This is a genomic window from Flavobacterium sp. (assembly GCF_041392085.1).
In the GTDB taxonomy this organism is placed as follows: domain Bacteria; phylum Bacteroidota; class Bacteroidia; order Flavobacteriales; family Flavobacteriaceae; genus Flavobacterium.
Genome location: NZ_JAWKMW010000007.1, coordinates 1 through 57,671 on the forward strand (window position 1 = coordinate 1; position 57,671 = coordinate 57,671).

Genomic DNA, 57,671 nt, shown 5'->3' on the forward strand with positions numbered 1-57,671 from the left:
GCCTAACGAAGGAACGCGATTGGAATTTGAACGAACAAAAAATGAATTATTAGGGTATTTACGTGGTATGCTTCATAACCACGATATTGAAATTGAGTTGGTTGTAAATGAGAAAATGGAGAACAAACGGGCTTTTACACCGCAGGATAAATTTAATCGGTTGAATGAAATTAATCCGAATTTAGAGTTGTTGCGAAAAACGTTTGATTTGGATGTTTAGATCCTCCCGTAATACATCGCCTTCACAATTCCATCCGAAAGTCCAATTTTAGGAACGTATAAATGGCGAGCACCACTCCACTTCATGGCATTTAGGTAGATTTTTGTAGCTGGAATGATTACGTCGGCACGATCGGGATTCAAACCTAACTCGGATATTCTTTCGTCATAAGTCATTTTATTGAGCATAGCAAATTGAGCATTTAAACCCAAATAAGTAAGCGGTTTATCTTGCTGTTTTCCGGTCATTTTGAAAAGTTTGTTGATGTTTCCCCCAGAACCAATCATCGTGACATCTTCAAAAGGTTCTGTATTTAATTTTATCCATTTTTCGATTTCCACCCAAACCACTTCGTTGACCATGTTATTCAACATACGCACCGTTCCGTTTTTGAAAGATTTAGAAGCGATGATTTTTCCATTAGAGAACAAGGAGAATTCGGTGCTTCCACCGCCTACATCTACATACAAATAGGTTTTATCGGTAGCGATGTATTCTTTTAAATCGGAAGATGCGATAATGGCGGCTTCTTTTTTGCCATCAATAATATCAATTTTTATATCTGCTTCACGAAGAATTAATTCTACAATATCGCTGTTATTATCAGCTTCTCGCATGGCCGAAGTTGCACAAGCTTTGTATTGTTCTACTTTGTGTACTTTCATTAACAATTTATAGGCTTTCATGGCATCAATCATTCGCTCGATGTTTTCATCGGATATTTCACCAACTGTAAATACATCTTGACCTAAACGGATTGGTACTCGTACTAAAGAACTTTTGTTGAACTGTGCATCTTTTCCTTCTTGTTCCACGATATTAGACACCAACAATCGCATGGCATTGGAACCAATATCGATGGCAGCGTATCTTTTTATTGTAATCATTTATGCTTTTTTAATTTGGGGTTTATATTTTTTCTGTAATTACTTCCAATTGGTTTCGGTAATAATTATAGGTTTCAATCTGAGCTCTGAAAACGCGGTGATTTTCATCTCGCACACGGTATTTATTATCTAGTCTTTCTGAGTGAAAACGAGCTTTTACATTTCCTTTCCAACCCACATCAAAACTTTCGATGAGCTCTAATTTAATGTTATCGTCATAAATCGGACAAGTCACTTCTACGCGAGCGTCGATGTTTCTAGTCATAAAATCGGCTGAAGAAATGAATACTTCGGGTTTACCGTGGTTTCCAAAAATAAAAATTCGGGAATGTTCCAAATAATTATCCACAATACTAATTGCTTCGATATTTTCGCTCATGCCTTTCACGCCCGGAATCAAACAACAAATACCACGAACAATCAATTGAATTTTAACCCCTGCTCTACTCGCGTCATATAACTTATCAATCATTCGGGTATCTGACAAACTATTCATTTTTAATTTAATGTAAGTTTCTTTACCTGAAAGAGCATGCATAATTTCTCTATCAATGAGTTTATACATTTTATTTCGGGTATAATGTGGGGAAACAACTAAATGTTTGTAACGATGCACACGGTAATTGACTTCAAAGAAATCGAATACTTTATCTGCATCTTTTAAAATTTGCTGATGACTTGTAAGCAACGTTACATCTGTGTAAACTTTGGCAGTAGATTCATTGAAATTACCGGTAGAAATAAATCCGTACCGTTTTATTTTCTTATCTTCCAAGCGGTCAATAACACAAATTTTACTATGTACTTTTAACCCTTTCACTCCAAAAATTAAGTTGATTCCTTCGGTTTGCATTTGTTCGGCATAGGAAATATTACTGGCTTCGTCAAAACGAGCTTGTAGTTCGATTTGAACCGTTACTTTTTTTCCGTTCTTGGCAGCATTGATGAGCGAACTGATAATTTGAGAATTTTTGGCAAGACGGTATAAAGTAATCTTGATGCTGACAACTTTTGGATCGAGAGCTGCTTCACGCAAGAATTTTATTAAATAGGCGAATGATTGGTATGGAGCGTTGACCAAAAAATCTTTTTCACTGATTTTTTTGATGATACTACCATCAAGACCTAAGCCTTCTACCGGTAAAGGAGTTTTGGGTTGATACAATAAATCATATCTCCCTAAATTTGGAAAATCCATGTAATCGCGACGATTGTGGTATCTTCCGCCTGGAATAATACTATCCGTTGAATCAATATTCATTTTTTCCAAGAAAAACTTTAATGTATCTTTATCAATTGATTGATCGTAAACAAACCGAACAGGTTCACCAATACGTCTATCTCTTACACTTTCAGAAATTTTTTCTGCAAAACTTTTACTAATGTCACTATCTATTTCCAATTGAGCATCACGTGTAATCTTAATCATGTGAGCTGTAATACTTTCGTATTCAAAAATATTAAAGATACTCTGTAAATTATAGCGTATAACATCATCCAATAAAATGATAAACTGTTTATCGCCACTGGAAGGCAACACGACAAAACGGTTAATTGTTTTAGGAATTTCAATCACAGCATATCGAATATCTTTTTTCGCTTTTTTAAATCCCAAAAAAGATGCTTTTTCAACCGATTCATTTTTCATTACAAGTTTAATGGCTAAATAGCCAGACGTATCTCTTAGCAAAGGAAATTCTGATAAATCATTTAAAATGATTGTTACTAAAGCAGGACTGACTTTCTGAATAAAAAAATCACGAATGTAATTTTCCTGTTCTTTTGAAATTTCTTTTTCATTGATAATAAAAACACCTTCTTTTTCTAATTCTTTCTCAATTACATTAAGAATACGCAAACTTTCCGATTGTTGTTTAATAACAATATCGGTTATATCTTTCAGTAACTGTTGAGCAGAAATGCCCCCTAAAAGCTTTTCGCCGGTTTGACCGGCTAGTGATAACCTTCGAATTGCAGCAAATCGAACGCGAAAAAATTCATCTAAGTTATTGGAAAAAATACCTAAAAATCGTAGCCTGTCTAATAATGGAACAGTTGGGTCAGCCGCTTCTTGAAGCACTCTGGCATTAAAACACAACCAACTTTTCTCTCTGTCAACATATCGGTATTCTATAGCTTTAATCATTTTTTATATCTCTTGGAAAAAGTATTTTATTGATTTTGCCTTTACGGATGAAAGACCAACTATCAGTATCAAATGAAAGTGAAACAAATCCTGCAGTGGGTACGTTGTCTATAAAAACGTCTCCAAATTTATTAACAAATTCTGTTATTGCCTCATTATGTCCGAAAAGAATAACATTTTCATAACTATCATCACACAATTTTATTGTTTTTTCAAGTTTAGAGCAATCAAAAGTATATAACTCATCTTTGAAAACAATACTTTCTAATGGCCACATTTGAATTTGAGCAAATATTACAGCTGTTTCTGAAGCTCTTTTTGCAGTACTACTCCAAATTAAGTTTGTTTTCGGTATAAAATTAGAAATGTTATTGGCAACCAAATGAGCATCGCGTACACCTCGTTGAGCGAGAACTCTTTCTTTATCATGTACAGGAGCATCCCAACTGGATTTTGCATGTCTGATTAAAATTAAGTTTTTCATAATTAAAAGGATTAGTACATCTAAAGTTAATCCAATTTAATACAAATTATTTAAAAAACATAATAGAAATATTTTTTTTGATATATCGGTATTCATTGAAGTGAAATAAATAACTAATAATTAGAAATATGTTATTAAATTTTCAGTTGGTTTTTAATTTGAATAAGACTACATCAACTTATTAACACGACCTGTTAATAAATATTTTTTAACGTATTATCCTACAGTTATTTCATTTTAACTCCTTTTATCGGTATTTTTATGCATTTTATCGATAAAAAATTTTTTTTTATGGAAACAACTTTATACATTCGACAAGAATTTAAGAATAAATTAACGTAAAAAAGGGATTAAATAAAAGAAAAATGAGAGGTTATTCACCGATAAAAAACTCCACAAACAGCATTTTAAGTGCTACTTATCGAGTTTTTTGGTTAGTTACAGAAGAAATGAATAAAAAAATCATATTGTATATAGTTTAGCCTTCGATAAAATGGGTAAATTGTAAAAGTCTATCAAAATTCATCAGCCCAAATCAACTAATTAATTATTATGAGAAAAAAACTTAACTCAAAATGTCAAAAATCATGAATTCGAAATTTAAATTTAAAATTATGGAAAATCAAGCTACGACAAAGCAAACAAAAACTTCTTTTGGATTTTTTTTAATGCTGTTATTGGTTCTTCCTTTCTTAGGTTTTTCACAGGATTTCAAACTGATTGAAGTAAATGAATTCTTAAAAAAAGAACCAAAAAAAGAATCAACAAGCCTTAGCAGAACTATTTCTGTAAAATCATTGATTAAAGATTTGCACCCTGCAATCTACGTAAACAATGGTACTGCAAATGCTTACGGAAAACCTGCAAAAGTATTGTTTGTTGACACACAATCTATTTCAAAACTTAGAGATTTGAATGTAGATATGAGTCAAGTAGAACTTATAACTGTTAAAATCAACAAAAAAGAAGAACTTTCTGTACCCGTTGATTTATCTCAGTTTTCAAATTACCCGTCAGTTAGAACGATCCTTATCAAAGTTAGTTTTGATTGTTCTATTGACATGCTAAATAATTTGATTAAAAATAACAAGGCTGATTATACACTTTTATATTCCGTTGAAAAGCCATCCTAACAGTCTTACTGTTAAGAAAATAATTTGTTAAAGAAATAACATGAATAATATGTACTCAAATTTCAAACTAAACCTAAAATCAAATTATCTGACACTATTATTATTGGTATTGTTAGGTAATTCGTTTTATGTGAATGCTCAGGTGAGAGTTCCTTTTACACAAAGGACATCTGTTTACACACCTCAAAAGACCATTTACAATGTAAAAGGTGATTTTACCATGATTGGTAATTCAAACTTGACACTTGTAGATTACGCAGATGATGGTTCAAATGCCAATAACATGCGTTATATTGATATTGATAATGATCCTGCAACTTGGAATTCATCGTCAGCTACATTAAATCTTTCGACAGAGAATGGTGCAAACCCAGCGTGTTCAAACATTGTTTACGCAGGATTATACTGGACAGGTAGAGCTTCCGACGCTGCTACAAGTCCAACTGTTTTTACTGTAACTAGAAATGTTCCTGGTGGAACTCAAATAATTAATCAAAATGCTACCATTGGTCACAACCAAGCAATTGAAAATACAAGCTACACATTAAGCATTAGTAGAGATAACCCTTCCAATACAAACAGAAGTCCAATCTATACTTTTACAAGTGGAGGGAATACTTATGTCTTTAGATTTTCTAATAATACAGGGGCAAATAGAGTTACTGTATCTGTTAATGGAGGTGGAGCAACAAACGTTCCTGTTAGTTACACAACTTCAGGTTCAACTGGTACAGCTACTTTTAACACACCCTATGTAATTGTTGATGGTACTGTAAATCTCACTATAAATAGTTTAGTGAGAGATACTGCTACTAATTTAAGTACTACAAACACTCAAAATTCTTCATTTGCTAATGTCAATGTTGCCGGCACAATCATAGGTACTGTAGTAGAATCTAAAACCTTTGACAAAAGAAAAGTTTCCATAAAAGGGCCTAATTCTGCATCGTACACTACGCTAACTGCTCAAGCTGATGATATTTATTATCCGGACAGCAGTGATGGTTTTATGTATTCGGCATATATTGAAGTTACAGATTATGTGAGAACAAATGGCTTAGGTGCTTATCACGTAGCCGATATTGCCTTGGTTGAAGGAAATGGCGGCGGTACAGGTTATTATGGCGGTTGGGGTATGGTTGTTGTTTATGAAAATGATAAAATGAAATGGAGAGATGTGACTGTGTTTGATGGTCATTCCTATGTTGCCGGTAGTATCACTGCTGATTTTGAAATTCCTGTTTCAGGATTTAATACTGTTCAGGCAGGCCCGGTAAATATGAAACTAGGTATGATGGCTGGTGAAGGAGACAGAGCTATTAGTGGTGATTATTTTCAAATTCGAAATCATCCAAATACAAACTGGGTTACTTTAAATCATGGTGGAAATGGAACGAATAACTTTTTTAATTCTTCAATTTTTACCGGAGGGAATACACGAAATCCTAACCTATTAAATAATACCGGTTTGGATATCAGTATGTTTGACATTCCTAATGCAAACAATAGTGTCATTACAAATAACCAAACATCTACACGTTTCAGATATGGAACAACTCAAGATACTTTTGTAATTTTTAATATTACAATGTCTGTTGACGCCTACATTCCTGAAATTGAAGGTCTATTAACTGTACAAAATATTGGTGGTGTTCCTGTAACAACAGGTGGTCCATACAATGCACAACCCGGACAAGAAGTAGAATTTGGTGTTGATGTTAAAAACCTTGGAACTGAAGCTGTTAATAATTACAGATTGGTAATTCCTATTCCATTCACTTCTACGTTTGTTCCGGGAAGTTTGAATAGTTCAATATTTTTTACTCCTAATCCAACTCCTAACAACCTTTATTTCGATCCTAATCTAGGAGCTACAGGTTCAATAGTTTGGGATTTTGGAACATTACCTCTGCCAGCAGATCCGCAAACTTTGTTGGCCTCTCTCAGATTCAAGTTGAGAGCAACTGACAATTGTGCTATTCTTTCTAATCCAAATTGTTCTAACAATATACTGGTGAATGGTTTAACCAACGGAACCGGTGCTGTGACTGGAATCCCATTTAAAGACAGACCCCTAATTTTAGGATATAATAACTCCGGAAGTTGTCAGGGTGAACCTATTTATCAACCTATTACTGTCAATATTATTGCTGGTAACTTTGTTGCTCAAAATTGTTCAAATGTTCCTTTGGTTCAAAACTTTTACTATTGTAACGGTGAAACAAATGTTACTGCAACCGAATTAGCTTCGGCATTCCCACCGGGATCATTATTTTACTCTGCTTATCCAGTTCAACCAGGTGCAAATCCAATTACAAATTTCCCTGTTACTGCCGGAAACACTGCTACCTATTTTGCAGTTCCATTTAATGCAGATGGATGTTATTTTGAATTTACAATTTCTGCTTGTCAACCTATCAATGCTGTGGATGACAATGCAGGACCTGTTAATGGTGCTTCAGGTCAAAACGGTGTGGTAAATGTTTTTGATAACGATACACTTAACGGTAATCCGGTAAACCCTGCTGATGTAACTTTAACTTTAGTTACGCCTGATCCAACAGGTGCTCTTACACTTAACCCTGATGGTTCTGTGGATGTAGCCGCTGGTACTCCTGCAGGCACTTACACCTTAACGTACCAAATCTGTGAAAACTTAAATCCGGGTAACTGTGATACGGCTGTTGTTACTATCACGGTGAGTCAAGCTTCCATAATTGCCCAAAATGACAATTACAATTTTATTGAGTGTTTAACAAATGGCATTATAGGCAATGTTCTTCAAAATGATTCTTTGAATAACGATCAAGCAAACATCAGTAATGTCAATTTTACAATTAATTCAGGAAATTATCCAAACATCTCTATCGATGGTGAAGGTAATATTAGTATCTCTTCAGGAATTCAAGCGGGCCAATATACTTATGAATATACTATTTGTGAAATCATAAACCCGAGCAATTGTAGTTCAGCTGTGGTAACTGTAAATGTAGTTGATAATACTGTACCAGAAATTAGTTTACTGCCTGGAGAATCTACAATAAATTGTCCAAATACTCCAGAGTTTACACAACCTATTGCCACAGATGCATGTGGTGATGTCACCCTAACTTTTAATGATGTTATAACAAATGGTAATTGTGATGGAAACTATTCAATCACTAGAACTTGGACAGCCACTGATTTATCTGGTAATATATCAACAGCTAGTCAAACAATTAACGTAATTGATACAACAGCCCCTACTTTTGTAGAAGAACTTCCTAATGATTTTGATGTTACAATTGATTGTAGTCAAATACCTGTTGCTGTTACTCTTACGGCTACGGATAACTGTAGTGAAGCTACTGTTAGCTTCGCTGAATCTATTCAAGAGGGACAATGTGTAAATGCATATATCATAACAAGAACTTGGACAGCTACTGACCTTTGTGGCAATGAAACTACGCATACACAAATTCTTAATGTAAACGATACTATTGCTCCTACTTTTGTTGAAGAACTTCCTGCTGATGTAACAGTAGAATGTGACGCTGTACCAACAGCTGCTACACTTACGGCTACCGATAACTGTGGTGAGGCTACTGTTAGCTTTACTGAAGCTACTCAAGAAGGACAATGTGCTAATACATACGTAGTAACCAGAACTTGGACGGCGACTGACCTTTGTGGTAATGAAACTGCTCATACACAAACAATCACTGTTCAAGATACTACTGCTCCAACTTGTAATGTAGAAGAACTTCGTTGATGTAACAGTAGAGTGTGACGCTGTACCAACAGTGCCTTACACTTACTGCTACCGATGTGGTGAGGCTACTGTTAGCTTTACTGAAGCACACAAGAAGGACAATGTGCTATAATTATGTAGTAACCAGAACTTGACGGCGACTGACCTTGTAAGAAACTGCTCATACACAAACAATCACTGTTCAAGATACTACTGCTCCAACTTTGTAGAAGAACTTCCTGCTGATGTAACAGTAGAGGTGACGCTGTACCAACAGCTTCTACACTTACCGCTACCGATAACTGTGGTGAGGCTCCACAGCTTTACTGAAGCTACACAAGAAGGACAATGTGCTAATAATTATGTAGTAACCAGAACTTGACGGCGACTCGACCTTTGTGGTAATGAAACTACACATACACAAACAATCACTGTTCAAGATACTACTGCTCCTGCTTTGTAGAAGAACTTCCGCTGATGTAACAGTAGTTGACGCTGTACCAACAGTCGCTACACTTACCGCTACCGATAACTGTGGTGAGGCTACCGTAGCTTTACTGAAGCTACACAAGAAGGACAAGTGCTAATTATGTAGTAACCAGAACTTGACGGCGACTGACCTTGTGGTAATGAAACTGTTCATACACAAACAATCACTGTTCAAGATACTACTGCTCCTGAAATCACTTAATGCGGCTAGTATTGTTGTAGAATGTGACGGTTCAGGTAACCAAGGTGCTGTTGAAGATTGGTTAGTCTAATGGTGGTGCCAATGCTACTGACAACTGTTCTGATATAACTTGGACTAATGATTTCAATGCCTTGTCGAACGATTGTTCTACGCTATAACTGTTATTTTCACCGCTACTGATGCTTGTGGAAATACAGCCACTACTTCAGCTACTTTCACTGTTCAAGATAGTACTGACCCGGTAGCCCCTATGGTCTGAGGCAGTAACAGTTTCTTGTATCGACGAAGTACCTGCTACTATTTTTTGACTGCTACAGATACTGTGCCGGTGAAATAACTGTAGATGGTGTAGATACTACAACCCCGGTAATTGCCCGAACTCCTTGTGATTACAAGAACTTGGACTTTACTGATGCATGTAGTAACCTGTCGAAATTTCACAAACAATTACTGTAAACGATACTAGCTCTACTTTGCAGAAGAACTTCCCGCTGATGTAACAGTAGAATGTGACGCTGTACCAATAGCGCTACACTTACGGCTACCGATAACTGTGGTGAGGCTACTGTTAGCTTCACTGAAGCTACACAAGAAGGACAATGTGCTAATACATATGTAGTAACCAGAACTTGGACGGCGACTGACCTTTGTGGTAATGAAACTGCTCATACACAAACAATCACTGTTCAAGATACTACTGCTCCTGCTTTTGTAGAAGAGCTTCCTGCTGATGTAACAGTAGAGTGTGACGCTGTACCAACAGCTGCTACACTTACTGCTACCGATAACTGTGGTGAGGCTACTGTTAGCTTTACTGAAGCTACACAAGAAGGACAATGTGCTAATACATATGTAGTAACCAGAACTTGGACGGCGACTGACCTTTGTGGTAATGAAACTACACATACACAAACAATCACTGTTCAAGATACTACTGCTCCTGCTTTTGTAGAAGAACTTCCTACTGATAACAGTAGAGTGACGCTGTACCAACAGCGCACACTTACCGCTACCGATAACTGGTGAGGCTACTGTTAGCTTTACTGAAGCTACACAAGAAGGACAATGTGCTAATAATTGTAGTAACCAGAACTTGGACGGCGACTGACCTTGTGGTAATGAAACTACACATACACAAACAATCACTGTTCAAGATACTACTGTCTAACTTTTTGTAGAAGAACTTCCCGATGTAACAGTAGAATGTGACGCTGTACCAACAGCTGCTACACTTACCGCTACGATAACTGTGGTGAGGCTACTGTTAGCTTTACTGAAGCTACACAAGAAGGACAATGTGCTAATAATTATGTAGTAACCAGAACTTGGACGGCGACTCGACTTTGTGGTAATGAAACTACACATACACAAACAATCACTGTTCAAGATACTACTGCTCCTGAAATCACTTCTAATGCAATGGTATTGTTGTGACGGTTCAGGTAACCAAGGTGCTGTTGAAGATTGGTTAGCATAATGGTGGTGCCAATAAGCATGATTAACGTTCTGATATAACTTGGACTAATGATTTCAATGCCTTGTCGAACGATTGTTCTACAGCTATAACTGTTATTTTCACCGCTACTGATGCTTGTGGAAATACAGCCACTACTTCAGCTACTTTCACTGTTCAAGATAGTATCGACCGTAGCCCCTATGGCCCCTGAGGCAGTAACAGTTTCTTAATTGAAAAGTACCTGCTACTATTTCTTTGACTGCTAACAGATAATTGTGCCGGTGAAATAACTGTAAATGTGTAGATACTACAACTCCCGGTAATTGCCCGAACTCCTTGTGATTACAAGAACTTGGACTTTCACTGATGCATGTAGTAATCTGTCGAAATTTCACAAACAATTACCAGTAAACAACTATTGCCACAGATGCATGTGGTGATGTCACCCTAACTTTTAATGATGTTATACAAACAGAAGGATGGAAACATCATACTAGAACTTGGACGCGATTTTTGGTAATAAACGCTATCAAACAATACGTAAGATACACGCCCTCTTTTGTAGAAGATTTAAGTGATGTACATGATGTAGTCAAACCGCTAATTACTGCTACGATAACTGTGTGAGCTATGTTTTCTGAACTACAAGAGGACAATGTGTAATCATATTATAACAGAACTTGACGACGACCTTGTGGAATGAAACTACCATACACAAACAATGTAAGATACTATTGCTCCTACTTTTGTAGAAGAACTTCCTGCTGATGTAACAGTAGAATGTGACGCTGTACCAACAGCCGCTACACTTACGGCTACCGATAACTGTGGTGAGGCTACTGTTAGCTTTACTGAAGCTACTCAAGAAGGACAATGTGCTAATACATACGTAGTAACCAGAACTTGGACGGCGACTGACCTTTGTGGTAATGAAACTGCTCATACACAAACAATCACTGTTCAAGATACTACTGCTCCAACTTTTGTAGAAGAACTTCCTGCTGATGTAACAGTAGAGTGTGACGCTGTACCAACAGCTGCTACACTTACTGCTACCGATAACTGTGGTGAGGCTACTGTTAGCTTTACTGAAGCTACACAAGAAGGACAATGTGCTAATAATTATGTAGTAACCAGAACTTGGACGGCGACTGACCTTTGTGGTAATGAAACTGCTCATACACAAACAATCACTGTTCAAGATACTACTGCTCCAACTTTTGTAGAAGAACTTCCTGCTGATGTAACAGTAGAGTGTGACGCTGTACCAACAGCTGCTACACTTACCGCTACCGATAACTGTGGTGAGGCTACTGTTAGCTTTACTGAAGCTACACAAGAAGGACAATGTGCTAATAATTATGTAGTAACCAGAACTTGGACGGCGACTGACCTTTGTGGTAATGAAACTACACATACACAAACAATCACTGTTCAAGATACTACTGCTCCTGCTTTTGTAGAAGAACTTCCTGCTGATGTAACAGTAGAATGTGACGCTGTACCAACAGCTGCTACACTTACCGCTACCGATAACTGTGGTGAGGCTACTGTTAGCTTTACTGAAGCTACACAAGAAGGACAATGTGCTAATAATTATGTAGTAACCAGAACTTGGACGGCGACTGACCTTTGTGGTAATGAAACTGTTCATACACAAACAATCACTGTTCAAGATACTACTGCTCCTGAAATCACTTCTAATGCAGCTAGTATTGTTGTAGAATGTGACGGTTCAGGTAACCAAGGTGCTGTTGAAGATTGGTTAGCTGCTAATGGTGGTGCCACTGCTACTGACAACTGTTCTGATATAACTTGGACTAATGATTTCAATGCCTTGTCGAACGATTGTTCTACAGCTATAACTGTTATTTTCACCGCTACTGATGCTTGTGGAAATACAGCCACTACTTCAGCTACTTTCACTGTTCAAGATAGTACTGACCCGGTAGCCCCTATGGCCCCTGAGGCAGTAACAGTTTCTTGTATCGACGAAGTACCTGCTACTATTTCTTTGACTGCTACAGATAATTGTGCCGGTGAAATAACTGTAAATGGTGTAGATACTACAACTCCCGGTAATTGCCCGAACTCCCTTGTGATTACAAGAACTTGGACTTTCACTGATGCATGTAGTAACTCTGTCGAAATTTCACAAACAATTACTGTAAACGATACTATTGCTCCTACTTTTGTAGAAGAACTTCCTGCTGATGTAACAGTAGAATGTGACGCTGTACCAACAGCTGCTACACTTACGGCTACCGATAACTGTGGTGAGGCTACTGTTAGCTTCACTGAAGCTACACAAGAAGGACAATGTGCTAATACATATGTAGTAACCAGAACTTGGACGGCGACTGACCTTTGTGGTAATGAAACTGCTCATACACAAACAATCACTGTTCAAGATACTACTGCTCCTGCTTTTGTAGAAGAACTTCCTGCTGATGTAACAGTAGAATGTAATGATATTCCAGCACCAGCAACCTTAACTGCCACAGATAGTTGTGGAACAGCTACAGTTGAATTTAGTGTTGAAACACAAAATGTTATCTGTGAAGGATCTTATACATTGGTGAGAACTTGGGTAGCAATGGACGAATGTGGAAATTCAACTTCACATACGCAAACTGTAACAGTACAAGATACGATTGCACCAGTCTTTGTTGAGGAATTACCGTCTGACATTACAGTAGAATGTAATGAAATACCGGCGGCTGTTACTTTATCAGCAACTGATAGTTGCGGTACAGCTACTGTGGAGCTTACTGAAACAATTGAACCAGGAGAGTGTGCAGGTGAATCAATCATAACAAGATCTTGGGTTGCTTCGGACAGTTGTGGAAATAATGTTTCCCACGTTCAAATAATAGTAGTTCAAGACACAACAGGTCCTGTTTCTTCAGAATTTGAAGAGAATTTAACCGTAAATTGTGATGCGATTCCTGAAGTTCCAACGTTAACGTTCTCCGATGCATGTTCAACTGTTAATGAACCAATTTTCACTCAGAACATAATTAATGAAACATCAACGTCTTACACGATTGAGCGAATTTGGGAAGTATCGGATAACTGCGGGAACTTATCTACTTTTATCCAAACAATTGAGGTCTCTATTCAAAACAGCTTAACAAGAATTGATACTGAAGCATGTATTGGTGATATAACAACTGTAGATTTAGATACTTTACTTCCTGACGGAACAACTGGAGGAGTTTGGGTTGATATAAATAATACCGGAGCATTGAACGGAAATATCTTTAACCCGAGTGCAGTTTCTGCAATTGGAAATTATATCTTGCAGTATGAAATTACTGAAGGTGATTGTCCAAGAATCTATGAAGTTACAATGAATGTAAACGATGATTGTTTGGTATTCCCATGTGACGCGATTGTAATTCACAACGCTTTCACACCAAATGGAGACGCATTGAATCAGTATTTCTCAATTGAAAACATTGAAAACACTGAATGTTATACAAGCAACACTGTAGAAATCTATAACCGTTGGGGCGTGTTAGTGTACGAGGTAGAAAACTATAATAACAATGATAGAAGATTTGAAGGCATCTCAGAAGGTAGAGCAACTTTAAACAAAAATGCAGAACTACCTACAGGAACTTACTTCTATATCATTAATTATACTACTGTTGATGGAAATGTTGTAAACAAATCCGGATATTTATACCTAACAAGATAAAATTAAACTCCTGAGGGTTACCCCGCCCTCAGGTTTCTAAAAAAAGAAACAAAATGAGAACAAAATTTTTATTAATCGCTTTGATGTTTACAGCTTTTGCAGCACTTGCCCAACAAGATGCTCAATATACGCAATACATGTATAACACCATCAATGTGAATCCAGCCTACGCAGGATCAAGAGGAGTAATGAGTATTTTCGGGTTACACCGCACCCAATGGGTTGGTTTAGATGGTGCTCCGGTTACCAATGCTGCCTCAATTAACACTCCGATAAACAATAGTAATCTAGGAGTTGGACTTTCGTTTGTTAACGATAAAATAGGACCTACTAACGAGAATGCAATTTCTGCAGATGTATCGTATACTGTTAAAACTTCTGAAACCTTCAAACTATCATTTGGTATAAAAGGAACCGCAAACTTGTTTAATCTAGATGTAAATAAATTAAACCCTCAAGATCAAGGTGATCCTCAGTTCCAAAATTTAGATAATAAGTTTACACCTAATTTAGGTGCAGGAGTTTATTTTCATTCAGATAAGATGTATGTTGGTCTTTCTGTACCTAACTTTTTTGAAACAAAAAGATACAGTGACAATGATGTAGCTATTAATGCTGAGCGAATGAACTTTTATCTTATTGCCGGTTATGTTTTTGATTTATCGTATAACTTAAAATTTAAGCCCGCCTTGTTATCCAAAGCAGTTGAAGGTGCTCCACTTCAAGTGGATGTCTCAGCCAATTTCCTATACAATGACAAGTTTATGCTTGGAGCGGCATGGAGATGGGATGCTGCCGTAAGTGCAATGGCAGGTTTCCAAATTACAGACGGATTATTCATCGGTTATGGTTATGATCATGAAACAACACGTTTACGAAGATTCAATTCTGGCTCTCATGAGATTTTCTTACGCTTTGAATTATTCAAAAAACACAGTAAAATTGTATCACCTAGATTCTTCTAATAAAGCAACAGTCATGAAAATAAAATTTATATATATCGCCTTTTTCAGCTTTGTAGCTCTAAACGGATTTGCACAAAAAGCCGGAGAAAGAAAAGCTGACAAGAACTATGACAAATATGCCTACATTGATGCGATTAAAACCTATGAGCGAATCGCAGAAAAAGGATATAAAAATCCGGATATGTTGCAAAAAATTGGAAACGCATACTATTTTAATGCTGACTTAGTTAACGCTGAAAAATGGTACAGTGAACTTTTTGCAATGTCTCAAGATGTGGATGCCGAAATATATTTCCGTTATGCCCAATCATTAAAAGCAATTGGTAATTATTCTAAAGCCGATGAAATGATGGCAAAATTTAATGAGAAAAGTGGCAATGACAAACGTGGCATTTTAGCCAAAGAACAGAAAGATTACCGCGAAATTATCAAAAAGAATTCCGGTCGGTATGATATTGAAGATGCTGGTGTCAATTCTGAATATTCTGATTATGGCCCTGCCTTTTTCATGGATAAAGTAGTTTTTACTTCAACTCGTGACACAGGTAACTTTTCCAAAAGAAAACACACTTGGACTGATCAGTACTTTTCTAATCTGTATGGTGCTGATTTGAGTGCAGAAGGTGCTCTTTCGAATACAGACAGATACGGAAAAAAATTAAATACCAGATACCATGAATCTACACCCGCATTTACGAAAGACGGCAAAACTGTCTATTTTACACGTAACAATTATTTAGACGGTAAAAAAGGAAAAGACGCCAACAAAGTAACTTTATTAAAAATTTACAAAGCTACTTTAGTGGATGAAAAATGGACAGACATTAAAGAACTACCTTTTAACAGCGACAGCTATCAGGTAGCACACCCATCGCTTAGTGCTGACGAAAAAACATTATACTTTGCCTCTGACATGCCCGGAACAAAAGGCCTTTCAGATATATACAAAGTAGATATCTTAGCGGAGGACTCGTATGGTACTCCTGTGAATTTAGGAGATATTAACACCGAAGGTCGTGAAACATTTCCATTTATCACTTCAGATAATGAATTGTATTTTGCTTCAGATGGACATCCAGGCTTAGGTGGTTTAGATATTTTTGTTTCTAAATTAGAAAAGGACGGTACTTTTACACAAGTGCATAATATCGGAGAACCGGCTAATAGTCCTTATGATGATTTTGCATTGATTATTAATAAAGCCAATAAAAGGGGATTCTTATCTTCGAACCGACCAAATGGAGTAGGAAATGATGATATTTATAAATTCCTTGAGACAAAAGAATTACAATTTGATTGTGAACAATTATTGGCCGGAATAGTAACCGATGAAGAAACCGGAGCCATTTTACCTAACACAAAACTGACTTTGTTTGATGAAAACTTCAACAAGTTAAAAGAAACTGTTTCCGGTCCTGACGGTCGTTATGACTTTGGCGAAGTAGAATGTGAAAAGAAATATTATGTTCGTGCAGAACAACCTGAATATACTACAAAAGAGGTTCCTGTTATCATTGCTAAAGAAAGTGGTACGACTGAACTTCCGATTGAATTGGAAAAAGCAATTAAAAGTATTCCGATTGGTGGTGACTTAGCAGATGTTTTTGGAATTAATTTAATCTATTTTGATTTAGACAAATGGAACATCAGACCGGATGCAGCCATTGATATTGCTAAAATCTTAGATGTATTGAATCAATATCCAACAATGACAATTGATATTCGTTCGCATACTGACAGTCGTCAAACACATCGCTACAATGAAGTTTTATCAGACCGAAGAGCGAAATCTACACGTGATTGGTTAATTAAAAACGGAATTGCTCCGGAGAGATTAACAGCTAAAGGTTACGGAGAAACTCAATTGGTAAACAAATGTGCAGATGGTGTGGAATGTACAGAAGAAGAGCACCAATTAAACAGAAGAAGCCAATTCATTATTACTGCTTTATAAATACTCGTTAATTACATTGCAAAAACATCCCGTTAGTTTTAACGGGATGTTTTTATTTGATAAAAAAAGAAAACAAATTACTTCTCAATCTCTCGCAAACTTTCCATTTTTTTCATCGCCAAAAATCCTTTGATGTCTTCAAAATGTTCTTTCACACGTTTGTTGCCAAACTCAAATACTTTAGTTGCCAAACCATCCAGAAAATCACGATCGTGAGAAACCAAAATTAAAGTACCATCAAAATCTCTTAAAGCTTCTTTGATAATGTCTTTGGTTTTCATATCTAAGTGGTTAGAAGGTTCATCTAATATCAACAAATTAACCGGCTCCAATAACAATTTAATCATGGCTAAACGCGTTTTTTCACCTCCCGAAAGTACTTTTACTTTTTTAGTGATATCATCGCCTTGGAACATAAAAGCTCCCAAAATATTTTTGATTTGCGTACGAATATCGCCTACTGCAATAGTATCTATGGTTTCAAAAATACTCATATTTTCATCTAATAGAGAGGCTTGATTTTGTGCAAAATACCCAATTTGAGCATTGTGACCGATTACAACACTACCTCCATCTATTTCTATTTCCTTCATTATGGCTTTAATCATGGTAGACTTTCCTTCTCCATTTTTACCAACAAAAGCTACCTTCTCCCCTCTTTCAATTACAATATTGGCATCTTTAAAAATAACTTTATCACCATAAGATTTATGTAAATCTTTCACCACAACCGGATATTGACCCGAACGTACTGAAGGTGGAAATTTTAGACGCAAAGCTGAATTATCTACTTCATCAATTTCTACTGGAACCAATTTTTCCAACATTTTTACCCGAGATTGCACTTGTAAAGTTTTGGAATAGGTTCCTTTAAAACGCTCAATAAATTCCATGTTTTCGGCAATCATTTTTTGTTGCTCTTCGTAGGCTTTCAATTGGTGTGCTCTCCTGTCTTTTCGCAATTCTAAATAATGAGAATACTTGGCTTTATAATCGTAAATGCGACCCATTGTTACTTCTATGGTTCGATTGGTAATGTTATCTACAAAAGCCCTGTCGTGCGAAATCACAATTACCGCTTTCGCCGAATTAATTAGAAACTCTTCCAACCATTGAATACTTTCAATATCCATATGATTGGTGGGCTCATCCAGTAATATCAAATCCGGTTTTTTCAATAATATTTTAGCCAATTCGATTCGCATTCGCCATCCACCCGAAAATTCAGAAGTGGGTCTTGTAAAATCTTCTCTTTCAAAGCCTAAACCCTTTAATACTTTTTCTACCTCAGCTTCATAATTCACTTCTTCAATAGAATAGAATTTCTCACTCAATTCTGAAACTCGCTCTATCAATTTCATATAGTCATCACTCTCATAGTCAGTTCGAATCGTCAATTGCTCATTAATAGTATCTATTTCTACTTTCATTTCAAAAACTGCTGCAAAAGCTTTAGAAGCTTCTTCCATTACAGTTGCATCATCTTTAGTCAACAAATGCTGTGGTAGATAAGCAATTACGGCTTCTTTTGGTGCCGATATGTTTCCGGTTGAAGGTTTACTTACCCCTGCAATAATTTTCAAAAGTGTAGATTTTCCGGCTCCGTTTTTTCCCATTAAGGCAATTTTATCATTCTCGTTAATCGCAAAAGAAACTTCACTAAACAAGGTGGTTCCTCCAAAATGAACGGCGATATCATTTACTGTTATCATATTATTAATTCGATTTCACAATTTAAAAGTTGCAAAGATAATCGAATTGCTGCATCCTTACGTTTGAAAATACTGTTTCAAAGAATATTTATTTTGAATTTCATAAATTTTATCAATGCTAATTGCGAAGTAGATAATAAGTTCACAAATGAACTTACTTGTCAAACTAATCCCTTATTTTTTACTTAATTTTGCCCAAACATATAATTATTTTGTATGCCTTTAATTGACTACAGCTTTTTAGGAAAGCTTATTCCTCCTCAAAAACACAAAAAAAATTATCGAAAAGCGAAAAAATCTTATCTGAACCGAATTCGTCTGTCTATGAGTTTTTTCTATTTTGGTATGGGTTTTTGTTTTGCCTCTTGGGCAAGTCGTATTCCAGACATCAAAGCTTTATTGCAGCTAAGTGAAGGTGAGTTAGGAACCATTCTTTTTGCACTACCCGTTGGGCAATTAACCGCTATGCCTTTTTCTGGAAAAATTGTAACTCGTTTCGGGAGTAAAAAAGTATTACTTTTTGCATTACCTTTTTATGCTTTTAGCTTAACTAATATCGGATTAGTTACTGAAACATGGCAATTGGCATTAGCTTTATATGTTTTTGGAGTTTGTGGAAATTTTTGCAACATTTCTATTAATACACAAGGAGTTTATACCGAACAAGTTTTCAGAAAACCTATAATGGGTTCTTTCCATGGTTCGTGGAGTTTAGCAGGATTTTGTGGTGCTTTAGTTGGATTTGGGATGATGGCACTTGAACTTACTCCTCATCAACATTTTTTACTAATTTTTCTTTTGGTAGTATTACTAATATTGGCTAATTATCGTTATTTGGTTAAAGTAAAATCGGTTGCAAAAGAAATTTCAGGACCCAAATTTAAGTTACAAATTCCGGATAAAAATCTGATTTGGTTGGGTGTAATCGGATTTTGCTGCATGGCTAGTGAAGGCATTATGTTTGATTGGAGCGGTATTTATTTTAAAGATATTGTTAAAGCACCGGGAGCTTTAGTGATTTTAGGTTATACTTCTTTTATGATTACGATGGCTTCCGGAAGGTTTTTGAGCGATATTCTGGTAAGAAAATTTGGAGCCAGGAAAATATTAATAGCAAGTGGTATAACAATATCTACCGGTTTATATACTGCTGTAGCTCTTCCATATTTGATTCCGTGTATATTAGCGTTTATGTTAGTAGGGTTTGGAGTCTCAAATGTAATTCCTATTATTTACAGTACAACTGGTCGAAATACTGATATTCCGACCGGAGAAGCTTTAACCATTGTTACCGGCATAAGTTTTATAGGATTTTTACTTGGTCCACCGGTTATTGGTCATATTGCAGAATTAACCAACTTGCGTTTTTCTTTTGCTTTTATTGGTATTTTTGGCATATTTATTTCGTTTTTAGCTTACTCTTTGAAGATTTTCAGATAATTTAGTCTTAAATACTCATTCTAAATTTTTCTATCACCGGAGCTACTTTGGCATAATAGCGTTCGTCAATAAATAATTCTACGGCCAAATCTAAATTACCAAAACCACCCAAACGAGCGGATTGAATGTTGTCTTTTTGAAGTACTTCTACTCCAACTTCTTCTATTTTCTTTCTCAAAGCGGAAGCCAAAATTTCACTTCCGGAAAATATTTTCATCATGCCCATACTATTAGTAATTAGTCGTTAGTAAATAGTAATTAGTTTTTTATGTTATATATTAACAAATGTCAGACTAAAGACAACATAACCTATTCCGATTCAAAGAAGACAGGTTCTATCATTATTTTATCAGCAACTGTTTCTACTTTATCTGTTAATTTTGAACACATGAAGATATATTGTGTTTTTTCTACACTTAATGACAAACGAAGAACGATTGCATCCATTCTGCCTTTAAAAAGTATTTCTGCATCATCAATCGCAAACATTTTAACAGTATTCACGTTAAAACCGGCGGAAGAAAACAAATCGTTTACTTTACTTGGTGTGCCAATTAATACATCCATTCCAAGAGAAATCTGGTTTTTATCGTAATCGATATCTCCTTTTTCATGAACACCAATCACTCGCAAATTGGTATAGTGTCCGAGTCTTTGAAAAAGTTCAACCATTTCAATTACTTTTTCTTTATTTTCAACCAGGATTAATGCTCGTGTACTTTCACCTATAGGTTTTTCTAAACGTTGAATCACATTTAGAACAATAGTTGTCGATTTACCACTCCCATTTGGTGATTGAATAACAGCATCTACTCCACTTTTGAGCATAGCAAAAGTTTCCGACTGCATTTCATTCGCTTCAGCCAAACCATTTTCAATCAATGCTTTTTGGAGATTGGCGTTTATTTTTTTTAGTTGCATATTTTTTAGTGATTAGTGAATAGTGAATAGTAATTAGCATCTAATCACTAATTACTATTCACTATTCAATCTTTCTATTTACTTGCAAAAAGCTTCACGTCATTTTCAGAAATTTCACTTCCACCAAGAATAATCAAACGTTCGATCACATTGCGAAGTTCCCTTATATTTCCTGTCCAATCATACTCTTGTAATAACTTAACGGCATTCACAGAAAAATTTTTGGCACTATTGCCTTGTTCTTCTGCAATCTTAGCCGCAAAATGTTCAATTAACAATGGAATGTCATCTCGTCTGTCATTCAAAGCTGGAACCTTGATTAATATAACCGCCAACCGATGGTACAAATCTTCTCGAAAACGGCCTTCTGCAATTTCTTTTTTCAAATCTTTATTAGTGGCGGCAATCACCCGAACATTCACTTTAATATCTTTATCGGCACCAACCCGTTGCACTAAATTTTCCTGTAAAGCTCGTAAAACTTTAGCTTGAGCTGCTAAACTCATATCACCAATTTCATCCAAAAAAATGGTTCCGCCATCAGCTGCTTCAAATTTTCCGGCTCGGTCTTTTACAGCAGATGTAAACGCTCCTTTTACATGGCCAAACAATTCACTTTCAATCAATTCAGAAGGAATAGCCGCACAGTTTACCTCAACAATCGGAAAAGTTGACCGCTCACTTTTTTCATGCAATTGATGAGCTACTAATTCTTTACCGGTACCGTTAGGCCCTGTAATGAGTACACGAGCATCGGTTGGAGCAACTTTTTCAATCATTTCTTTGATTTGATTAATAGGCTCCGATTGCCCAATCATTTCATAATTTTTACTGATTTTTTTCTTCAGAATTTTATTTTCAACCACCAATTGTTTTCGGTCTAAGGCGTTGCGAACTGTGTTTAATAACCGGTTCAAATCAGGTGGTTTTGAGATGTAATCAAACGCACCCAATCGCATTGTATTCACGGCTGTTTCCAAATCACCATGACCGGAAATCATGACCATTGGTATCTCAGGTTTTATTTTTTTAACCGCTTCAAGTACTTCTACACCATCCATTTTGGGCATTTTGATGTCGCAAAGCACTAAATCGTAGTCTTCATTTTTTATTTTTTCTATTCCGGAAAGTCCGTCTTCGGCTTCTTCAACCTGATAGGTATCACTTTCCTCCGAAAGGATTTTAGACAATACTCTTCGAATGGCTGCTTCGTCTTCAATAATTAATATTTTTGGCATACTTTTTTTTATTCAATATTCGTTTTACTAATCAAATGTACATCTCTTTGAGGGAATGGAATCGAAATATTGTTCGCTCTAAATTGTTTATCAATCTCGAAACGCAAGTCACTTTTAACATTGGGAGACGCAAATGCATCATCCACAAAAAAGTAAAGTATAAAATCCAAGGAAGAATCACCAAAATTTTCAAACATAACAATAGGTTCGTATGTTTTTAATATACTGTTACTTTTTTTTGCACATTGAATCAAAACTTCTTTTACCAATGCTGTATCTGAACCATACGCTACACCAACAGTGACGCTTTCACGAATTACTGTGCTGTTTTGTGTCCAGTTAAACAAAATATCGCTTAAAAACTTATGGTTGGGAATTACCATAACGCGTTGGTTTCGTGTTATAGCTTTTGTAGAACGTAAGCTTATTTTTTCAACACGACACACTTTGTCATCAATTTCAATGATATCGCCAACGTGGAGTGACTGGTCTAAAATAATTAAAATACCCGAAATTAAATCCTGAAACAATTGCTGCAACGCAAACCCTAATCCTAAAAATATAGCTGCAGAAGCGGTAAGCAATACACTAATATTGACTCCTGAAGCATTTAAGGTAAACATAATCACAAATAAATACACCAAGTATTGTATGAACTGAAAAATACTGATGAATTTATTTTTATCTTCAAGGGGTAGTTTTCGAGTAATAATTTTTCGAACCATTTTGAGCACAAAACTTGTTACCACAAAAGCAACAACAAGTGCCACAACCGCCCCTACAGTTAAATTAACATCTTTAGTTTTTATTAAACTTAACTTAAAAACCTCTATAATATCTTGAATAATTTCCATACTAATACTTCATCCATTTATACAATTCTTTCCAAGAAGGTTTTTTTCCATACATCAAAATACCCACACGGTAAATTTTCGCTGCAAACCAAACTACAGCTATAAAAGTTGCAAAAAGTAAAACCATAGATAAAAGCAATTGCCATAGCGGCACACCAAATGGTATTCGCATTAACATTACAATCGGTGATGTGAGTGGTACGATTGAAAACACCGTTGCCACCGTTCCGTGCGGATCATTCAATACGGTAAAAAATCCAATATAAACTCCTAAAATTAAGGGTAAAATTATCGGTAACAAAAACTGTTGCGAGTCGGTTTCGTTATCTACAGCCGCACCAATAGCGGCATAAAAAGAACTGTATAAAAAGAAACCTCCGGCAAAATAAATCACAAATGAGACCAACAAAGTAACTAATGGCAAACTCTTCAACTCTTCAATATACAAAGGCAATTTTGCCATCAAACCGGTCGGATTGGCGGTCGCAACAACTTCTCCGGAGACCGGCGTAGCGGCTCCCATTTGCAGACCAAAAACCGTAGAAAAAATAAAGAATAATACCAATCCCAACACCGTCCAAATCAAAAATTGTAAGATGCCCGCCATTGAATTCCCTATGATTTTCCCCATCATCAATTGGAACGGTTTTACGGAAGAAATAATAATTTCAATAATGCGATTTGTCTTTTCTTCAATGACACTTCGCATGACAAAATTGCCGTAAATTATGATGAACATCATGATTAAATAACCAAAAACACCTCCTAAAACTAGCTTAATTTCATTTAACCCTTTCACGGTTTCCTCTCCTGAAGCTTTCTTCAAGACAATGTCAACCTTAGCTTTTGCTAAATTAATTCGAGCCGTATCAATGGCTAATTTTTCATAATTGAATTGCGTTATTTTTTTCTCTATCACATCTTCTATGTCAAAAATATAATCCATCGACGGACTATCATTCGAAATATACTGTACTTGATTTTGCACTGTTGATAAACTATCCGTTTTCGGGATGTAAATCAATCCTTCATAACTTTCACCCAGCACACTGTCTTTCAGCAATTGCAAATCGATTTTAGACAAATCATAGTAAGCATATTCTTCATCGTTGACAAATTCTTTCACAAAATTGCCGCCTTCGTCGTGAATGGCAATGCGTTTTAAATCGGCTTTCATCGAAGCCAAAAAACCAACAAAAACAGCAATTCCTACAAACAATAGCGGACTCAAAAACGTCATCACTATAAACGATTTGTTGCGAACCTTGGCAATAAATTCTCTCTTAATTATTAAGCTTAAAATACTCATTAGTTTTGACTTACTGTTTTAATAAAAATTTCATTGGCCGTTGGAATTTTCTCCACAAAATGCGTCACTTGTCCGCGTTGCGTTAATATACTCAACAATTCATTCGGATTGGCAGTACCTAAACCGATTTCTAATTTCAAATCGTCATTGAGCGATTTAAACTCAGCCGGATTCACCGTGAATTTTTGCGTCAAATCATACATTAAACCTTCTACGTTGGCGGTTAAAATGCCTACTTCAAATTGGTGTGTTCTAAACTCGCGTTTTACATCGGTCAATTTGCCTTCAATCAATTTATTGGATTTGTGAATCAGGGCAATATCATCACACAATTCTTCCACACTTTCCATTCGATGCGTCGAAAAAATAATGGTAGAACCTTGTTTTTTCAACTCCAGAATTTCGTCCTTAATGATGTTTGCATTCACCGGATCAAATCCTGAAAACGGCTCGTCAAAAATCAGCAATTTGGGTTTGTGCAAAACCGTGACCACAAACTGCACTTTTTGAGCCATTCCTTTGGAAAGTTCTTCAATTTTCTTGTTCCACCAACCTTGAATACCGAGTTTTTCAAACCAAAAATCCAATTGTTTTTTGGCTTCTTGTTTCGACAAACCTTTTAACTGAGCGAGATACAAACACTGCTCGCCTACTTTCATCGATTTATATAAACCGCGTTCTTCGGGCAAGTAACCAATGTGTTGAATGTGTTTCGGGTTTAGTTTTTCACCATCCAAAAACACCTCGCCACTATCGGGCATGGTAATTTGATTAATGATTCTAATTAAAGACGTTTTTCCGGCACCATTCGGACCCAAAAGTCCATAAATACTTCCCTTAGGAACCGAAAGCGAAACGTTGTTTAAGGCCGTATAATCGCCATATGTTTTCACTACATTCCTAACTTCTAAGATGTTGCTCATACTAATTTTCGAGTTTTGGTAAATATAAGAAATAACAGCCAAAACCGAAATAGAACCGCCTAAATTAAGTACATTTTTTTTTGTTTGGGCGTGCCCCCGTTGCAGGAAATCAAATCTCTAAAAGAAAGTAGTTTTAGCAACGGGGTCGGGCTTTTCGCTGCAAGTCCTCACGCGGGTTGGGTACTAGGGAAGAGATTTGAGTTTTGTTTTAAAAATTGTGAAGAAATATTAATTTATGAGGAATTTTTGTATTTTAGTTTAAAAAAAAACTTCGTCACTCTACCCAAAATTTGGTGTACATACGAAAGTTTTTATCAGATATATTAAAGTTAGAGGCAAACCACTTCAAAACCGCATAATAAATGAGTTTTAAATACTACATCGGAAAGAATGGAATGTATGGAAAAGATAAAATTCAGACAGATAAATTCATTTTTAAAACATTAGAAAAAAATCCATACATAGGAATAGGTGGAGATTTTGAAGGTCCATATTCTAACTTGAATGAGCTTATCGAAAAATCTAATTTTTACTCGGAATTAAAGACAAAAAACTCAAGAACAGCTTCAAAATTAATTTTACCTAAAAATATTCAGACATTAGAAAGAGTAATCCTAATTCCAAAAGGGAAAACTTTTGACAAAGAATTATACAATTTTATTCAACACGCAATAAAACCTGAATTCAAAAAAGAGGAGATTTCAGGATTACATTTCTTTAATCCTAAAAACACTAAAATTACAAAAGTTCACACTGTAAATAACAAAGGTGTTTTAGATGTTGATATTCTTAAATTAGATACTGATACGCAAAAGTGGCTAAAAAAAAGAACAACTATTTTCCCACTAAATTGGCATTTGGGAAATCTTCTAGCTGAATTAGAAATTGCTTACTTATATAGGTTTCCAATACAGAATAAGAAATCCCAATTTGGTGGTATAACAGCTAATGGAATTAAAGTTATTTTCATTTTTGCAAATGGAAAACCGAAAACAGCATATCCAATTATATAGAAAACGGTCAGCCTCCCGCTATCCGAAGTCTCCCGACCCTTGCTCTTTGAAGTCTCTATACTTAGTAGTAAAAAACTATAACTATGAAAAAACAAACTTACTATATCCTCACAATCATTCCGCTCTCCGCTCTCCGAACTCCCCCAACTTCTAAACAAACTCAAAAACCGCTCACTCCACAAATCATTTCAACCCATTTTTTTGTACCCCCCGCTCTCCGAAGTCTCCCGACTTCGGAGCAAAAAACTATGAAAAAAACTATTCATTATATAATAACAATCCTTCTTTTTTCACTTGTTAGTTGTAAAAATTACTACAATGAAACGATTGATTGGGCAGATAGTTTGATCATCGAATCGGATATAGAAATGGTAAAAAAGTCACAACCTGATTTTGTTGAAATTGATTGGCTAAATCCTCTAATTATTGATGGTCAAGAATATTACGAAATTGAAATCAAAAACAATCGAGATATCCTCCACATGCAGAACTTTTTAGTTTTTGAAAATAAAAAATTTAAAGGGAGAGAAGCAAAGAAATAATCTGCTTCGCATTGATTTCAACCTGCTCGTGTCATTTCGAGGCAGGAGAAATCACATAACACAAAGCAAAATTCGTTAACTACTTTATGTGATTTCTCCCTCTGGTCGAAATGACACGGTGAACACAGCTCTACGATTGTTAATCTCCGTTCAACGAAATCTCACGAATTCGAGCAAACTCAAAAACTCTTTCTAAAACTTATTTCAACCCATTTTTTTGTACCTTCCGCCTTGTAAATGATTATCCATTGAATATGAAGATAAAATTACACTTAGTTGGGTTGATTTTTTTAGGTTGTTTTTCCATTGTGTGCGGACAAAACAGTACGAAACGTACCTTGTTTTTGGGCAACAGTTATACCGCTTCCAATAATTTACCACAAATGATAGACAATGTCGCTAACTCCACCGGTGATGATTTGATATATGACAGCTACACACCCGGCGGTTACACCTTTATGGGTCACAGCACCAATGCTACTTCGCTCAACAAAATAGCTCAAGGCAATTGGGATTTTGTGGTGTTACAAGAACAAAGTCAACTCCCCTCCTTTCCGGATGCACAAGTAGAAAACCAAGTATATCCGTATGCTCAACAGTTAAATAATCTCATCAACCAACAAAACCCCTGTGCGGAAACCGTTTTTTACATGACGTGGGGAAGAAAAAACGGCGATGCTTCCAATTGTGCCAATTGGCCACCGGTTTGCACCTACACCGGTATGGATGATTTATTGAACGAACGTTATCGTTTTATGGCGGAACAAAACAATGCGATTCTTTCTCCGGTAGGTGCCGTTTGGCGATACATCAGAGAAAATTATCCCACTATCGAATTGTATTCGGGTGATGGAAGTCACCCATCTGTTGCCGGAACCTATGCGGCTGCGTGTAGTTTTTATGCCACCTTATTTCGAAAAGATCCTGAGCAAATTACCTTTTTTGCCGGACTTACCAATGAAGTAGCCACAGCTATTCGAACGGCGGCTAAAGTAATTGTTTTTGATCAATTGTTAGAATGGCACATTGGCGAATATGACCCTATGGCTAATTTTGTGGTTGAAGAATTGGGTAGCGGACAATTTTCGCTCACCAACACCTCTGAAAATGCTACTTCGTATCTCTGGAATTTTGGGGATGGAACGACTTCTACAGACACAAATCCTTTACATACTTATACTTCAACCGGAGAATTTACCATCGAATTAACGGTAGAATCATGTGGAAAAACGGCTACTTATACTCAAACTGTTATAGTGACTACTTTAACTTTGGGAGAAGTAAATCATCCCAAAAAAGCAATACAAATTTACCCGAATCCAACACATGATTTCATCACGATTGAATCTTCAGAAGAGCACATTGGAAAATCCATCTATTTAATTGATATCACGGGAAGAAAGGTTATGAAAGCAAACCTCAACGCACTAAAAACACTTCATGATCTTTCCCATTTAACGGATGGTGTTTATTTTTTAAAGGTTAATGACAGTTCTAATTCTACGGTTAAAATTGTGAAAAAATAAATGCATACTGCTTTTACAATTTCTTAAACTAACATGTGGATTTGAATCTTCATGGTAATTTAAAACCAAAAAAAAACCCACCCTTATTTGCACAAGGATGGGAAAAATTGCTATGAAAAAGAATTTACTAGTTTCCTAGTAAAGTTCAAATGTAAATATTTTTTTCAAATTATGAAAACATATCTTTAACTTTTTCAAAAAAAGATTTATCTGATTTTTCGGGGTGTGGGATGAAGTTTTCATCGGTTAGCATTTTCTCAAAAAACTGGCGTTGTTCTCTATTTAACGTCTTGGGAGTCCAAACATTAATATGCACTAACAAATCGCCATTTCCATAGGAATTGATGCTTGGAATACCTTTCCCTTTTAAACGCAAAATCTTACCGGATTGAATTCCTTCTTCCAATTTAATACGTACTTTACCCCCAACCGTTTCAATTTCTTTAGAAACACCTAATGCTGCTTCAGCCACGCTGATATACAAATCATAATGAAGGTTTTCGCCTTCCCTTTTCAAAAATTCATGTTCAAGTTCTTCAATGGCTACAATTAAATCTCCCGGGATACCATTGCCCGGAGCATCATTTCCTTTTCCGGAAACCTTCAATTGCATGTCATTCACTACTCCAGCCGGGATTTTGATGGAAACCGTTTCGTCTTCCAAAATCATTCCATGTGCATCCGCATGAGTCGGTTTAGAATTGATAGTTTGCCCTGAACCTCCACAGACATTACAAGTAGTTGCGGTTTGCATTCTACCCAAAATAGTATTTGTTACTCTCAATACCTGACCGGAACCATTGCAAGTACCGCACGTCTTGTAGGAAACACCGGGAGCTTGAACTTTTCGTTTTACTTTGACCTTCTTTTCAACACCGTTGGCAATTTCTTCTAGGGTTAATTTTACTTTAATTCGCAAATTACTCCCTTTCATTCTACGTTGACCACCACCGCCAAATCCGCCACCAAACCCACTGAAACCGCCACCAAAAGCACTTCCAAAAATGTCTCCAAATTGACTGAATATATCATCCATATTCATGCCACCGCCGCCAAATCCGCCATTGCCTTCAAAGGCAGCGTGACCATATTGGTCGTAACGGGCTTTTTTATCGGGGTCGCTCAGTACTTCATAAGCTTCAGCCGCTTTTTTGAAGTTTTCTTCCGCTTCTTTATTGCCCGGGTTTTTATCGGGATGAAATTCAATTGCCTTCTTGCGATAGGCTTTTTTAATTTCTTCAGCAGAAGCACCTTTTGAGATGCCTAATATTTCGTAATAGTCTTTTTTCATATTTTAAAAAATTCCATATTTTTCTTTAATTTCCAAGCAATAAGTAAACAAACTATTTATTGCCCGATAATCACTTTTGGAAAACGGATAATTTTGTCACCCAGTTTATACCCTTTTTCAATAACATCTACAATTTTTCCTTTTAATTCTTCTGATGGAGCCGGAATTTGTGTAATGGCTTCTGCAAAATCGGCATTAAAATCATCTCCGGTTTTGATTTCTATTTGTTCCAATCCTTTCGAAACCAGGATTGATTTTAATTTTTCATGAATCAATTCAACTCCTTTTAAAAGCACTTGCTCTTCGGTAGTATCGCTTTTAGAAATTTGAATCAACGCTCTGTCAAAATCATCTAATACAGGCAAAACAGCCTGTAGTACTTCTTGATTGGCTGTTTTAAATAATTCTATTCGCTCTTTAGCTGTTCTTTTCTTAAAGTTTTCAAACTCAGCAAAAAGGCGTAGAAACTTATCTTTTTCTTTGGCTAATTCTTCCTCTAGTTTTTCTTCATTAGTCATTTCAACAACCGGTATTTCAACTTGTTCTTTATTCTGTTCTGTTGAAACTTCGTTTTCAATGATCTCCTTTTCAATATTTTCGGTGTTCTCTTGATTCATTTTTTTAAAGATTTTTTTAAACATTCTACCTTTAATTTTGGATTGCAAAAGTACTGCCATTTGTTTAAAAATGTCAAATTGTCACGTAAATATTTTTTATTGTCTTTGATTAAACAAAATCAAGTAGCAAAAAATTAATATTTCTTTAAGACCAAACTGCTTTATGGTTTTTTATTTTTGTTGAAACTTAAATTATAAAAACTATGAAAAAAACCATTTTAAGCTTAGTTATTTTAACTGCACTTTCATTAACTTCTTGTAAAAATGATAAAACAGAGAGTACAGAGCCTGTCGTAGATGCTGCTGTAGCCACCGAAGCAGCAACAACTTACAAAGTGGATGTTACTCAGTCAACTATTGAATGGATAGGTTCTAAACCTGCAGGAAAACACAATGGGACTATCGCACTTTCTAATGGTGAATTAGCAATGAACAATGGAAAAGTGGAAAGCGGTAAATTTACCATCGATATGAACAGTATTACTGTTTTAGATTTAGCTGCCGGAGACGGAAAAGAAGATTTAGAAGGTCATTTGAAAGGATTAGGAAAAGAAGAAGACGCAGACCATTTCTTCAATACTAAAAAATTCCCCGAAGGAACTTTTGAGATTACCGCTGTTGAGACAGTTGATGCGGTAACAACAGTATCTGGTAACTTAACATTAAAGGGAATTACTAAGCCGGTATCTTTTCCTGCAACAATTACTATGGATGAAAATTCTTTAACATTAAACAGTGAATCATTTAAAATTGACAGAACACAATGGAATGTAAATTATGCATCAAAATCTGTTTTTGACAATTTGAAAGATAAATTTGTTGATGACGAAATTGAATTAAAAGTAAGTGTTACTGCTACAAAATAATATTTTTTTGTCTTACTTATAACACGGAAGCTCCTCGAATTGAGGAGCTTTTTTTATGTTAATAAATCATCTATTGCTTTAGTTATTTCTCGATAACGAAATTGAAATCCGTTTTTTTCTGCTTTGGTAGCACTCACGTTTTGACTTGAAAAAAGTAATTGATGCATTTCTCCTAACACCAATTTCATCGCAAATTTTGGAATATTAGGCATAAACAACGATTTACCTAGCTTTTTAGCAATGGTTTTGGTAAGTGCTGTATTGGTTACCGGATTTGGGGCAACGGCATTATAAGTTCCCTCCCATTGATTTTGAATGGCGAAAAGATACATGTAGGCTAAATCTTCCACATGAATCCACGACTGTACTTGTTTACCTGATCCAAAAGGAGAGCCTAATCCGATTTTGATTGGTTTGAGCATTTCGGTTAATGCTCCACCTTTTTTGGCCAACACCAAACCGGTTCGAAGTTTGCAGACTTTGATATTTAGCCGACTGAAGACATCAACGCTTTCCTCCCACTTTACTACAACTTGACCTAAAAAGCTATCATCAACAGATTTATTATCTTCGGTGTAAACTTGTGTTAAACTGTCGGGATAAATTCCAATTGCAGAGGACGAAACAATTTGTTTCACTTCATTGGGATGATTTTTTAAACACGAGTAAAGTAAATTAGAAGAAAGTGTCCGGCTCTCTATGATTTCCTGTTTATAACTAGTTGTCCATCGTTTAGAAACAGTGGCTCCGGCTAAATGAACGATGGCCTCAACTCCTATTAAACAATTTTCATCGATACTACTTTTTTCGGGATTCCAAAAGAAACCCTGATAATTTGGTTTACTCTCGATTTTTGATTGAGAAGTAGTGAGGTAATGAATTTCATTTCCGTTTTCTAATAACAGGGCAGTCAACTCCTTTCCAACCAAACCGGTAGCACCTGTAACTAATATCTTCATAACCTATTTTTATACAAAGTTACAAGCAATCACTTAAAAAGTAAAGTTAATTAGGATTAGTTTAAGGGTTGTTTTACGTTTTTAATACTAAGGATTACTGTTTTACACGCACACTCCATTCGAATTCCATTTCAGAAACTTGATCACCTTTTTCATCTTTACCAATGGATTTCATCCAAAATGTTTGACCTTCACCAGTAGCAATAGTTTGTTGAATGGCTTGCTCAATTAAATGTCCGTCTCGGCAAACAAAAGTGATTCTCCCTGTTGCTTTTTTTGTAAAATTACCTTTGTTGTTAGCTACTAACATAGAAATTTTTTTTCCGCTCTTCTTGATTTGAAACATCACTAAAGCTCCTGTTGAGAGTTCTGCAGCCATTGCCTGAACCGCAAAATACATCGAATTAAACGGATTTTGGTTAAACCATCTGTGCTTAACTGTCACAGTACATTGGTTATTGTCTAATGATTTTGCTCGAACACCACACCAAAAAGCAGAGGGTAATTTAAAAAACAAAAATGAATTAATCTTTCCTACCGTAAACTGCATAAATACTAATTTTTTTGGTAAATATATGCTTTATTTTACAATTACAAATTTGTTAATATTTTGTTAAATATTAGTACTATGCGTAACACAATACCTTCTTTTAGACATATATTTGCATAGGATATTATTATATACTTTTAATTATGACACCACAAAACGAAAAAACAACAGCGGCATTATTGCACTTAAGTGCATTTGCAAAGTATCTTACTCCTTTTGCAGGAATAGTAGTTCCCTTGATTATTTGGCAAACTAAGAAACATCAATCAGAATATGTTGATGAAAACGGAAAAGCAGTTGTCAATTTTCATTTGAGTATTTTGGCGTACAGTATTCTTATTACCATCGTATTAGGTATCTTTTTTATTGGTTCAATAGCAAATTACGTTGAAATTGAAAATGCTGGCGGTGAGGTTATCCCGATTGATTTAATCACAGTTGGTATTGTTTCTTTGTCAGTTCTTGGAATATGGACAATTGCAGAATTCATTTTGGTTATTTTAGGAACAGTAAGAGCCAACGAAGGATCTGTTTATAAATATCCATTTACAATCAATTTTATTAAATAAGAGTTTCAATCATCAAATCAATCATCAGCCGAAAGGCAAATCAATCAAATTAAAAAAACGAATCAGTTAAACTAAAAATCTTATCATGAATTATGAATATTGAAAACACAAAAGCCCAGATGCGAAAAGGTGTTTTAGAGTTCTGCATACTTTCTGTCTTAAAGGAAAAAGAAGCTTATACCTCTGAAATTTTAGACACCCTAAAAAACGCAAAATTGTTGGTTGTAGAGGGTACAGTTTATCCGCTCCTAACCAGATTAAAAAATGACGGATTGCTCAACTACCGTTGGGAAGAATCAACTTCGGGACCGCCTAGAAAATACTACGCACTAACCGAAATAGGAAAACAATTTTTAACTGAACTTAATGGCACTTGGACAGAATTATCCAACGCCGTGAACACCATAACCAATCAAAACTAATCGTCATGAACAAAACAGTAAATATAAATTTAGGAGGTTTATTCTTTCACATAGACGAAGATGCCTTTCAAAAATTAAATCGTTATTTCGATGCTATAAAACGTTCGCTTTCTAATTCATCAGGTCAAGATGAGATTATGAAAGATATTGAAATGAGAATTTCGGAAATTTTCACCGAAAATAAAGAAGCAGATAAACACGTAATCAATCTAAAAGATGTTGATGCTATGATTGCCGTAATGGGTCAACCGGAAGATTACAGAATTGAAGAAGAAGGAGAAACTACTCAATCTAATTTCAATACTAATTCAAAATCTTCTAAAAAACTATATCGTGATATTGATAAAAACATCTTGGGTGGGGTTTCTGCCGGATTGGGTCACTACTTTGGTATAGATGCTTTATGGATTCGTTTAGCCTTGGTACTAATTGTAATTGCGGGTGTTGGGTTTCCAATCTTTTTATACATTCTACTATGGATTTTAATTCCAAAAGCACAAACTACAACCGAGAAACTCCAAATGACCGGTGAACCGGTGAATTTGAGTAACATCGAAAAAAAAGTGCGGGAAGAGTTTGCGTCCTTAACAGATAAAGTAGAAAATGCTGATTATGAAAAAATGGGAAATTCAGCCAAATCTGGAGCTGAAAAAGTAGGTTCAGCCATTGGTGAAGTGTTCATGACCATATTTAATATTTTTGCTAAATTCATTGGTGCCATAATTTTGATGTTCTCCATTTTTGTGCTAGGAGCTGTAATAATTGGCGGATTTACATTTGGCTCTACAACGTTTGTAGATATGCCTTGGCAAAGTTATTATGATGCGGTTATTGTAAGTGAATTTCCTATTTGGTTGGTTGTTATATTGAGTATACTTGCCATTGGAATTCCGTTTTTCTTTCTTTTAATCTTAGGACTAAAATTATTGATTACGAATATGAAATCAATCGGGAATGTTGCAAAATACACCTTGTTAGCTTTATGGTTAATTGCCATAGCAATCTTAATTTCATTCGGGATAAAACAAGCAACTGAAATTGCATACAATGGAAAAATTGTGCAAAAAGAAACACTCAATTTAATACCAAATGACACCTTGGATATTCAATTCAAATTTAATGATTATTATGCAAAAGACTTTCATTTTAATGAGTTTGAAGTGACACAAGATGAAAATGGTAACGACATAATTTATTCCAATCAAATAAGTATCGAATTGATTTATACTGACGAAGTTCAACCCTATTTACAAATTGAAAAAAGAGCAGAAGGAAAATCCATCACAGAAGCTAAAAAAAGAGCAGAAAAAATAAATTATACTTTTAAATTTGAAAATAATAAACTAATTTTAGACAATTATTTCATAACAGATTTAAAAAATAAATACCGAAACCAAGAAGTTGAATTGTATTTATACTTACCGGAAGGAACTATTGTAAGACCGGATGATTCGGTACAACGTTTTGATGAATCAAACAATGGTTTTTTTAATCTTCATTACAGTTCTGACCATTACATTTACCGAGTTGGTAAAGATCAAATGAAATGCTTAAACTGCCCTATTGAAGAAAACGAATACAATGATATAGATTTGGATGTTTCCGAAGATTCTTTGACTTCAACAGTAACAATAAGCACTGATGGAATACATATCAAAGAAACAAATAAATCGGAGAAAAAAAGAAAATTCAAAGGTTTAGAGATTAATGAAGATGGTGTAATCATAAAAACAAATTAATCATGATTAAATTTATCGTTTACCTTACAAGAATTATTATCGTTTTTATCACAGCTTTATTGTTTAACTCCTGTCAATATTCAATTGATTTAGGTGATGCGGTTAAAGGCAACGGAAATGTTACAACCGTTAACCGTCCTGTGTCTGGAGAATTCACAAATATTGAAGTTTCACACGGAATAGATGTTGAAGTTACCCAAAGCAATGCTAAATCTATCCAGGTAAAAGCTGATGACAACATAATAGACTACATTACTACCGACATTGTTGACGGGACTTTGAGGATTGCTTTGGAAAAAAGTGTAAAAAACACCAAATCCAAAAAAGTATTTGTTACACTTCCCAATATTGAATCACTCAGAACTTCAAGTGGTGCTTTGATAGAAAGTAAAAACACTCTTGTTGTTAGTGAACTAGAAACAAAAGCTTCTAGCGGAAGTGAAATAAAACTTGATGTAGAAGCAGAAAGAATAACTTGTGAAACCAGTAGCGGAAGTGATATTCAAATAAAAGGAAAAGCACTTAAACTTGAAGCAGAATCATCAAGCGGAAGTGAAATTGAAGCCAATGATTTATTAGCCAATGATGTTACAGCAAAATCATCAAGTGGAAGCTCTATCAATGTTAATCCAATCTTAAGTTTAAATGCAAAAGCATCAAGTGGAGGCGACATCAGATACCACAGCACACCCAAAACAATATCAAAAGTAACCTCATCCGGAGGTTCTGTTCGGTCTAATTAATGTTATACAGAAAAAAAGCTTCAGATTATCAATAAATTACTACATATTGTCTTCCATCCCGATTAATACTCGGGATGTTTTTTTTATATTTGTTCCATAAACCACTATAAAATGAAAAAAAATATTATCTTAATCGTAGTTTTTCTTTTTTCAACCCTAACATGGAGTCAAAAAAAAGAAAAACTCAAAGCCTCTAAAATTGTTACCATTTCACAAAAAGAGATTGGTGCTTTCGACAGTATTGAAGTGGAAGACGAAATTGATGTTTTTATAGTGAAAGGTGATCAGCCAACTGTAGAAATCGAAGCAGATGATAACACACATGATTCTTTCGATATTAAATTAAATGGAACTAACCTTAGAATTGGATTAACACATAATATTTCCGGGGCAAAAAAAACAAGTATCCGCATAACTTATACTGATGATTTTAAAATGTTGGTTGCTAAAGGTGATGCCAATGTAACTGCCTTGTCTGATGTAAAACTCAATCATGTTACATTCAAATGCTACGATAGTGCCCGATTGTTTTTAAATGCTGATTGTGCTAATTTCACACTAATAGCCAATGACAAATCAAAAATTGAACTCAACTTAAAATCAGAAAATGTCATTTTCGAATTAAGTAAAAACACTGATATTAAAGCCTTAGTACGATCTTCCAATTTTAAATGTGATATGTACCAGAGAGCTTCAGCAACCATTGAAGGTGACATCAATGATTTAAAGTTAAGAATGGACAATAATTCAGATTTTATGGGTAAAAATTTAGTTTCTCAAACGGCCGCTATCATTGCAGAATCAAGTTCTAAAAGCAGTATTCAAGTTGTTAATCAACTTGTTTTAGAATCCTCCGGTAAATCTGAAACAAATTTATACGGTAATGCAACGATAGAAATAAAACGATTTGCGGATGAATCATCACTAAACAAAAAACTACTTAAGTAAACAAAAAAATCCAACTTTTCAGTTGGATTTTTTTGTTTTAGCTATTATTAATTTATTCTTTACTTGCCAAATAACGCTCAGCATCTAAAGCAGCCATACAACCTGTTCCGGCAGCTGTAATAGCTTGTCTGTAAACATGATCGGCAGCATCTCCGGCAACAAAAACACCTTCTACATTGGTTAAGGCTCTTCCGGGAACATTAATGATGTAGCCTGTTTCATCTAAGTTTAAATAATCAGCAAAAATATCTGTATTGGGTTTATGACCAATGGCAACGAAAAATCCTGTAGCAGGAATTTCAGTTTCTTTTCCGGTAGTTCTTTCTTTCACTAAAATAGAACTAACTACTTGTCCGTCACCCTTAACCTCAACCGTTTCTGTGTTCATTAAAATTTCAATATTATCCGTTTTACGAACTCTTGCTTCCATGATTTTAGATGCACGGAATTTTTCACTTCTTACCAACATTGTTACTTTTTTACATAGCTTTGATAAGTAATGAGCTTCTTCACAAGCCGAATCACCAGCACCAACAATTACAACCTCTTGGTTGCGGTAGAAAAATCCATCGCATACCGCACAAGCCGAAACGCCGCCACCCATTTGTAAATAATGTTGTTCTGATGGCAATCCCAAGTATTTAGCAGAGGCTCCAGTGGAAATTATTACCGTTTCACAATGAATTTCTTTCGAGTCATTTACCCAAACTTTATGAATTGGTCCTGAAAAATCAACTTTTGTCACCCAACCATCTCGAACATCAGTCCCAAATCGCTTGGCTTGTTCTTGTAATTGAATCATCATTTCAGGTCCGGTAACACCATCAGGATAACCGGGAAAATTTTCAACTTCGTTAGTTGTCGTTAATTGTCCTCCGGGTTGGGTTCCTTGGTACAATACCGGATACATATTGGCTCTGGCAGAATATATGGCCGCTGTGTAACCAGCAGGGCCGGAACCTATAATTAAGCACTTTACTTTTTCTATTGAATCTGACATAATTTTGGTTTCTAAATTTGATTGCAAATGTAAGTTTTAATTAAAAATGAATTCTTAATTGTTGATTAGTTTTAATAATTTTTGAATAGCCTTATTTTATTTAAAAAATTGGTTTGGTAAAACTAATTTTAGTTCTATATTTGCAGCCTCATTCAAGTTTTGAATGCGGGGTGTAGCGTAGCCCGGTTATCGCGCCTGCTTTGGGAGCAGGAGGCCGCAGGTTCGAATCCTGCCACCCCGACAATCAAAATCCTTTACACGAAGTGTAAGGGATTTTTTGTTTTTAATCATCTGACTTAATTGTAAGAATTGGAAACTATTCAATAAAACCTTAAATAATTATCAGAATATTTTATTGAAAATTAATCTTGAAAAACAATATTACTGCCATTATAATTTTTAACTTTGTTTCAGTTAAATAAACAAAATATATGTTGATTATTGGCATTGCTGGTGGCACCGGAAGTGGAAAAACAACGGTTGTTCATCAAATTATGAATGAACTTCCCGAAACTGAGGTAGGCATTATTTCTCAAGATTCGTATTACAAAGAAACACATAACTTAAGTTATGAAGAACGTACTAAAATCAACTTTGATCATCCTAGAGCAATTGACTTTGATTTGTTAGTGCAACACCTTAAAGAATTGAAATCGGGTAAAATAATTGAACAGCCGGTCTATTCATTTGTAACACACAACCGCACTGATGATACTATATTAACCCATCCTAGAAAAGTGATGATTGTGGAAGGTATTTTAATCTTAGCCAATCCTGAACTTCGCGATTTATTTGATATAAAAATTTATGTGCATGCCGATTCTGATGAACGATTAATCCGTAGATTAAAACGTGATATTGCAGAACGAGGTCGTGATATGAATGAAGTTTTAAATCGCTATCAAACTACCTTAAAACCAATGCACGAACAATTTATAGAACCCACTAAAGCATTTGCCGATATAATTATTCCGAATGACAAATACAACACAGTTGCCATTGACGTGGTTCGGGCTGTAATTAACCAACGAATTCTTTAATTATGAAGTTTTTCAAACGTTTAGAAGAAAAATATCCTTGGTTTAAATATGTCGGAAACCGATATGTTTTAGTTTTAATTTTTTTTTCCGTTTGGATGCTTTTTTTAGATAACTACTCCTATTTGGAACACCGATTTTTGAATAAAGAACTCGATGAATTGGAAACCAATAAAAAATATTATCAAGAAGAAATTAAAAAAGATAGTCTTGATATCAAACGACTAAACAATCCTGATCAAATTGAAAAATACGCCCGCGAAAAGTATTATATGAAACGCGACAGCGAAGATATTTATATTATTGAATTTGAAGAGGAAATGATTGAAGAAGAAAATAACAAATCGCTATAAATTATGGCAGAAAATTTATTCAACGAATTTGAGCCGATTTCATCGAAACAATGGAAACAACAAATTCAGTATGAACTCAAAGGTGCAGATTTTAACGAAACACTCGTTTGGGAAAGTCCCGAAGGCATTAAAGTAAAACCTTTTTATCACAGTGATGAACGTGATTTTAATTACGAATCTTCGGGTTTGAATGGATTTAAAATCATTCAGAATATTTATGTTTATGATGTAAAAAAATCGAATGAACGAGCAGTTGATTCGTTGAAAAGAGGTGCTCAATCGGTTCGGTTTACGATTGAAAGTAAAGCGGTTTCTTTAGATGAATTAATGGAAAATCTCCCTAAAGAGAACGTTACTTATTATTTTAACTTGTTATTTCTTTCTGCTGAATTTGTCAAAAAAGTTGGTGTTTTTTCTACTCAAAATCAATTTAAAATCATCATTTTACAAGATGCAATTGGTCAATTGGCCAAAGATGGAAATTGGTTTGCTTCATTAGAAAAAGATTTTAGTGAATTGAAATTAATTTCGAATTTAAAAATTCTTTTTTTAAGTTGTAAAACTGATTTGTATCAAAATGCAGGAGCGAATATTGTGCAGCAATTGGCTTATTCTTTAGCACATGTGAATGAATATTTCAATCGGATTGAAAACATTTCATCGCCTATTACATTTGAAGTTTCTGTTGGCACCAATTACTTTTTTGAAATTGCTAAATTGAGAGCTTTACGTTTGCTTTTCAATACGTTAGCCAAGGAATTCAATCATGATTTTGATTGCCATATAATCGCGAGACCTACCAAACGCAACAAAACATTATACGATTACAATGTCAATATGCTTCGCACTACAACGGAATGCATGAGTGCGATTTTAGGTGGATCAGACGCCATTTCGAATTTAGCTTATGATGCCATTTATCACAAAGACAATGAATTTGGTGACCGAATTTCCCGCAATCAATTGTTGGTTTTAAAACACGAAAGTTATTTTAATCAAGTGCATAATCCAGCTGACGGAGCCTATTATATTGAAAGTTTAACGGAACAATTAGCTGAAAAAGCCTTGGCTCTATTTAAAGATATCGAGGCCAATGGCGGATTCATCACACAATTAATTGAAGGAACAATTCAACGAAAAATCAATGAAAGTGCTCAAAAAGAACAAGAACTTTTTGATTCCGGAAAAGAAGTTTTGTTGGGAACTAATAAATATCCGAACAAAAACGACAAAATGGCGAATGACTTGGAATTATTTCCATTTATGAAAACTAATCCAAGAAAAACATTAGTAACGCCGATTATTGAAAGACGATTGGCGGAAAAATTAGAACAGGAACGTTTATCTTCAGAAAAAATATCATGAGAAAAAACATCCAACATATAAAATTAGAAGAAAGCAGTAACTGTTTAAAAGCACAAACTGCCAACTCGAAACTAAATACCGATCACTTTCTAACAGCAGAAAACATCGAACTCAAATCGTTCTATACAAAAGATGATGTAAAAGATTTAGAACACCTTGATTTCGGTGCCGGATTTGCTCCCAACCTACGAGGTCCTTATGCCACAATGTACGTTCGCAGACCTTGGACCATTCGTCAATATGCCGGATTTTCTACTGCAGAAGAAAGTAATGCCTTTTACCGAAGAAATTTAGCTGCCGGACAAAAAGGACTTTCAGTAGCATTTGATTTGGCCACACACAGAGGCTATGATTCTGATCATGAACGTGTGGTGGGTGATGTGGGGAAAGCCGGTGTTGCCATCGATTCGGTGGAAGATATGAAGATTTTGTTTGACCAAATTCCGTTAGACGAAATGTCGGTTTCCATGACCATGAACGGTGCCGTTTTACCGATTATGGCTTTTTATATTGTGGCTGCTGAAGAACAAGGTGTGGCTCCACATTTACTTTCGGGAACCATTCAGAATGATATTTTGAAAGAGTTTATGGTGCGAAATACTTACATTTACCCACCTACTCCTTCGATGAAAATTATTGCCGATATTTTTGAATATACGAGTAAAAATATGCCCAAATTCAATTCGATTTCGATTTCGGGTTACCACATGCAAGAAGCCGGAGCAACCGCCGATATTGAATTGGCTTATACCTTAGCCGATGGTTTGGAATACATTCGAACCGGATTAGCAGCCGGAATGGATATTGACACCTTCGCTCCTCGCCTTTCGTTTTTCTGGGCCATTGGTATGAATCATTTTATGGAAATCGCCAAAATGCGGGCGGGTCGAATGTTGTGGGCAAAATTGCTTAAACAATTCAATCCGAAAGATGAAAAATCATTGGCTTTGCGTACGCATTGCCAGACTTCGGGTTGGAGTTTGACCGAACAAGATCCGTTTAACAATGTGGCTCGAACATGTATTGAAGCGGCTGCCGCAGCTTTTGGCGGAACACAATCCTTACATACCAATGCGTTGGATGAAGCGATTGCCTTACCAACCGATTTCTCAGCTCGAATTGCCAGAAATACGCAAATCTTTTTGCAAGAGGAAACAAAAATCTGTAAAACGGTTGACCCTTGGGCAGGAAGTTATTATGTGGAAAGTTTGACTGATGAAATTGCCCAAAAAGCATGGGCATTGATAGAAGAAGTAGAAGAATTGGGCGGTATGACTAAAGCCATTGAAGCCGGCATACCAAAATTGCGAATTGAAGAAGCGGCAGCTAGAAAACAAGCTCGAATTGATAGCGGACAAGATATTATTGTTGGCGTAAACAAATACCGTTTAGAGAAAGAAGATCCGTTGATGATTTTGGATGTGGATAACCAAATGGTACGCAAGCAACAATTAGAACGATTGGCACAAATAAAAGCCTCTCGCGATACGGAAAAAGTAAAAGCCAGTTTAGCCAAATTGACAGAAGCGGCAAAATCAGGTCAGGAAAATTTATTATCTTTAGCCGTAGAAGCAGCCCGAAACCGAGCTACGCTAGGCGAAATCAGTGATGCCTTAGAAGCCGTTTTCGGACGTTATAAAGCACAAATCAGAACTTTTAGTGGCGTGTATAGTAAAGAAATTAAAAACGATGAAAGCTTTGAAAAAGCGAAACAATTAGCCGATGCTTTCGCCAAGAAAGAAGGCCGTCGTCCCCGCATTATGATTGCCAAAATGGGACAAGACGGTCACGATCGAGGGGCAAAAGTAGTGGCGACCGGTTATGCCGATGTTGGTTTTGATGTGGACATTGGTCCGTTATTCCAAACCCCACAAGAAGCTGCCAAACAAGCCGTGGAAAACGATGTGCACATTTTAGGAGTTTCTTCCTTGGCTGCCGGACACAAAACCTTAGTACCACAAGTGATTGAAGAACTTAAAAAATACGGTCGCGAAGACATTATGGTCATTGTAGGTGGCGTAATTCCTGCACAAGATTACCAATTTTTGTTTGATGCTGGAGCGGTTGCGGTTTTTGGACCGGGTACGAAAATTAGTGAAGCGGCGATTAGTATTTTGGAGGTTTTAATGGAGGATTAGTATTCAGTCGCAGTTGACAGAACTAATAGAATTTTATAAAACACTGACTGAAAGGTTGGTGTTTTTTTATCTTTACAAAAAATTAAAAAAAAATGCTCACCCTCTCCTTCACCCCTTTCCCTACTCTCGAATCCAATCGTTTGTTATTACGAGCGGTTACTGTGGATGATGTCAATGAAGTAATGGAACTGCGTGGCAATCCGGAAACGATGAAATTTATTCCGCGACCGTTGGTGACTTCTCCCGAAATGGCATTGGAACACATTGCGATGATTACCGAAAAAATTGAAAACAACACTGGAATCAATTGGGCGATTACGTTAAAAGGAAATCCGAAATTGTTGGGTGTGATCGGTCATTATCGCATTCAACCTGAAAATTATCGTTCAGAAATTGGGTATATGTTGTTACCGGAATATCAAAACCAAGGAATTACAAGTGAAGCAATTAATATCGTTTTGGAGTATGGTTTTAAGGTATTAAATTTCCATTCTGTAGAAGCAGTAGTTGATCCGGAAAATTATGTTTCTGCCAAAGTGTTAGAAAAAAACGGATTTGTGAAAGAAGCTCATTTTTTAGAAAATGAATTTTGGGAGGGGAAATTTTGGGATTCGGTGGTGTATTCACTTTTGAAACGAAACTTTGTAAAGAAAAATCACTAAATTTAACCATATAAGGCATATAAGTTAAGTCACTTTAAAACTTATATGACTTATATGGTAAAAAAATAAAATCCATGTTAAAACTTCCCAACACGCCGATCAGTATTTTCACTATTATGTCTAAAATGGCTGCCGATTATCAAGCCATCAATCTCTCACAAGGTTTCCCGAATTTCCCGATTGATGTGCGAATGACAGAAATTGTAGCTCGATTGGCCAAAACCGACATTCATCAATATGCTCCGATGTCCGGTTATCCGCCGTTATTGGAAAAAATTGCTCAATTGACGTTGGAACATTATCAGCGAAAAGTGAATCCGTCAACCGAAATTTTAATCACCGCCGGAGCAACCGAAGCAATTTTTGCTGCCATTCAAGCATTCGTGCAACCGCAAGATGAAGTCATCATTCTCGACCCAAGTTATGATTGTTATGAAATGCCAATTGTATTGAGTAATGCCAAACCCATTCGGATAGCGTTAAAAGAAGATTATTCTCCCGATTTTGAAGCCATTAGTCAGCATTTAACGACAAAAACCAGAATGCTGATTTTGAATAATCCGCATAATCCTTCGGGAAAAATTTGGACAGAACATGATTTTATTCATTTGGAAAAAATCATCGAAAAGTATCCCAATTTATTGATTTTATCAGACGAAGTATATGAATTCATTACGTTTGAAAATAAACATATTTCCATCAACACCAGAGAAAAATTGAAAAACAGAAGTTTGATTATTTCTTCCTTTGGGAAAACACTTCATTTAACCGGATGGAAAATAGGTTACTTAATCGCTCCTGAAAATCTTTTAAAAGAAGTAAAAAAAGTACATCAATATTTGGTTTTTAGCGTGAATAGTTTGGCTCAAGCTTCGATTAATGAATACTTGACCGTTTTTGATGCGAATGAAGTGGCTCAACTTTATCTTAAAAAAAGAAACTTCTTTCAAAACCTTTTAAAAGAAACGTCTTTTGAATTGTTGCCGTGCGAAGGAACCTATTTTCAAACCGCATCTTATCAAAATATTTCAGAAGAAAATGATTTGGATTTTACCAAACGATTGGTGACCGAATTTGGTGTAGCAACCATTCCTCTATCGGCCTTTTACAGTAACCAAACCGACTTAAAACGCATTCGGTTTTGCTTTGCCAAAGATGACGAAATGTTGATGAAGGCAGTGGAAAAATTAAAGAAAACCAAACAACAAACAATGTAACAATTTTGTTAGTTACTATTTTATTAGTTACTATTTTGTTATTTTTAAAAAATAGTATACTTTTGTATTCAAATGATTGAAGATGAACTTACCATTCAAATATGGAAAAATAATTGAAGACGATTTTTTTGTCAACAGAACTAGCGAACTAGACTACCTGAAGAGAAATATAAAATCAAAAATTAACCTCACATTAATTTCGCCACGCCGCTGGGGAAAGTCATCATTGGTTTCAAAAATAGCTCGTGATATGACAAAAGATGAAAAAAACATCAAATTTTGCTTTATCGATTTATATAATGTAAGAAACGAAGAAGAATTTTATAATTATTTTGCAACTGAAATTTTAAAAGCGAGTTATTCAAAATGGGAAGAAAGAATTGAAAATGCCAAATTATTTTTTAAACAAATCCTACCAAAATTTAGTTTTGGATTAGACCCAAATCAGGAATTTTCAATTTCATTTGATTGGGAAAGTGTAAAAAAAAATCCGCAAGAAATTCTAGATTTACCCGAAATAGTTTCTAAAACAAAAAAAATTCAACTCGTTATTTGTTTGGATGAATTTCAAAACCTTTCTTATTTTGACGAACCATTAAACTTTCAAAAAAAAGCTAGAGCCGCTTGGCAAAAACACCAACATTGCAGTTATGTTTTATATGGTAGTAAAAGGCATATGATGGCTGAACTTTTTGAAAATAAATCAATGCCTTTTTACAAATTTGGTGAAATTATTTTATTATCAAAAATTGAAACTCAACATTGGCAGAAATATATTCAAGAAAAATTCAAATCCACTAAAAAAAATATTTCTCCAGAATTAGCTGAAATTTTGATTCAAAAAGTGGAAAATCATTCGTATTTTGTACAACAATTAGCAAATGCGGTTTGGTTAGAAGCTAACAAGACCTGTACAAAAGATGATATTGATAATGCTTTAGAAAAACTACTGCTGCAGTATGAATTGTTTTTCAGTAAAGAAGTTGACGGTCTTTCTAACTTGCAACTTAATTTATTAAAAGCTTTAGCGGCAGATGAAAAAGAATTGAGTGGTAAAAAAACAATAAAAAAGTATAATTTAAGTTCTTCTGCCAGTGTTAATCGATCTAAAGAAGCACTCATTCAAAAAGAAATTATAGATACTTTTGAAAAAAAAATTGAATTTATTGACCCCTTATTTAAAATTTGGATTAACAACACATATAATAGAAAACTATGAATTTTTCTGCGAAAATGCTTCGTGATAACGCCTTAGAAGGCAAAGTAATTGTAGTAACCGGTGGCGGTAGCGGACTTGGAAAAGCGATGACCAAATACTTTTTAGAATTGGGAGCTAAAGTAGCCATCACCTCTAGAGATCTAGAAAAATTAAAAAACACCGCAGCCGAATTAGAAAAAGAAACGGGCGGAATCTGTTTACCATTGCAATGCGATGTTCGCCACTATGAACAAGTGGAAGCCATGCGGAATGAGGCTATTAAAACCTTTGGAAAAGTAGATGCTTTATTAAATAATGCCGCTGGAAATTTTATTTCTCCAACCGAACGATTATCCGCTAATGCTTTCGATACGATTATTGATATTGTTTTAAAAGGAACCAAAAACTGCACCTTAGCTTTTGGGAAAAACTGGATTGATTCCAAGCAAGAAAGTGCTGTGATATTAAATATTGTCACAACATATGCTTGGACAGGTTCAGGCTATGTTGTGCCGAGTGCTACTGCCAAAGCCGGAGTATTAGCCATGACCAGAAGTTTAGCTGTAGAATGGGCAAAATATGGCATTCGTAGTAATGCCATTGCTCCTGGGCCATTCCCTACCAAAGGTGCGTGGGACAGATTATTACCTGGAGATTTAGCCGAAAAATTTGATATGGCTAAAAAAGTACCGTTGAAACGAGTGGGCGACCATCAGGAGTTAGCCAACTTAGCCGCTTATTTAGTTTCGGACTTTTCTGCTTATATCAATGGCGATGTCATCACAATTGATGGTGGCGAATGGTTAAAGGGTGCCGGACAATTTAACTTATTAGAGGAAATTCCGGAGCAAATGTGGGATATGTTGGAAGCGATGATTAAAGCAAAAAAAAGGAAATAATTTATTTGTTCCCAGTTAAATAATAATACGTAAAACAATTAACATTTGTTAACAACTTGAACTTGAAAAAACCGTAAATAATCGTAATTTTACGGCTTAAATTTAATTGAATCAATGGGCAAAATTATTGCAATTGCGAATCAAAAAGGAGGCGTTGGAAAAACCACAACCACAGTGAATTTAGCCGCCTCTTTAGGTGTTTTAGAAAAAAAAGTTTTATTAATTGATGCTGATCCGCAAGCAAATGCCAGCTCTGGTTTAGGTATAGATGTGGATACTGTTTCAATTGGTTCCTATCAGGTTTTAGAGCACAGCAACACACCTCAAGAAGCTGTAGTAAAATGTTCTGCTCCCAACGTGGATGTTATTCCCGCACATATTGATTTGGTAGCTATTGAAATTGAATTAGTAGATAAAGAAAACAGAGAATACATGCTCAAAGAAGCTTTGGATTCTATTAAAGATCAATATGATTACATTTTAATTGACTGTGCTCCATCACTGGGCTTATTAACCTTAAATGCCTTAACAGCCGCTGATAGTGTTGTAATTCCTATTCAATGTGAATATTTTGCTTTAGAAGGTTTGGGAAAACTATTAAACACTATCAAAAGTGTACAAAAACTGCATAATCCGGAATTAGATATAGAAGGTTTGTTGTTGACTATGTATGATTCACGTTTGCGTTTATCCAACCAAGTGGTAGAAGAAGTACAAAAGCATTTTAACGATATGGTTTTTAAAACTATCATTCAACGTAATGTGAAATTAAGTGAAGCTCCCAGTTTTGGCGAAAGCATTATTAATTTTGATGCTACGAGTAAAGGTGCCAACAATTATTTGAGTTTAGCCGAAGAAATTATCAAAAAAAATAGCTAGAATTTATGACACAAGCCAACAAAAAACAAGCCTTAGGAAGAGGACTATCGGCTTTATTGAAAGATCCGGAAAACGACATCAGATCAGTAAATGACAAGAATGCTGATAAAGTTGTGGGAAATATTATTGAGCTTGACATTGATGCGATTGAGATAAATCCTTTCCAACCGAGAAGTAATTTCAACGAGGAAACGCTTCTAGAATTGGCATCATCTATCAAGGAATTAGGTGTCATTCAACCTATAACCGTAAGAAAGCTAGATTTTAATAAATACCAGTTAATTTCCGGTGAAAGAAGACTTCGTGCTTCTAAGATAGCGGGTTTAACTGTTGTTCCCGCTTATATTCGAATTGCAAACGATAACGAGTCTTTGGTAATGGCTTTGGTCGAAAATATTCAACGTCACGACTTAGATCCTATCGAAATAGCTCTTTCGTATCAACGTTTGATTGATGAAATTCAATTAACGCAAGAACAAATGAGCGAAAAAGTAGGTAAAAAACGCTCTACTATTGCCAACTACCTTCGTTTACTGAAATTAGACCCAATCATTCAAACCGGAATTAGAGATGGTTTTATTTCAATGGGACACGGTCGTGCGTTAATTACCATTGAAGATGAAGAAGTTCAATCGGATATCTATCACAAAATCATTAGCCAGAATCTTTCCGTTCGTGAAACCGAAACCTTAGTAAAAAATTACCAAGAAGGTGCAAAACCTAAATCAGGAAGAGCAACTAAATCTGCTGCTGCATTTATCGTTTCTGATACTGAGAAAAAAGATATTGGAACTGTATTGGGAACAAAAATTGATGTAAAAATTGATGAAAAAGGAAAAGGAAAAATTACCATCCCTTTTAAATCTCAAGCCGATTTTCAACGGATTATTGCCTTAATTAAAGGATAGCGAAAGTGATTATTACCAGAATCATATTTTTTTCTTTTTTCCTCTTAGGAATAAATTCTGCTATTGCACAAGTTCAGTTTGAAGATGTCAAAATCACAAAAGACTCAACAACGATTAAACCAATAGACCCTTTAACTCCTGCAAAAGCAGCATTTTATTCTGCAGTAATTCCCGGTCTGGGTCAAATTTATAATAAAAAATATTGGAAAGTACCTATCGTGTACGGTGGGTTAGCAATTGGCTATTATTTTTATAATGATAACAATAAAAAATACAAAGAGTTCAGAAACATTTACAAAAGACGTTTAGAAGGATATACAGACGACCGTTATTACGGAGTTTACTCAGATGCTGTCTTAATCAATGCACAACGAACATTTGAGAGAAACAGAGATATTTCAACCGCCGTAATGATTGGCTTTTATGTGCTTAACATTATTGATGCCAATGTAGATGCTCATTTAATGCAGTTTAATGTTAATGACAACTTATCGCTTTCTCCTGAATTCAACAGAAATGAAATAGATTACAAATACAGCATTGGCATAACTTTGAATTATAGATTTTAATGAAAATTGCACTGTTAGGATACGGAAAAATGGGAAAGGTAATTGAACAAATTGCCTTAGAACGAGGTCATGAGATTGTGCTCAGAAAAGGAAGTTCTGATTCCTATGATGGTTTAGAAAATTCAGATGTCGCCATCGATTTTAGTGTTCCGGATGCTGCGGTAAATAATATTTCTGCCTGTTTGAAAAAAGGAATTCCTGTAGTTTCCGGAACAACCGGGTGGCTTGAAAATTATCATCATATGGTAAACCTCTGCGAGGAGAAAAACGCAGCGTTTATATACGGTTCAAATTTTAGCTTAGGTGTAAATTTATTTTTTGAATTGAATGATTATTTAGCAAAAATGATGTCAAAATTCAACCAATACAATGTTACGATGCAAGAAATTCATCACACCCAAAAATTAGACAAACCGAGCGGTACAGCTATTTCCCTTGCAAATGCCATCATTAATCATACCTACAAAAATAACTGGAACATAGAAACTCCTAAAGCAGATGAGTTGTTTATTGATGTCAAAAGAGAAGACAATGTCCCAGGAACGCATAGTGTTTTCTATCAATCTGAAGTAGACACCATAGAAATCAAACACACTGCCCATAACCGTAATGGTTTTGCCTTAGGTGCTGTAATTGCTGCCGAATGGATTATTGGCAAAAAAGGGGTTTTCACAATGAAAGATGTATTAGATTTAAAATAAGTCACAACACAAAATAATTATAAATAAACGTTAAATTAGTAACGTTTTCTATATTTGAAAACTAATTAAAAACTTGGGTTCCGTTTAGAATTAAAAACGAAAATAAAAAACAGTAAAAATGACATTATATCAATGGTTTATATTCTTCTTAGTGCTACAAATAGTACACTATTTAGGAACTTGGAAATTATATCAAAAAGCAGGTCGAAAATCTTGGGAAGCAGCCATCCCTATTTATAATGCCATTGTTTTAATGAAAATTATTAATCGCCCTTGGTGGTATACTTTTTTATTATTTATCCCGATTGTCAATTTGATTATGTTTCCAGTTATTTGGGTAGAAACTTTAAGAAGTTTCGGAAAAAATTCTCAAATAGATACAATTTTAGGTGTTGTTTCGCTTGGGCTATATATTTATTACGTTAATTACACGCAAGATGTAACCCATATTAAAGACCGTTCTTTACACCCCAAAAACACCACGGCAGATTTTATAAGTTCGATTCTCTTTGCCATAGTTGTGGCTACTACAGTGCATACTTACGTGATGCAACCGTTTGTGATTCCAACATCTTCTTTAGAAAAATCGCTATTAGTAGGTGATTTCTTGTTTGTAAGTAAATTTCATTATGGTGCCAGAACACCAACTACAGCGGTAGGACTTCCGATGGTGCATGATTCTATTCCAATTGTGCGAACAAAATCATATTTAAGTTGGCCACAACTACCCTCTTTCCGTTTTCCGGGTATGGAAAAAATTGAAAAAAATGACATTGTTGTTTTTAACTGGCCTATCGATACGGTATATAAATTTAGAGATAATTCAGGCCGAAGAGTTGACAAGCCTTTGGATAAAAAATCAAATTATGTAAAACGTTGTTTAGGAACTCCCGGCGATAGTTTACAAATTAAAAATGGCGATGTTTATGTGAATGGAAAGCTACTACCATTGCATGACCGACAAAAGTTACAATATTCATATACTGTTGAAACAAACGGTTCTAACTTTAATCAAGAGTATCTAATTAATGAACTTCAAATCACAGATCCATTTGGTCAAATAGCTCAAAATCAATATTATTTTAAAGCTTTAACAGACGAAAATGTGCAACGCTTACGCAATAATCCGATTGTAAAGAATGTTGTTAAAAATATTGAAAACATTGGTGATTTAACCATTTTTCCGCATACAAAACCTGATTGGAGTACGGATAACTTTGGACCTATTTATATTCCACAAGCCGGAAAAACAGTAGCTCTAAACAAAGAAACTTTACCATTCTACAAGATGATTATCACCGACTATGAGAAAAATGACTTAGTAGTGAGTGGCGATGAAATTCGCATCAATGGCAATGTGGTTAAAGAGTATACCTTTAAAATGGATTATTACTGGATGATGGGTGACAACCGACATAATTCAGAAGATAGTCGTTATTGGGGTTATGTTCCCGCCGATCACATAGTTGGAAAGCCTGTTTTTATATGGATGAGCTTAGACCAAAATATTCCATGGAGTAAAGCTTTGGATAAAATTCGTTGGAATAGGCTTTTTACAACTGTTGGTGGAAACGGAAATCCTGTCTCGTATTTTCATTACTTTGTTATACTTCTTGCCGGTTGGTTTATTTTTGATTTCTATCGAAAAAGAAAGAAAAAAAATACTGATTCGTAATTCATGAAAGTACTTGTTCACCCAACTTATTTTCCATCCATCAGTCATTATGCAGCGATGGTTCAAGCCGAGCAAGTGGTGTTTGAAATGGAAGACAATTTTCAAAAACAAACCAACCGCAACCGAATGTACATTTATAGCCCTAACGGAATTCAAATGCTTAACATACCAATTAAACATAACAAAGTTACCCATCAAAAGTACAAAGATGTTAAAATTGAATCGGAATTTAATTGGCAAAAACAACATTTCAAATCACTGGAAGCAGCCTACAGAGCTTCACCTTTCTTTGAATATTTTGAAGACGATATTACTCCTATTTTTCAAAAAAAACATACCTACTTACTTGATTTGAATGTGGAAATTTTTGAACTTCTCAATCAATGTTTAGGTGTTACTATATCACCAGAAAAAACCTTTGAATATTTTCATGAAGTAAACAATTGTATTGATTTTCGTTGGTTAGCCAACGGAAAAAAAGACACCACACAATGTGAGCCCTACACACAGGTATTCGGTGAAAAGCATGGCTTTATGAATAATTTAAGTGTTTTAGATCTTCTTTTTAACGAAGGTAGGTATGCGTTAGACTATTTAAAAAATCAACAATTATAGTGCTAGTTTTCTTTTTCAAAAGCCAAGCGGGAAACAATTGGAAAATGATCTGAATTCTTAAAATTGGAAAAAGAATTGAATTGTTTTACTTTGAATTTTTTATCTGTAAAAATATAGTCTATTCGAGCAGGATAATACTTAAAGTTGTAGGTTGATCCAAACCCGAAACCGGCTTCCTCAAAGGCATCATTTAAATCACCTTTTACACTACGGTAAACAAAAGAGAACGGACTATTATTCAAATCACCACAAATAATGAGTGGATAGTTACAATCTGCTTTGTGCTTTTTAATGATTTCTGCCTGTTGCTGTTGTGAAGTAAACGACCTGCTCATTCGGCGAAGCATTCGTTTTGACCTATCTTGCGAAACACCTTGAATATTTTCATCGATTTCATGAACATCAGGTGTAATTTTTATTGATTGCAAATGTATGCTGTACACTCGGATAGTATCTTTACCGCGTTTTATATCGGCATAAATAGCATTGTTTGTAGAGTTAGGAAATGAAATTACCCCTTCATTTACAATGGGGTATTTTGAAAAAATAGCTTGACCGAGTTTCGTATTCTTTCCTTCGATGAATATATACTTGTGCCTGTACACGCGAAAATCAACTTCGTTTTGATTCGAAAACTCTTGTATACACAAAATATCGGGAGTCTGTTCTTTAATAAAATCAGAAATAAGCATACTTACGTCACGCTCTATCCAATCGTAGAGATTAAATAAACGGACATTATAACTCATCACAATAAAATCCTCTTCCTCAATAGGTGACTTTGCTTCAGAAAACTTATAAAACTTGTTGATAAAAGTGATTCCCAATAGCAAAACAATTCCCGACAATAGCATTTGTCTTTTAAACTGAACAAGCCAATATCCAAAAAACAATAAATTCAAAATCAACATCAGAGGTAAAAAAAGTGTCAAAACAGAAAGAATCGGGAACAACTTTGGAGCCAAAAAAGGTAAAATATAAGCAATAAACGTCAATATAGTGAGCACTATATTAAAAAATAAAATTACTTTATTAAACCAACCTAATATTTTCATTTACTTCTGTTAACCATCCCAAAACCTTAAAATTAGCAGATGTCAAATCACGCTTTTTGCTACTAAATTTTTTCTCTTATTGTCATTTTCTTAGTACAAACAACAATCTCAACTTAAACGTGAGACTCTTAATAAATTAGCTCTTCCCTGCTTTAAACAAAAACTCCTTTTCTTCTTTTGTCAAGCTATCGTAACCCGACTTACTGATTTTGTCTAAAATTTCGTCAATTTGTTGTTGCGTTTTATCCTTTGAAGCTGGCTTTGACCTTGTGTAGTTTTGATTTTTATGCACTTTTTTAAAAGGAGTGGATTTTCTGCTACGAAACAAATTGACCAACCCATCCACAAAAGAAGTAAACGGTTTTGTAATATCGTTACCATTTTTAAGCTGAGAACTATACAAATAGCCGAATAAAGCACCACCCAAATGAGCAATATGTCCACCTACATTACTAAAAGACAAACTAATCAAATCAATAATCAAATAAAACAAGGCAATATGCCAAAGCTTGACGGTTCCTATCAACAACAAACGAATTTGCATGTAAGGAGCATAGGTAGTTGTTGCAAAAAGAACAGCCATAATAGCTCCTGAAGCTCCAATTAATGCAGCATTTTGTTTTATTAAAGCAGGAAAAACCAAATAACTTACAATAAAAATAAAACCCGAAAAAATAGCCCCCAATAAATACAAACTTAACAATTGTTTCTGTGTAAAAAAAGTTAGAAACAAACGCCCGGCAAAATTCAACACGATTAAATTAAACAAGATGTGAAAAATATCAGCATGAAAAAAAGCATAGGTCAAAATAGACCATGGCTTCCATAACAAATCGCTCGGATTAGAAGACAAACTGATGTAATGGGTAAAATTAAAAACAATAGCAAAAAGAGACAAGACTCCGGTTAAAATCCAAGGTACTGCAAACAGAAATACATTTAGGTAGATTAACTTTTCGTTTACACCACCCATTCTAAATTGTTGTTTTATTTCATCTACTATACCCATTCGTTTAGCTTTTTCGGATTAATTCCAACGTTTATGATTAAATTGATTTTTTTTCCACATCCACATCATCAAAAGTCCGGTCACAGCACCGCCAACATGAGCAAAATGAGCAATTCCGCCGCCGCCAAAAATTGAATTGCCACTAATTCCCATAAACAAATCACCTAAAACTAATACCGGAACAAAGTACTTCGCTTTAATAGGAATTGGGATAAAAATCATCATCAGTTCTGCATTTGGAAACATAAAAGCAAACGCAACTAATATACCGTACAAAGCTCCCGATGCTCCTACTGCTCTACCATCTGCAATGATGGCAGCATCAAAAAGTGCTTTAAAGTTTACTTCATTCAACAAATCATACTTCCCAAGCGGTTCAAGTATAGGTTTAATATTTTCGGCCAATAACTCACCTTTATAAACATTGCCTTCCCTAAATGGTACATTAATAATTTGTTTAATTGTATCTGAAGACAACTGCAAATCAGCTGCAGATTCTAAAACTTTTTGAAATTGATAATACTCCATCCCTAAATGAATCAATGCTGCCCCCAATCCACAGGAAATGTAAAAGAAAAGAAACTTTTTCCATCCCCAAAAATGTTCTAAAGCAGAACCAAACATAACCAATCCAAACATATTAAAGAATATGTGCATCAAATTAGGCATTTCGGCATGCATAAATAGATGTGTGAAAGGTTGCCACCAAGCAAATTCATTACTCAGAGGAAAGTGAATTGCTAATAAATCATTTGCTGCAGGAGCAATGGTGTTGGAACCAATATAAAAAATAACATTAATGATTACTAATTGCTTTACTGTTTCGGTCATTCGCATCATATCGCAAATTTTTTATCTAAATCATCTACGCTAATCGTGATGAAAGTGGGTTTAAGAAAAGGAGAGACATCCGGTTCTTTGCAGGCAAATAAACCATTTACAATATTTTCCTGTTCTTTTTCGGTTAAATAGGTTCCTGTTCTAACGGCTAAACTTCTCGCCATAGACTTAGCAATACTATCATTTAAACTAAAACTGCTGTCGGGTATACCGCTTTGTAAATCGTTCATTAATTCTTCTAAAACAATGGCTACTTCGCTTTCTGACACAGCAACCGGAATTCCGGAAATAATTAATTTATCGGTTTCAATTGAATCAAAAACAAAGCCTATATATTCTAAAGACATCTTTAAATCGCTGATTAATTCAATTTCATTCACAGAAAAATACAATTCCAAGGGAAATAATAATTGTTGGCTTGAGGCTTGTTGTACCGTAATATTTTTTAAATATTGTTCATACAAAATCCGCTGATGAGCTCTTTGTTGATCGATGACCATCATGCCCGATTTAATGGAACTGACTATATATTTCTTATGAATTTGGTAAGTGCGGTTCTTACTTTCTTCAATTTCATTATCGTTAAATAACGAACTCGTCACTGCATCTTGTTCAAACGTAATATGCTCAATCTCTTGAGTGTCATTTTTTAAACCCACATACAAACTTTCCCAATTAGCTGATTCAGATTTTTTATCCCTATATACAGCACCAGTATACGTTTTGGAAGGTTTATCTTGAGTAAAAGGATTAAAATTAGCATCCACTTGAATCAACGGTATCGACGCATCTTTTTCTTGATAATGATAGGGTGTATCCAAATTTGGGTCGCGTTCAAAATCCAGCACCGGAGCTACATTAAATTGCCCTAAACTATGTTTCACAGTGGAACGCAAAATTGCATAAAGCGAATGTTCATCGTCAAATTTAATTTCCGTTTTGGTGGGATGAATATTGATATCGATAGTATTTGGCGGCACATCCAAATAAATAAAATAGCCGGGTTGCATGCCGTCTTTCAGCAAACCTTCATAAGCAGCCATGACCGCATGATGCAAATAACCACTTTTGATGAATCGGTTGTTTACAAAAAAGAATTGTTCACTTCTACTTTTTTTAGAAAACTCAGGTTTCGAGATGAATCCTAGTACTTTTACAATTTCAGTTTCTTCCGAAATAGGCACTAATTTTTCATTGGTTTTACCCGAAAACATGGCTACAATTCGCTGTCTCAAATTAGATGATGGTAAGTTAAACAATTCACTACCATTATGAATAAACGTGAAATGAATATTCGGATGTGCTAACGCAACCCGTTGAAATTCATCTACAATATGACGGTGTTCTACCGTTTCCGATTTCAGAAAATTGCGTCGGGCAGGTATGTTGAAAAATAAATTCTTTACAGCAAAAGAAGTTCCTTTTGGCAAAACCGAAGGATCTTGAGAAATAAATTTACTTCCTTCTATAATAATATGAGTTCCCAACTCATCTTGTTCTTGTTTAGTCTTGAGTTCCACATGAGCTATCGCAGCAATAGAAGCCAATGCTTCTCCTCTAAAACCTTTGGTGTAAAGCGAAAATAAATCTTCGGCATGACGAATTTTAGAAGTGGCATGCCGTTCAAAACACATTCGGGCATCAGTTACATTCATACCCAGACCATTATCAATCACTTGGATAAGTGAACGCCCTGCATCTTTTACAATTAATTTAATGTCGGTTGCTTTAGCGTCTACAGCATTTTCCAAAAGTTCTTTCACCACAGAAGCAGGTCGCTGAACAACCTCACCGGCGGCAATCTGATTGGCTACGTGATCGGGAAGTAGTTGAATGATACTCGACATTATCGTTGTCTAAATATGGATAAATCGAAATCGATTACGAATAAAAACAATAGTACTAATGCTAAAACAATGGCTATAAGCCTAAAGTTAACTTCTCTGTTTCCGCGATGGCGACTTTCACTTCTAGCCTCATTCCAATGTGAGCGATAATCA

52 protein-coding genes, 1 tRNA gene and 1 pseudogene (1 of these 54 running past the window's edge) are annotated in these 57,671 nt (G+C 35.2%); 32 read left to right on the forward strand and 22 right to left on the reverse strand.

Annotated elements, in window-relative coordinates; all coding sequences use genetic code 11:
• Nucleotides 1–220, forward strand: a pseudogene (locus R2782_RS06350) (DNA polymerase III subunit gamma/tau); the annotation flags it as partial.
• Here R2782_RS06350 and R2782_RS06355 read toward each other — a convergent pair.
• Genes R2782_RS06355 through R2782_RS06365 form a run of 3 tightly spaced genes read right to left on the reverse strand, consistent with a single transcriptional unit; the run spans nt 217 to nt 3,737 of the window.
• On the reverse strand, nt 217–1,107 hold the full coding sequence (locus R2782_RS06355) for a Ppx/GppA phosphatase family protein (protein ID WP_371267249.1): 891 nt from the start codon (nt 1,105–1,107) through the stop codon (nt 217–219). The pseudogene R2782_RS06350 and the gene R2782_RS06355 overlap by 4 nt on opposite strands.
• A gap of 22 nt (nt 1,108–1,129) precedes the next feature.
• The gene (gene ppk1 / locus R2782_RS06360; protein ID WP_371267250.1) at nt 1,130–3,253 is read right to left on the reverse strand and encodes a polyphosphate kinase 1; all 2,124 of its coding nucleotides are present in this window, start codon (nt 3,251–3,253) and stop codon (nt 1,130–1,132) included.
• Nucleotides 3,246–3,737, reverse strand: coding sequence for a histidine phosphatase family protein (locus R2782_RS06365; RefSeq protein ID WP_371267251.1), 492 nt, complete (start codon nt 3,735–3,737; stop codon nt 3,246–3,248). Before R2782_RS06365 ends, ppk1 begins: the two co-directional genes overlap by 8 nt.
• A 614-nt stretch (nt 3,738–4,351) precedes the next feature.
• On the opposite strand from R2782_RS06365, the gene R2782_RS06370 reads away from it, so the two are divergent.
• From R2782_RS06370 to R2782_RS06380, 3 genes are all read left to right on the forward strand, one after another.
• Nucleotides 4,352–4,870 carry a hypothetical protein gene (locus R2782_RS06370; protein ID WP_371267252.1) on the forward strand — a complete coding sequence of 173 codons (519 nt, stop codon included), beginning with the start codon at nt 4,352–4,354 and terminating at the stop codon, nt 4,868–4,870.
• Between the two features lie 49 nt (nt 4,871–4,919).
• Nucleotides 4,920–8,621, forward strand: coding sequence for a hypothetical protein (locus R2782_RS06375; RefSeq protein ID WP_371267253.1), 3,702 nt, complete (start codon nt 4,920–4,922; stop codon nt 8,619–8,621).
• Between the two features lie 608 nt (nt 8,622–9,229).
• On the forward strand, nt 9,230–9,361 hold the full coding sequence (locus R2782_RS06380) for a hypothetical protein (protein ID WP_371267254.1): 132 nt from the start codon (nt 9,230–9,232) through the stop codon (nt 9,359–9,361).
• Between the two features lie 616 nt (nt 9,362–9,977).
• On the opposite strand, the gene R2782_RS06385 is transcribed toward R2782_RS06380, so the two are convergent.
• Nucleotides 9,978–10,211, reverse strand: coding sequence for a hypothetical protein (locus tag R2782_RS06385; protein WP_371267255.1), 234 nt, complete (start codon nt 10,209–10,211; stop codon nt 9,978–9,980).
• Between the two features lie 2,207 nt (nt 10,212–12,418).
• Complete coding sequence (locus R2782_RS06390) at nt 12,419–12,580, reverse strand: hypothetical protein (protein WP_371267256.1); 162 nt, start codon at nt 12,578–12,580, stop codon at nt 12,419–12,421.
• A gap of 4 nt (nt 12,581–12,584) precedes the next feature.
• Here R2782_RS06390 and R2782_RS06395 point away from each other — a divergent pair, with 4 nt between their 5' ends.
• The 3 genes from R2782_RS06395 to R2782_RS06405 are packed head-to-tail and all read left to right on the forward strand — an operon-like array spanning nt 12,585 to nt 17,369.
• Nucleotides 12,585–14,450 carry a gliding motility-associated C-terminal domain-containing protein gene (locus R2782_RS06395; RefSeq protein WP_371267257.1) on the forward strand — a complete coding sequence of 622 codons (1,866 nt, stop codon included), beginning with the start codon at nt 12,585–12,587 and terminating at the stop codon, nt 14,448–14,450.
• A gap of 53 nt (nt 14,451–14,503) precedes the next feature.
• Complete coding sequence (locus R2782_RS06400; RefSeq protein ID WP_371267258.1) at nt 14,504–15,415, forward strand: type IX secretion system membrane protein PorP/SprF; 912 nt, start codon at nt 14,504–14,506, stop codon at nt 15,413–15,415.
• Between the two features lie 13 nt (nt 15,416–15,428).
• The gene (locus tag R2782_RS06405) at nt 15,429–17,369 is read left to right on the forward strand and encodes an OmpA family protein (RefSeq protein WP_371267259.1); all 1,941 of its coding nucleotides are present in this window, start codon (nt 15,429–15,431) and stop codon (nt 17,367–17,369) included.
• Between the two features lie 77 nt (nt 17,370–17,446).
• On the opposite strand, the gene R2782_RS06410 is transcribed toward R2782_RS06405, so the two are convergent.
• A complete protein-coding gene (locus tag R2782_RS06410) occupies nt 17,447–19,081 on the reverse strand; it encodes an ABC-F family ATP-binding cassette domain-containing protein (protein ID WP_371267260.1) in 1,635 nt (544 codons plus the stop codon).
• Between the two features lie 216 nt (nt 19,082–19,297).
• On the opposite strand from R2782_RS06410, the gene R2782_RS06415 reads away from it, so the two are divergent.
• Nucleotides 19,298–20,521, forward strand: a complete 1,224-nt coding sequence (locus tag R2782_RS06415) for an MFS transporter (protein WP_371267261.1) — start codon at nt 19,298–19,300, stop codon at nt 20,519–20,521.
• 7 nt (nt 20,522–20,528) lie between these two features.
• Here R2782_RS06415 and R2782_RS06420 read toward each other — a convergent pair whose 3' ends face one another.
• The 6 genes from R2782_RS06420 to R2782_RS06445 form a co-directional block, all read right to left on the reverse strand.
• Nucleotides 20,529–20,747 carry a putative signal transducing protein gene (locus R2782_RS06420; RefSeq protein ID WP_371267262.1) on the reverse strand — a complete coding sequence of 73 codons (219 nt, stop codon included), beginning with the start codon at nt 20,745–20,747 and terminating at the stop codon, nt 20,529–20,531.
• A gap of 83 nt (nt 20,748–20,830) precedes the next feature.
• Nucleotides 20,831–21,442: a DEAD/DEAH box helicase gene (locus R2782_RS06425; protein WP_371267263.1), complete on the reverse strand. Its 612-nt coding sequence runs from the start codon at nt 21,440–21,442 to the stop codon at nt 20,831–20,833.
• 74 nt (nt 21,443–21,516) lie between these two features.
• The gene (locus tag R2782_RS06430; protein ID WP_371267264.1) at nt 21,517–22,680 is read right to left on the reverse strand and encodes a sigma-54-dependent transcriptional regulator; all 1,164 of its coding nucleotides are present in this window, start codon (nt 22,678–22,680) and stop codon (nt 21,517–21,519) included.
• Nucleotides 22,681–22,688: 8 nt separating this feature from the next.
• A complete protein-coding gene (locus tag R2782_RS06435; protein ID WP_371267265.1) occupies nt 22,689–23,534 on the reverse strand; it encodes a mechanosensitive ion channel family protein in 846 nt (281 codons plus the stop codon).
• 1 nt (nt 23,535) lies between these two features.
• Complete coding sequence (locus R2782_RS06440) at nt 23,536–24,843, reverse strand: ABC transporter permease (RefSeq protein WP_371267266.1); 1,308 nt, start codon at nt 24,841–24,843, stop codon at nt 23,536–23,538.
• The gene (locus tag R2782_RS06445) at nt 24,843–25,766 is read right to left on the reverse strand and encodes an ABC transporter ATP-binding protein (RefSeq protein WP_371267267.1); all 924 of its coding nucleotides are present in this window, start codon (nt 25,764–25,766) and stop codon (nt 24,843–24,845) included. Before R2782_RS06445 ends, R2782_RS06440 begins: the two co-directional genes overlap by 1 nt.
• A gap of 362 nt (nt 25,767–26,128) precedes the next feature.
• Here R2782_RS06445 and R2782_RS06450 point away from each other — a divergent pair, with 362 nt between their 5' ends.
• The 3 genes from R2782_RS06450 (at nt 26,129) to R2782_RS06460 (ending at nt 28,847) form a co-directional block, all read left to right on the forward strand.
• Nucleotides 26,129–26,779: an EndoU domain-containing protein gene (locus tag R2782_RS06450; RefSeq protein ID WP_371267268.1), complete on the forward strand. Its 651-nt coding sequence runs from the start codon at nt 26,129–26,131 to the stop codon at nt 26,777–26,779.
• Between the two features lie 83 nt (nt 26,780–26,862).
• Complete coding sequence (locus tag R2782_RS06455) at nt 26,863–27,321, forward strand: hypothetical protein (protein WP_371267269.1); 459 nt, start codon at nt 26,863–26,865, stop codon at nt 27,319–27,321.
• Nucleotides 27,322–27,575: 254 nt separating this feature from the next.
• Nucleotides 27,576–28,847, forward strand: coding sequence for a T9SS type A sorting domain-containing protein (locus R2782_RS06460; protein ID WP_371267270.1), 1,272 nt, complete (start codon nt 27,576–27,578; stop codon nt 28,845–28,847).
• A gap of 169 nt (nt 28,848–29,016) precedes the next feature.
• Here the strand turns inward: R2782_RS06460 and dnaJ are convergent, their stop codons facing one another.
• Together dnaJ and R2782_RS06470 are read right to left on the reverse strand one after the other, a co-directional pair.
• Nucleotides 29,017–30,138: a molecular chaperone DnaJ gene (gene dnaJ / locus R2782_RS06465; RefSeq protein WP_371267271.1), complete on the reverse strand. Its 1,122-nt coding sequence runs from the start codon at nt 30,136–30,138 to the stop codon at nt 29,017–29,019.
• Nucleotides 30,139–30,194: 56 nt separating this feature from the next.
• The gene (locus R2782_RS06470) at nt 30,195–30,755 is read right to left on the reverse strand and encodes a nucleotide exchange factor GrpE (RefSeq protein ID WP_371267272.1); all 561 of its coding nucleotides are present in this window, start codon (nt 30,753–30,755) and stop codon (nt 30,195–30,197) included.
• 203 nt (nt 30,756–30,958) lie between these two features.
• Between R2782_RS06470 and R2782_RS06475 the strand changes: the two genes are divergently transcribed.
• Nucleotides 30,959–31,621, forward strand: a complete 663-nt coding sequence (locus R2782_RS06475; RefSeq protein ID WP_371267273.1) for a YceI family protein — start codon at nt 30,959–30,961, stop codon at nt 31,619–31,621.
• A gap of 53 nt (nt 31,622–31,674) precedes the next feature.
• Here the strand turns inward: R2782_RS06475 and R2782_RS06480 are convergent, their stop codons facing one another.
• Together R2782_RS06480 and R2782_RS06485 are read right to left on the reverse strand one after the other, a co-directional pair.
• Complete coding sequence (locus tag R2782_RS06480) at nt 31,675–32,580, reverse strand: TIGR01777 family oxidoreductase (RefSeq protein WP_371267274.1); 906 nt, start codon at nt 32,578–32,580, stop codon at nt 31,675–31,677.
• 94 nt (nt 32,581–32,674) lie between these two features.
• Nucleotides 32,675–33,130 carry a DUF4442 domain-containing protein gene (locus R2782_RS06485; RefSeq protein WP_371267275.1) on the reverse strand — a complete coding sequence of 152 codons (456 nt, stop codon included), beginning with the start codon at nt 33,128–33,130 and terminating at the stop codon, nt 32,675–32,677.
• Nucleotides 33,131–33,273: 143 nt separating this feature from the next.
• Between R2782_RS06485 and R2782_RS06490 the strand changes: the two genes are divergently transcribed.
• The 5 genes from R2782_RS06490 (at nt 33,274) to R2782_RS06510 (ending at nt 37,551) form a co-directional block, all read left to right on the forward strand.
• Nucleotides 33,274–33,699 (forward strand): DUF4870 domain-containing protein, encoded by a 426-nt coding sequence (locus R2782_RS06490; RefSeq protein WP_371267276.1) that lies wholly within the window; start codon nt 33,274–33,276, stop codon nt 33,697–33,699.
• Nucleotides 33,700–33,791: 92 nt separating this feature from the next.
• Nucleotides 33,792–34,121 carry a PadR family transcriptional regulator gene (locus R2782_RS06495; protein WP_371267277.1) on the forward strand — a complete coding sequence of 110 codons (330 nt, stop codon included), beginning with the start codon at nt 33,792–33,794 and terminating at the stop codon, nt 34,119–34,121.
• A 5-nt stretch (nt 34,122–34,126) separates the two neighbouring features.
• Nucleotides 34,127–35,860 carry a PspC domain-containing protein gene (locus tag R2782_RS06500; RefSeq protein ID WP_371267278.1) on the forward strand — a complete coding sequence of 578 codons (1,734 nt, stop codon included), beginning with the start codon at nt 34,127–34,129 and terminating at the stop codon, nt 35,858–35,860.
• Between the two features lie 2 nt (nt 35,861–35,862).
• Nucleotides 35,863–36,603, forward strand: coding sequence for a head GIN domain-containing protein (locus R2782_RS06505; RefSeq protein WP_371267279.1), 741 nt, complete (start codon nt 35,863–35,865; stop codon nt 36,601–36,603).
• A gap of 111 nt (nt 36,604–36,714) precedes the next feature.
• A complete protein-coding gene (locus R2782_RS06510) occupies nt 36,715–37,551 on the forward strand; it encodes a GIN domain-containing protein (RefSeq protein WP_371267280.1) in 837 nt (278 codons plus the stop codon).
• 52 nt (nt 37,552–37,603) lie between these two features.
• On the opposite strand, the gene trxB is transcribed toward R2782_RS06510, so the two are convergent.
• Nucleotides 37,604–38,551: a thioredoxin-disulfide reductase gene (gene trxB / locus R2782_RS06515; protein ID WP_371267281.1), complete on the reverse strand. Its 948-nt coding sequence runs from the start codon at nt 38,549–38,551 to the stop codon at nt 37,604–37,606.
• Nucleotides 38,552–38,717: 166 nt separating this feature from the next.
• On the opposite strand from trxB, the gene R2782_RS06520 reads away from it, so the two are divergent.
• The 15 genes from R2782_RS06520 to R2782_RS06590 all read left to right on the forward strand — a co-directional run bounded on the left by R2782_RS06520 (nt 38,718) and on the right by R2782_RS06590 (nt 52,767).
• A tRNA-Pro gene (locus R2782_RS06520) sits at nt 38,718–38,792 on the forward strand.
• A 190-nt stretch (nt 38,793–38,982) separates the two neighbouring features.
• A complete protein-coding gene (udk, locus tag R2782_RS06525) occupies nt 38,983–39,591 on the forward strand; it encodes a uridine kinase (protein ID WP_371267282.1) in 609 nt (202 codons plus the stop codon).
• Between the two features lie 2 nt (nt 39,592–39,593).
• On the forward strand, nt 39,594–39,941 hold the full coding sequence (locus R2782_RS06530) for a septum formation initiator family protein (protein ID WP_371267283.1): 348 nt from the start codon (nt 39,594–39,596) through the stop codon (nt 39,939–39,941).
• Nucleotides 39,942–39,944: 3 nt separating this feature from the next.
• The gene (locus R2782_RS06535) at nt 39,945–41,306 is read left to right on the forward strand and encodes a methylmalonyl-CoA mutase subunit beta (RefSeq protein WP_371267284.1); all 1,362 of its coding nucleotides are present in this window, start codon (nt 39,945–39,947) and stop codon (nt 41,304–41,306) included.
• On the forward strand, nt 41,303–43,444 hold the full coding sequence (scpA, locus tag R2782_RS06540) for a methylmalonyl-CoA mutase (RefSeq protein ID WP_371267285.1): 2,142 nt from the start codon (nt 41,303–41,305) through the stop codon (nt 43,442–43,444). Before R2782_RS06535 ends, scpA begins: the two co-directional genes overlap by 4 nt.
• Nucleotides 43,445–43,536: 92 nt before the next feature.
• Nucleotides 43,537–44,106, forward strand: coding sequence for a GNAT family N-acetyltransferase (locus R2782_RS06545; protein WP_371267286.1), 570 nt, complete (start codon nt 43,537–43,539; stop codon nt 44,104–44,106).
• Nucleotides 44,107–44,180: 74 nt separating this feature from the next.
• Nucleotides 44,181–45,323: a methionine aminotransferase gene (locus R2782_RS06550; RefSeq protein ID WP_371267287.1), complete on the forward strand. Its 1,143-nt coding sequence runs from the start codon at nt 44,181–44,183 to the stop codon at nt 45,321–45,323.
• 82 nt (nt 45,324–45,405) lie between these two features.
• Complete coding sequence (locus tag R2782_RS06555; RefSeq protein WP_371267288.1) at nt 45,406–46,542, forward strand: ATP-binding protein; 1,137 nt, start codon at nt 45,406–45,408, stop codon at nt 46,540–46,542.
• On the forward strand, nt 46,539–47,420 hold the full coding sequence (locus tag R2782_RS06560) for an SDR family oxidoreductase (RefSeq protein ID WP_371267289.1): 882 nt from the start codon (nt 46,539–46,541) through the stop codon (nt 47,418–47,420). The genes R2782_RS06555 and R2782_RS06560 overlap by 4 nt, the downstream gene beginning before the upstream one ends.
• Before the next feature lie 114 nt (nt 47,421–47,534).
• On the forward strand, nt 47,535–48,299 hold the full coding sequence (locus R2782_RS06565) for a ParA family protein (RefSeq protein WP_371267290.1): 765 nt from the start codon (nt 47,535–47,537) through the stop codon (nt 48,297–48,299).
• Nucleotides 48,300–48,304: 5 nt separating this feature from the next.
• The gene (locus R2782_RS06570; protein WP_371267291.1) at nt 48,305–49,207 is read left to right on the forward strand and encodes a ParB/RepB/Spo0J family partition protein; all 903 of its coding nucleotides are present in this window, start codon (nt 48,305–48,307) and stop codon (nt 49,205–49,207) included.
• A gap of 5 nt (nt 49,208–49,212) precedes the next feature.
• Nucleotides 49,213–49,776 carry a DUF5683 domain-containing protein gene (locus R2782_RS06575; RefSeq protein ID WP_371267292.1) on the forward strand — a complete coding sequence of 188 codons (564 nt, stop codon included), beginning with the start codon at nt 49,213–49,215 and terminating at the stop codon, nt 49,774–49,776.
• The gene (dapB, locus tag R2782_RS06580; RefSeq protein ID WP_371267293.1) at nt 49,776–50,477 is read left to right on the forward strand and encodes a 4-hydroxy-tetrahydrodipicolinate reductase; all 702 of its coding nucleotides are present in this window, start codon (nt 49,776–49,778) and stop codon (nt 50,475–50,477) included. Before R2782_RS06575 ends, dapB begins: the two co-directional genes overlap by 1 nt.
• A gap of 118 nt (nt 50,478–50,595) precedes the next feature.
• Nucleotides 50,596–52,152 carry a signal peptidase I gene (gene lepB, locus R2782_RS06585; RefSeq protein WP_371267294.1) on the forward strand — a complete coding sequence of 519 codons (1,557 nt, stop codon included), beginning with the start codon at nt 50,596–50,598 and terminating at the stop codon, nt 52,150–52,152.
• Between the two features lie 3 nt (nt 52,153–52,155).
• Nucleotides 52,156–52,767: a WbqC family protein gene (locus R2782_RS06590; RefSeq protein WP_371267295.1), complete on the forward strand. Its 612-nt coding sequence runs from the start codon at nt 52,156–52,158 to the stop codon at nt 52,765–52,767.
• A gap of 2 nt (nt 52,768–52,769) precedes the next feature.
• Here the strand turns inward: R2782_RS06590 and R2782_RS06595 are convergent, their stop codons facing one another.
• From R2782_RS06595 to R2782_RS06615, 5 genes are all read right to left on the reverse strand, one after another.
• Nucleotides 52,770–53,822 (reverse strand): endonuclease/exonuclease/phosphatase family protein, encoded by a 1,053-nt coding sequence (locus R2782_RS06595; RefSeq protein ID WP_371267296.1) that lies wholly within the window; start codon nt 53,820–53,822, stop codon nt 52,770–52,772.
• A 136-nt stretch (nt 53,823–53,958) separates the two neighbouring features.
• Complete coding sequence (locus tag R2782_RS06600; RefSeq protein WP_371267297.1) at nt 53,959–54,831, reverse strand: rhomboid family intramembrane serine protease; 873 nt, start codon at nt 54,829–54,831, stop codon at nt 53,959–53,961.
• A gap of 18 nt (nt 54,832–54,849) precedes the next feature.
• Entirely contained in the window at nt 54,850–55,671 is an 822-nt protein-coding gene (locus R2782_RS06605; protein WP_371267298.1) for a rhomboid family intramembrane serine protease, read from the reverse strand.
• Complete coding sequence (gene mutL / locus R2782_RS06610; RefSeq protein ID WP_371267299.1) at nt 55,668–57,518, reverse strand: DNA mismatch repair endonuclease MutL; 1,851 nt, start codon at nt 57,516–57,518, stop codon at nt 55,668–55,670. Before mutL ends, R2782_RS06605 begins: the two co-directional genes overlap by 4 nt.
• Nucleotides 57,518–57,671: the 3' portion of a hypothetical protein gene (locus R2782_RS06615; protein ID WP_371267300.1), read on the reverse strand. Its footprint extends 140 nt past the window's final position; only the last 154 of its 294 coding nucleotides appear in the window; the start codon falls outside the window, past its right edge; its stop codon occupies nt 57,518–57,520. The genes mutL and R2782_RS06615 overlap by 1 nt, the downstream gene beginning before the upstream one ends.

Bases quoted from the DNA above. Each gene is read 5' to 3' on its own strand.
- R2782_RS06355 (WP_371267249.1), bottom strand. From the start codon at position 1,107: ATGATTACAATAAAAAGATACGCTGCCATCGATATTGGTTCCAATGCC.
- ppk1 (WP_371267250.1), bottom strand. From the start codon at position 3,253: ATGATTAAAGCTATAGAATACCGATATGTTGACAGAGAGAAAAGTTGG.
- R2782_RS06365 (WP_371267251.1), bottom strand. From the start codon at position 3,737: ATGAAAAACTTAATTTTAATCAGACATGCAAAATCCAGTTGGGATGCT.
- R2782_RS06370 (WP_371267252.1), top strand. From the start codon at position 4,352: ATGGAAAATCAAGCTACGACAAAGCAAACAAAAACTTCTTTTGGATTT.
- R2782_RS06375 (WP_371267253.1), top strand. From the start codon at position 4,920: ATGTACTCAAATTTCAAACTAAACCTAAAATCAAATTATCTGACACTA.
- R2782_RS06380 (WP_371267254.1), top strand. From the start codon at position 9,230: ATGAAACTGTTCATACACAAACAATCACTGTTCAAGATACTACTGCTC.
- R2782_RS06400 (WP_371267258.1), top strand. From the start codon at position 14,504: ATGAGAACAAAATTTTTATTAATCGCTTTGATGTTTACAGCTTTTGCA.
- R2782_RS06405 (WP_371267259.1), top strand. From the start codon at position 15,429: ATGAAAATAAAATTTATATATATCGCCTTTTTCAGCTTTGTAGCTCTA.
- R2782_RS06410 (WP_371267260.1), bottom strand. From the start codon at position 19,081: ATGATAACAGTAAATGATATCGCCGTTCATTTTGGAGGAACCACCTTG.
- R2782_RS06415 (WP_371267261.1), top strand. From the start codon at position 19,298: ATGCCTTTAATTGACTACAGCTTTTTAGGAAAGCTTATTCCTCCTCAA.
- R2782_RS06420 (WP_371267262.1), bottom strand. From the start codon at position 20,747: ATGGGCATGATGAAAATATTTTCCGGAAGTGAAATTTTGGCTTCCGCT.
- R2782_RS06425 (WP_371267263.1), bottom strand. From the start codon at position 21,442: ATGCAACTAAAAAAAATAAACGCCAATCTCCAAAAAGCATTGATTGAA.
- R2782_RS06430 (WP_371267264.1), bottom strand. From the start codon at position 22,680: ATGCCAAAAATATTAATTATTGAAGACGAAGCAGCCATTCGAAGAGTA.
- R2782_RS06435 (WP_371267265.1), bottom strand. From the start codon at position 23,534: ATGGAAATTATTCAAGATATTATAGAGGTTTTTAAGTTAAGTTTAATA.
- R2782_RS06440 (WP_371267266.1), bottom strand. From the start codon at position 24,843: ATGAGTATTTTAAGCTTAATAATTAAGAGAGAATTTATTGCCAAGGTT.
- R2782_RS06445 (WP_371267267.1), bottom strand. From the start codon at position 25,766: ATGAGCAACATCTTAGAAGTTAGGAATGTAGTGAAAACATATGGCGAT.
- R2782_RS06450 (WP_371267268.1), top strand. From the start codon at position 26,129: ATGAGTTTTAAATACTACATCGGAAAGAATGGAATGTATGGAAAAGAT.
- R2782_RS06455 (WP_371267269.1), top strand. From the start codon at position 26,863: ATGAAAAAACAAACTTACTATATCCTCACAATCATTCCGCTCTCCGCT.
- R2782_RS06460 (WP_371267270.1), top strand. From the start codon at position 27,576: ATGAAGATAAAATTACACTTAGTTGGGTTGATTTTTTTAGGTTGTTTT.
- dnaJ (WP_371267271.1), bottom strand. From the start codon at position 30,138: ATGAAAAAAGACTATTACGAAATATTAGGCATCTCAAAAGGTGCTTCT.
- R2782_RS06470 (WP_371267272.1), bottom strand. From the start codon at position 30,755: ATGAATCAAGAGAACACCGAAAATATTGAAAAGGAGATCATTGAAAAC.
- R2782_RS06475 (WP_371267273.1), top strand. From the start codon at position 30,959: ATGAAAAAAACCATTTTAAGCTTAGTTATTTTAACTGCACTTTCATTA.
- R2782_RS06480 (WP_371267274.1), bottom strand. From the start codon at position 32,580: ATGAAGATATTAGTTACAGGTGCTACCGGTTTGGTTGGAAAGGAGTTG.
- R2782_RS06485 (WP_371267275.1), bottom strand. From the start codon at position 33,130: ATGCAGTTTACGGTAGGAAAGATTAATTCATTTTTGTTTTTTAAATTA.
- R2782_RS06490 (WP_371267276.1), top strand. From the start codon at position 33,274: ATGACACCACAAAACGAAAAAACAACAGCGGCATTATTGCACTTAAGT.
- R2782_RS06495 (WP_371267277.1), top strand. From the start codon at position 33,792: ATGAATATTGAAAACACAAAAGCCCAGATGCGAAAAGGTGTTTTAGAG.
- R2782_RS06500 (WP_371267278.1), top strand. From the start codon at position 34,127: ATGAACAAAACAGTAAATATAAATTTAGGAGGTTTATTCTTTCACATA.
- R2782_RS06505 (WP_371267279.1), top strand. From the start codon at position 35,863: ATGATTAAATTTATCGTTTACCTTACAAGAATTATTATCGTTTTTATC.
- R2782_RS06510 (WP_371267280.1), top strand. From the start codon at position 36,715: ATGAAAAAAAATATTATCTTAATCGTAGTTTTTCTTTTTTCAACCCTA.
- trxB (WP_371267281.1), bottom strand. From the start codon at position 38,551: ATGTCAGATTCAATAGAAAAAGTAAAGTGCTTAATTATAGGTTCCGGC.
- udk (WP_371267282.1), top strand. From the start codon at position 38,983: ATGTTGATTATTGGCATTGCTGGTGGCACCGGAAGTGGAAAAACAACG.
- R2782_RS06530 (WP_371267283.1), top strand. From the start codon at position 39,594: ATGAAGTTTTTCAAACGTTTAGAAGAAAAATATCCTTGGTTTAAATAT.
- R2782_RS06535 (WP_371267284.1), top strand. From the start codon at position 39,945: ATGGCAGAAAATTTATTCAACGAATTTGAGCCGATTTCATCGAAACAA.
- scpA (WP_371267285.1), top strand. From the start codon at position 41,303: ATGAGAAAAAACATCCAACATATAAAATTAGAAGAAAGCAGTAACTGT.
- R2782_RS06545 (WP_371267286.1), top strand. From the start codon at position 43,537: ATGCTCACCCTCTCCTTCACCCCTTTCCCTACTCTCGAATCCAATCGT.
- R2782_RS06550 (WP_371267287.1), top strand. From the start codon at position 44,181: ATGTTAAAACTTCCCAACACGCCGATCAGTATTTTCACTATTATGTCT.
- R2782_RS06555 (WP_371267288.1), top strand. From the start codon at position 45,406: ATGAACTTACCATTCAAATATGGAAAAATAATTGAAGACGATTTTTTT.
- R2782_RS06560 (WP_371267289.1), top strand. From the start codon at position 46,539: ATGAATTTTTCTGCGAAAATGCTTCGTGATAACGCCTTAGAAGGCAAA.
- R2782_RS06565 (WP_371267290.1), top strand. From the start codon at position 47,535: ATGGGCAAAATTATTGCAATTGCGAATCAAAAAGGAGGCGTTGGAAAA.
- R2782_RS06570 (WP_371267291.1), top strand. From the start codon at position 48,305: ATGACACAAGCCAACAAAAAACAAGCCTTAGGAAGAGGACTATCGGCT.
- dapB (WP_371267293.1), top strand. From the start codon at position 49,776: ATGAAAATTGCACTGTTAGGATACGGAAAAATGGGAAAGGTAATTGAA.
- lepB (WP_371267294.1), top strand. From the start codon at position 50,596: ATGACATTATATCAATGGTTTATATTCTTCTTAGTGCTACAAATAGTA.
- R2782_RS06590 (WP_371267295.1), top strand. From the start codon at position 52,156: ATGAAAGTACTTGTTCACCCAACTTATTTTCCATCCATCAGTCATTAT.
- R2782_RS06595 (WP_371267296.1), bottom strand. From the start codon at position 53,822: ATGAAAATATTAGGTTGGTTTAATAAAGTAATTTTATTTTTTAATATA.
- R2782_RS06600 (WP_371267297.1), bottom strand. From the start codon at position 54,831: ATGGGTATAGTAGATGAAATAAAACAACAATTTAGAATGGGTGGTGTA.
- R2782_RS06605 (WP_371267298.1), bottom strand. From the start codon at position 55,671: ATGATGCGAATGACCGAAACAGTAAAGCAATTAGTAATCATTAATGTT.
- mutL (WP_371267299.1), bottom strand. From the start codon at position 57,518: ATGTCGAGTATCATTCAACTACTTCCCGATCACGTAGCCAATCAGATT.